Annotated in this window: 56 protein-coding genes (1 of these 56 cut by a window edge); 25 read left to right on the top strand and 31 right to left on the bottom strand. The window is 67.6% G+C overall.

Translation table 11 applies throughout. From position 1 onward, the window contains the following. From ASE63_RS20650 to ASE63_RS20620, 7 genes are all read right to left on the bottom strand, one after another. Window positions 1-639: the 5' portion of a dihydrodipicolinate synthase family protein gene (locus tag ASE63_RS20650; RefSeq protein ID WP_056806177.1), read on the bottom strand. Its footprint begins 297 nt before the window's first position; 639 of the gene's 936 nt are visible here — the first part of the coding sequence; the start codon lies at window positions 637-639; its stop codon lies beyond the left edge, outside the window. 80 nt (window positions 640-719) lie between these two features. Then, window positions 720-1,931: a Xaa-Pro peptidase family protein gene (locus ASE63_RS20645; protein ID WP_056805814.1), complete on the bottom strand. Its 1,212-nt coding sequence runs from the start codon at window positions 1,929-1,931 to the stop codon at window positions 720-722. Window positions 1,932-1,988: 57 nt separating this feature from the next. Then, window positions 1,989-2,729, bottom strand: a complete 741-nt coding sequence (locus ASE63_RS20640) for a GntR family transcriptional regulator (protein ID WP_082610155.1) — start codon at window positions 2,727-2,729, stop codon at window positions 1,989-1,991. 11 nt (window positions 2,730-2,740) lie between these two features. Continuing rightward, the gene (locus ASE63_RS20635) at window positions 2,741-3,595 is read right to left on the bottom strand and encodes an ABC transporter permease (protein ID WP_056805810.1); all 855 of its coding nucleotides are present in this window, start codon (window positions 3,593-3,595) and stop codon (window positions 2,741-2,743) included. Window position 3,596: 1 nt separating this feature from the next. Beyond that, entirely contained in the window at window positions 3,597-4,643 is a 1,047-nt protein-coding gene (locus tag ASE63_RS20630; RefSeq protein ID WP_056805807.1) for an extracellular solute-binding protein, read from the bottom strand. Window positions 4,644-4,688: 45 nt separating this feature from the next. Next, window positions 4,689-5,789: an ABC transporter ATP-binding protein gene (locus ASE63_RS20625; protein ID WP_082610154.1), complete on the bottom strand. Its 1,101-nt coding sequence runs from the start codon at window positions 5,787-5,789 to the stop codon at window positions 4,689-4,691. A 17-nt stretch (window positions 5,790-5,806) separates the two neighbouring features. Continuing rightward, window positions 5,807-6,643, bottom strand: a complete 837-nt coding sequence (locus ASE63_RS20620; RefSeq protein WP_156410508.1) for an ABC transporter permease — start codon at window positions 6,641-6,643, stop codon at window positions 5,807-5,809. Window positions 6,644-6,903: 260 nt separating this feature from the next. Here ASE63_RS20620 and ASE63_RS20615 point away from each other — a divergent pair, with 260 nt between their 5' ends. After that, window positions 6,904-8,133, top strand: coding sequence for an amidohydrolase family protein (locus tag ASE63_RS20615; RefSeq protein ID WP_056805797.1), 1,230 nt, complete (start codon window positions 6,904-6,906; stop codon window positions 8,131-8,133). A 237-nt stretch (window positions 8,134-8,370) separates the two neighbouring features. Further along, on the top strand, window positions 8,371-9,978 hold the full coding sequence (gene ggt, locus ASE63_RS20610; RefSeq protein WP_056805794.1) for a gamma-glutamyltransferase: 1,608 nt from the start codon (window positions 8,371-8,373) through the stop codon (window positions 9,976-9,978). Between the two features lie 78 nt (window positions 9,979-10,056). Here the strand turns inward: ggt and ASE63_RS20605 are convergent, their stop codons facing one another. The 9 genes from ASE63_RS20605 to ASE63_RS20565 form a co-directional block, all read right to left on the bottom strand. After that, window positions 10,057-11,070: a MaoC family dehydratase gene (locus tag ASE63_RS20605; protein WP_056805791.1), complete on the bottom strand. Its 1,014-nt coding sequence runs from the start codon at window positions 11,068-11,070 to the stop codon at window positions 10,057-10,059. Window positions 11,071-11,087: 17 nt separating this feature from the next. Then, window positions 11,088-12,185, bottom strand: a complete 1,098-nt coding sequence (ychF, locus tag ASE63_RS20600) for a redox-regulated ATPase YchF (protein ID WP_056805788.1) — start codon at window positions 12,183-12,185, stop codon at window positions 11,088-11,090. Between the two features lie 131 nt (window positions 12,186-12,316). Beyond that, complete coding sequence (gene pth, locus ASE63_RS20595) at window positions 12,317-12,931, bottom strand: aminoacyl-tRNA hydrolase (RefSeq protein WP_056805784.1); 615 nt, start codon at window positions 12,929-12,931, stop codon at window positions 12,317-12,319. Between the two features lie 95 nt (window positions 12,932-13,026). Then, a complete protein-coding gene (locus tag ASE63_RS20590; RefSeq protein ID WP_056805780.1) occupies window positions 13,027-13,647 on the bottom strand; it encodes a 50S ribosomal protein L25/general stress protein Ctc in 621 nt (206 codons plus the stop codon). Window positions 13,648-13,792: 145 nt separating this feature from the next. Further along, window positions 13,793-15,568, bottom strand: coding sequence for an EAL domain-containing protein (locus ASE63_RS20585; RefSeq protein WP_244491498.1), 1,776 nt, complete (start codon window positions 15,566-15,568; stop codon window positions 13,793-13,795). 264 nt (window positions 15,569-15,832) lie between these two features. Further along, window positions 15,833-16,396, bottom strand: coding sequence for a VUT family protein (locus tag ASE63_RS20580; protein ID WP_056805774.1), 564 nt, complete (start codon window positions 16,394-16,396; stop codon window positions 15,833-15,835). Next, on the bottom strand, window positions 16,386-17,111 hold the full coding sequence (queC, locus tag ASE63_RS20575; RefSeq protein WP_056806174.1) for a 7-cyano-7-deazaguanine synthase QueC: 726 nt from the start codon (window positions 17,109-17,111) through the stop codon (window positions 16,386-16,388). Before queC ends, ASE63_RS20580 begins: the two co-directional genes overlap by 11 nt. Before the next feature lie 115 nt (window positions 17,112-17,226). Then, complete coding sequence (locus ASE63_RS20570) at window positions 17,227-18,171, bottom strand: ribose-phosphate pyrophosphokinase (RefSeq protein ID WP_056805771.1); 945 nt, start codon at window positions 18,169-18,171, stop codon at window positions 17,227-17,229. Window positions 18,172-18,375: 204 nt separating this feature from the next. Next, window positions 18,376-18,960, bottom strand: coding sequence for a hypothetical protein (locus ASE63_RS20565; protein ID WP_156410507.1), 585 nt, complete (start codon window positions 18,958-18,960; stop codon window positions 18,376-18,378). Window positions 18,961-19,174: 214 nt separating this feature from the next. Here ASE63_RS20565 and ASE63_RS20560 point away from each other — a divergent pair, with 214 nt between their 5' ends. The 6 genes from ASE63_RS20560 (at window position 19,175) to ASE63_RS20535 (ending at window position 24,188) form a co-directional block, all read left to right on the top strand. Continuing rightward, entirely contained in the window at window positions 19,175-19,429 is a 255-nt protein-coding gene (locus ASE63_RS20560) for an accessory factor UbiK family protein (RefSeq protein ID WP_056805765.1), read from the top strand. Between the two features lie 341 nt (window positions 19,430-19,770). Beyond that, window positions 19,771-20,277: a YbjN domain-containing protein gene (locus tag ASE63_RS20555; protein WP_056805762.1), complete on the top strand. Its 507-nt coding sequence runs from the start codon at window positions 19,771-19,773 to the stop codon at window positions 20,275-20,277. 117 nt (window positions 20,278-20,394) lie between these two features. Continuing rightward, window positions 20,395-21,216 (top strand): pyrroline-5-carboxylate reductase, encoded by an 822-nt coding sequence (gene proC, locus ASE63_RS20550; RefSeq protein WP_056805760.1) that lies wholly within the window; start codon window positions 20,395-20,397, stop codon window positions 21,214-21,216. Between the two features lie 67 nt (window positions 21,217-21,283). Continuing rightward, entirely contained in the window at window positions 21,284-22,045 is a 762-nt protein-coding gene (locus ASE63_RS20545) for a hypothetical protein (protein WP_056805757.1), read from the top strand. A gap of 152 nt (window positions 22,046-22,197) precedes the next feature. Then, window positions 22,198-23,823, top strand: a complete 1,626-nt coding sequence (locus ASE63_RS20540; RefSeq protein WP_056805755.1) for a methyl-accepting chemotaxis protein — start codon at window positions 22,198-22,200, stop codon at window positions 23,821-23,823. Next, window positions 23,820-24,188, top strand: coding sequence for a tRNA-binding protein (locus ASE63_RS20535; protein ID WP_056805752.1), 369 nt, complete (start codon window positions 23,820-23,822; stop codon window positions 24,186-24,188). Before ASE63_RS20540 ends, ASE63_RS20535 begins: the two co-directional genes overlap by 4 nt. 352 nt (window positions 24,189-24,540) lie before the next feature. Here ASE63_RS20535 and ASE63_RS20530 read toward each other — a convergent pair whose 3' ends face one another. The 3 genes from ASE63_RS20530 to ASE63_RS20520 form a co-directional block, all read right to left on the bottom strand. Further along, window positions 24,541-25,884: an ATP-binding protein gene (locus ASE63_RS20530; RefSeq protein WP_244491512.1), complete on the bottom strand. Its 1,344-nt coding sequence runs from the start codon at window positions 25,882-25,884 to the stop codon at window positions 24,541-24,543. 122 nt (window positions 25,885-26,006) lie between these two features. Then, the gene (locus ASE63_RS20525) at window positions 26,007-26,735 is read right to left on the bottom strand and encodes a response regulator transcription factor (RefSeq protein WP_056805748.1); all 729 of its coding nucleotides are present in this window, start codon (window positions 26,733-26,735) and stop codon (window positions 26,007-26,009) included. An 86-nt stretch (window positions 26,736-26,821) separates the two neighbouring features. Then, window positions 26,822-27,331 carry a MarR family transcriptional regulator gene (locus ASE63_RS20520; RefSeq protein ID WP_056805745.1) on the bottom strand — a complete coding sequence of 170 codons (510 nt, stop codon included), beginning with the start codon at window positions 27,329-27,331 and terminating at the stop codon, window positions 26,822-26,824. A gap of 200 nt (window positions 27,332-27,531) precedes the next feature. On the opposite strand from ASE63_RS20520, the gene ASE63_RS20515 reads away from it, so the two are divergent. After that, on the top strand, window positions 27,532-28,419 hold the full coding sequence (locus ASE63_RS20515; RefSeq protein ID WP_056805742.1) for a branched-chain amino acid aminotransferase: 888 nt from the start codon (window positions 27,532-27,534) through the stop codon (window positions 28,417-28,419). Window positions 28,420-28,507: 88 nt separating this feature from the next. Here ASE63_RS20515 and ASE63_RS20510 read toward each other — a convergent pair whose 3' ends face one another. The 5 genes from ASE63_RS20510 to uvrC form a co-directional block, all read right to left on the bottom strand. Then, entirely contained in the window at window positions 28,508-29,599 is a 1,092-nt protein-coding gene (locus ASE63_RS20510; RefSeq protein WP_082610153.1) for a DUF1176 domain-containing protein, read from the bottom strand. After that, window positions 29,577-30,077 (bottom strand): molybdenum cofactor biosynthesis protein MoaE, encoded by a 501-nt coding sequence (locus ASE63_RS20505; RefSeq protein ID WP_056805737.1) that lies wholly within the window; start codon window positions 30,075-30,077, stop codon window positions 29,577-29,579. Before ASE63_RS20505 ends, ASE63_RS20510 begins: the two co-directional genes overlap by 23 nt. Before the next feature lie 5 nt (window positions 30,078-30,082). Beyond that, a complete protein-coding gene (gene moaD, locus ASE63_RS20500) occupies window positions 30,083-30,382 on the bottom strand; it encodes a molybdopterin converting factor subunit 1 (protein ID WP_056805734.1) in 300 nt (99 codons plus the stop codon). Beyond that, window positions 30,379-30,990, bottom strand: a complete 612-nt coding sequence (gene pgsA / locus ASE63_RS20495) for a CDP-diacylglycerol--glycerol-3-phosphate 3-phosphatidyltransferase (protein ID WP_056806169.1) — start codon at window positions 30,988-30,990, stop codon at window positions 30,379-30,381. Before pgsA ends, moaD begins: the two co-directional genes overlap by 4 nt. A gap of 296 nt (window positions 30,991-31,286) precedes the next feature. Continuing rightward, on the bottom strand, window positions 31,287-33,404 hold the full coding sequence (uvrC, locus tag ASE63_RS20490) for an excinuclease ABC subunit UvrC (RefSeq protein ID WP_056805732.1): 2,118 nt from the start codon (window positions 33,402-33,404) through the stop codon (window positions 31,287-31,289). 92 nt (window positions 33,405-33,496) lie between these two features. Between uvrC and ASE63_RS20485 the strand changes: the two genes are divergently transcribed. The 8 genes from ASE63_RS20485 (at window position 33,497) to ASE63_RS20450 (ending at window position 40,781) form a co-directional block, all read left to right on the top strand. Then, complete coding sequence (locus tag ASE63_RS20485) at window positions 33,497-33,925, top strand: NUDIX domain-containing protein (protein ID WP_348271369.1); 429 nt, start codon at window positions 33,497-33,499, stop codon at window positions 33,923-33,925. Beyond that, the gene (locus tag ASE63_RS20480) at window positions 33,918-34,937 is read left to right on the top strand and encodes an NADP-dependent oxidoreductase (RefSeq protein WP_056805728.1); all 1,020 of its coding nucleotides are present in this window, start codon (window positions 33,918-33,920) and stop codon (window positions 34,935-34,937) included. Before ASE63_RS20485 ends, ASE63_RS20480 begins: the two co-directional genes overlap by 8 nt. Window positions 34,938-35,314: 377 nt before the next feature. Beyond that, entirely contained in the window at window positions 35,315-36,751 is a 1,437-nt protein-coding gene (locus ASE63_RS20475) for a DUF1254 domain-containing protein (RefSeq protein WP_056805725.1), read from the top strand. 133 nt (window positions 36,752-36,884) lie between these two features. Then, on the top strand, window positions 36,885-37,724 hold the full coding sequence (lgt, locus tag ASE63_RS20470) for a prolipoprotein diacylglyceryl transferase (RefSeq protein ID WP_056805724.1): 840 nt from the start codon (window positions 36,885-36,887) through the stop codon (window positions 37,722-37,724). Continuing rightward, window positions 37,721-38,818: a class I SAM-dependent methyltransferase gene (locus tag ASE63_RS20465; protein ID WP_056805721.1), complete on the top strand. Its 1,098-nt coding sequence runs from the start codon at window positions 37,721-37,723 to the stop codon at window positions 38,816-38,818. Before lgt ends, ASE63_RS20465 begins: the two co-directional genes overlap by 4 nt. 33 nt (window positions 38,819-38,851) lie before the next feature. Further along, entirely contained in the window at window positions 38,852-39,616 is a 765-nt protein-coding gene (gene pgeF / locus ASE63_RS20460) for a peptidoglycan editing factor PgeF (protein ID WP_056805718.1), read from the top strand. A gap of 117 nt (window positions 39,617-39,733) precedes the next feature. Then, window positions 39,734-40,003, top strand: a complete 270-nt coding sequence (locus ASE63_RS20455; protein WP_244491496.1) for a hypothetical protein — start codon at window positions 39,734-39,736, stop codon at window positions 40,001-40,003. Window positions 40,004-40,151: 148 nt separating this feature from the next. Next, window positions 40,152-40,781, top strand: a complete 630-nt coding sequence (locus tag ASE63_RS20450; RefSeq protein ID WP_056805711.1) for a 2-hydroxychromene-2-carboxylate isomerase — start codon at window positions 40,152-40,154, stop codon at window positions 40,779-40,781. A gap of 44 nt (window positions 40,782-40,825) precedes the next feature. On the opposite strand, the gene ASE63_RS20445 is transcribed toward ASE63_RS20450, so the two are convergent. Next, a complete protein-coding gene (locus ASE63_RS20445; RefSeq protein WP_056805705.1) occupies window positions 40,826-41,632 on the bottom strand; it encodes a glycosyltransferase family 2 protein in 807 nt (268 codons plus the stop codon). Between the two features lie 366 nt (window positions 41,633-41,998). Between ASE63_RS20445 and ASE63_RS20440 the strand changes: the two genes are divergently transcribed. Beyond that, on the top strand, window positions 41,999-42,673 hold the full coding sequence (locus tag ASE63_RS20440) for an outer membrane protein (protein ID WP_056805703.1): 675 nt from the start codon (window positions 41,999-42,001) through the stop codon (window positions 42,671-42,673). 207 nt (window positions 42,674-42,880) lie between these two features. On the opposite strand, the gene ASE63_RS20435 is transcribed toward ASE63_RS20440, so the two are convergent. Genes ASE63_RS20435 through ASE63_RS20420 form a run of 4 tightly spaced genes read right to left on the bottom strand, consistent with a single transcriptional unit; the run spans window position 42,881 to window position 45,555 of the window. After that, window positions 42,881-43,486, bottom strand: coding sequence for a glutathione S-transferase N-terminal domain-containing protein (locus ASE63_RS20435; RefSeq protein ID WP_056805700.1), 606 nt, complete (start codon window positions 43,484-43,486; stop codon window positions 42,881-42,883). A gap of 28 nt (window positions 43,487-43,514) precedes the next feature. Further along, complete coding sequence (gene rlmJ / locus ASE63_RS20430; protein ID WP_056805697.1) at window positions 43,515-44,366, bottom strand: 23S rRNA (adenine(2030)-N(6))-methyltransferase RlmJ; 852 nt, start codon at window positions 44,364-44,366, stop codon at window positions 43,515-43,517. 31 nt (window positions 44,367-44,397) lie between these two features. Then, window positions 44,398-45,024: a ribonuclease T2 gene (locus tag ASE63_RS20425; RefSeq protein ID WP_056806166.1), complete on the bottom strand. Its 627-nt coding sequence runs from the start codon at window positions 45,022-45,024 to the stop codon at window positions 44,398-44,400. Between the two features lie 57 nt (window positions 45,025-45,081). Next, window positions 45,082-45,555: a hypothetical protein gene (locus ASE63_RS20420; RefSeq protein WP_056805693.1), complete on the bottom strand. Its 474-nt coding sequence runs from the start codon at window positions 45,553-45,555 to the stop codon at window positions 45,082-45,084. Between the two features lie 221 nt (window positions 45,556-45,776). On the opposite strand from ASE63_RS20420, the gene ASE63_RS20415 reads away from it, so the two are divergent. Further along, complete coding sequence (locus tag ASE63_RS20415; protein WP_056805690.1) at window positions 45,777-46,412, top strand: pyridoxamine 5'-phosphate oxidase family protein; 636 nt, start codon at window positions 45,777-45,779, stop codon at window positions 46,410-46,412. 115 nt (window positions 46,413-46,527) lie between these two features. On the opposite strand, the gene ASE63_RS20410 is transcribed toward ASE63_RS20415, so the two are convergent. Together ASE63_RS20410 and ASE63_RS20405 are read right to left on the bottom strand one after the other, a co-directional pair. Beyond that, on the bottom strand, window positions 46,528-47,658 hold the full coding sequence (locus ASE63_RS20410) for an iron-containing alcohol dehydrogenase (RefSeq protein WP_056805685.1): 1,131 nt from the start codon (window positions 47,656-47,658) through the stop codon (window positions 46,528-46,530). Between the two features lie 63 nt (window positions 47,659-47,721). Continuing rightward, window positions 47,722-48,609 carry a DMT family transporter gene (locus tag ASE63_RS20405; RefSeq protein WP_056805682.1) on the bottom strand — a complete coding sequence of 296 codons (888 nt, stop codon included), beginning with the start codon at window positions 48,607-48,609 and terminating at the stop codon, window positions 47,722-47,724. Between the two features lie 141 nt (window positions 48,610-48,750). On the opposite strand from ASE63_RS20405, the gene ASE63_RS20400 reads away from it, so the two are divergent. From ASE63_RS20400 to ASE63_RS20375, 6 genes are all read left to right on the top strand, one after another. Continuing rightward, window positions 48,751-49,068, top strand: coding sequence for a metalloregulator ArsR/SmtB family transcription factor (locus tag ASE63_RS20400; RefSeq protein WP_056806163.1), 318 nt, complete (start codon window positions 48,751-48,753; stop codon window positions 49,066-49,068). Beyond that, a complete protein-coding gene (locus ASE63_RS20395) occupies window positions 49,068-49,628 on the top strand; it encodes an SRPBCC family protein (RefSeq protein WP_056805679.1) in 561 nt (186 codons plus the stop codon). The genes ASE63_RS20400 and ASE63_RS20395 overlap by 1 nt, the downstream gene beginning before the upstream one ends. A gap of 177 nt (window positions 49,629-49,805) precedes the next feature. Continuing rightward, window positions 49,806-52,565, top strand: a complete 2,760-nt coding sequence (locus ASE63_RS20390) for a hypothetical protein (protein ID WP_056805678.1) — start codon at window positions 49,806-49,808, stop codon at window positions 52,563-52,565. Between the two features lie 66 nt (window positions 52,566-52,631). Next, window positions 52,632-53,666 carry a TAXI family TRAP transporter solute-binding subunit gene (locus ASE63_RS20385; RefSeq protein ID WP_056805675.1) on the top strand — a complete coding sequence of 345 codons (1,035 nt, stop codon included), beginning with the start codon at window positions 52,632-52,634 and terminating at the stop codon, window positions 53,664-53,666. After that, window positions 53,663-54,289: a hypothetical protein gene (locus tag ASE63_RS20380; RefSeq protein ID WP_156410506.1), complete on the top strand. Its 627-nt coding sequence runs from the start codon at window positions 53,663-53,665 to the stop codon at window positions 54,287-54,289. The genes ASE63_RS20385 and ASE63_RS20380 overlap by 4 nt, the downstream gene beginning before the upstream one ends. Window positions 54,290-54,314: 25 nt before the next feature. After that, window positions 54,315-54,818 carry a hypothetical protein gene (locus ASE63_RS20375; RefSeq protein ID WP_056805669.1) on the top strand — a complete coding sequence of 168 codons (504 nt, stop codon included), beginning with the start codon at window positions 54,315-54,317 and terminating at the stop codon, window positions 54,816-54,818. Window positions 54,819-55,568: the final 750 nt, after the last annotated feature.

Below are 55,568 nucleotides of genomic sequence, written 5' to 3'. Positions count from 1 at the left end.
GCCGATGCCCGTGATCGCACCGGCGGCGCCGCAATTGACGAAGCCGTGGACGACCTGCGTATCGACGCCGACCATCAGGGTGATGTCGTCGGACTGGCCGCTGATATGCTCGGCCGCGTAGGTCAGGCTCTCGGCGCCGCCGAACTCCTTGAAGCCGATCAGGTTCGGGAAGCTCGCGCGCAGCTTGAAGAACAGCTCGGCGCGGGTCTCGAAGCCGTAATAGGGGCTGTTGTAGATCACAGCCGGCAGGCCCTTGGCGGCGTCGAGGATCGCCGCAAAATGGGCTTCCTGGGCGGCTGGCGAGTTGCCGCGCGAGAGCACGCGCGGGATGACCATCAGTCCCTTGGCGCCGACGTCGCTGGCGTGCCTGGCGAAGGCGGCGGCGCGCTGCGTGTTCTGGGCGCCGGTGCCGACGATGACGGGCACGCCGGCCTTGACCAGCCGGGCGACGCCTTCCATGCGCTCTTCGTCGGTCAGGAGGGGCCAGTCGCCCATCGAGCCGCAATAGACCACCGCCGACATGCCGGCGGCGATCAGTTCTTGGCCCTTGCGGACGAGCGCGTCGAAATCGGGCGACCGGTCCGCCTTGCAGGGCGTCATGAGGGCCGGGATCGTGCCCATGAAGACATTCGAAGCCATGATGTTGTCCTTTGCGTATTCTTCGGCTGGCTTGACGGTGGGATGAACGGGCTGTGCGGCGTGCTGCACAGCAGAGTTGCTCAGGTTTCGTAGGCGAAGGGGTCGTCGACGCTGTGGGACGGCTCGGTGAACCAGCGCGCCCCGTCCTGCGCCATGTAGGCGATGTCCTCGAGGCGCACGCCGAACTCGCCGTAGATGCACATCATCGGTTCGACCGAGAAGCACATGCCGACCTGCAACGGCGTCTTGTTGCCCTTCACCATGAAGGACTCCTCATGGACGTCGAGTCCGAGCCCATGGCCGGTGCGGTGGGGCAGGCCGGGCACCTTGTAGCCGGGGCCGAACCCTGCCGCCTCGATGACGCCGCGCGCGCCGAAATCGACGTTCTCGCAAGGGTCGCCGAGCTTGGCGGCGGCGAAGCCGGCGAGCTGCGCCTTCTTCTCGAGGTTCCAGATCTCGCGCTGGCGGTCGGTCGCCTCGCCGAAGACATAGGTGCGGGTGATGTCGGAGCGATAGCCGCCGACCTTGGTGCCCATGTCGATCAGCACCATGTCGCCGTCCTGGAGCGTCTGCTCATAGGGCACGCCATGGGGATAGGCGGTCGCCTCGCCGAACTGGGCGGCGCCGCTGGTCCAGCTCATGCCGAGCTTGCGATGGGCCTGATCGAGGAAGAGCTGGACCTGGCCGGTGGTGACGCCGACCTGCAGGGCGCGTGCGGCGGCGCGGTGCACCTCCATGGTGATGTCCATGGCGCGCTGGATCAGCGCGATCTCGGCCGCCGACTTCAGCTGCCGGCAGGTCGCCGTGATCGAATTGCCGTGGACGAAGGAGAAGCGGTTTCCGGCCTTGCGCAGCCCGTCGACGATGTAGAAGGGCGTGTGCGGATCGAGCGCGACCTGGCCGCTCTCGTAGCCCATGCTGCGGATGGTCTCGATCACCAGCTCGGTCGGGTCCTCATGCTCTTCCCAGCAGCGGACGTCGTCGCCGAACTTCATGTATTCGCGCGTCTTCGGCTCCTCGAAGGTCGGGCTGAGATAGGCGATCTCGCCCTCGACGGGGATGATCGCGCCGTGCAGGCGCTCGGTCAGGCCGAGCTGGATGCCGGTGAAATAGGCCAGGCTCGTCGAGGTATCGAGATAGAGCGCCTGCAGGCCCTGCTCGCGCAGCAAAGCCTGCGCCTTGGCGATCCGCTCCTTGAATTCCTTGACGGCGATCGGCTCAATGCCGCCCGTCATCGGCTTCAGCTTGGCGAGTTCCGCCTCGAAGCTCGAGCCACCCACTCCAATCGTCATGGTCTTCTTATCCTCGTTCTCAGCCTTGAGGGGTCGTGATGTCGAAAGCGATTCAGGTCAGCTCGAGGGTGCGGCGTCGGCGGCCGTCAATGCCTGCGGCTCTGCGGGCCCGTCCTCCTCGGGCTGCAGCAGCGTCAGCAGGTCCTGGCGAACGGCCATGACGTGGTTGAGCGTCAGCAGGGCGGCGCCCTCGGCATCGCCCTTGCGGCAGAACTCCAGCAGCGCGGCGTGTTCCTGCTTCGCCCGCGCGGTCGCCCCGTCCGACATCGTGAGCTGGACGCGGGTGTAGCGGTCGGTGTTGGCGAGGAGCACGCGCACGAGTTCGAGCGTCTGCTGGCGGCCGGCGACCTGGTAGAGCGACAGGTGATACTCGGTGTTCAACTCGCCATAGGCGTCGAGGTCGCCGTTGCGGATCGCAGCGTCGTAGTCGGCGAGGATGATCTCGGCGCGGGTGATGTCGCTCGGCTGCATCTGCGGCACGGCACGCCGGATCAGGTCCGGTTCGAGCATGGCGCGCAGGTCGAACAGCTCGGCGATCTCGGAGGCCGACAGCGCCGTCACCACCGCCCCACGATGCGGATGCAGCGTGACCAGCCCCTCGGCCGCGAGCTGATGGAAGGCCTCGCGGATCGGGATCCTGCTGATGCCGAACTCCTTCGCCAAGGCGTCCTGCCGCAGCGCCTCGCCGGCCGCGACCGCGCCGGAGAGGATGCGGCGGCGCAGCTCCGCGACCGCGGCCCCGGTCACGGTCTGGCGGAACTGAGGAAGCTTCGCGCGGGTGGAGACGGGGCCGATCATCGTGGGGGTGCCTATGCTGCCTTGTAGCGGCGCTGGATGACGAGGCCGGAGATCGCCGTCAGCGACAATGTCGTCAGCATCAGGATGAAGGCAATCGCTGCCGCGAAGGGCCAGTTGTTGTTCACCGCGAACTCTCGATAGAGCATCGGTGCCATCATCTGGAAGCGCGCGCCGCCGAGCAGGAACGGCGTGGCATAGGCGTTCATCGCGAGGATGAAGACCAGGATGCCGCCGGTGGCGATGCCGGGCAAAGCGAGCGGCAGCACGACATGCCAGAAGCGGCGCGGCGCGTCGGCGCCGAGGCTGTCGGCAGCCTCCTCGAGCCGCGCATCGATGCCCTCGATCACGCTCTGCAGCGTCAGGATCATATAGGGCAGGTTGATCGAGAGGATGCCGAGCCCGACGGCGAAGGAGGTGTAGAGTAGCGAGATGCCTTCGCCGCCGAGCGCGCCATAGGCCGCATCGACGATGCCGCCGCGGCCCAACACGCCCATCCAGCCGAGCGCACGCACGGTCGAGCCGATGAAGAGCGGCAGGATGATCAGCAGGACGCCGATCGACTTCCAGCGGCTCTGCGAGCGCGCCAGCTTGTAGGCGATCGGGAAGCCGAGGATCAGGCAGAGCACCGTCGTCGTGATGGCGATGCTGAAGGTCGTCCAGAGAACCCCGGTATAGAAGGGGTCCGTGAAGAAGCGCAGGTAGTTCTCCGGCGAGAACGCCTCCACCATGAAGGTCTTGCGGTCGTACTGGTTCAGGCTGTAGCGGGCGAGCACCGCCAGCGGCAGCACCAGCGACAGCATGACGATCAAGGTCGCCGGCCCGATGAGCAGCGAAGCGGTGAGCCCCTCGGGCCGGCGCGCGGTCATGTCAGCGACGCTCCAGCAGACGGCGCCACCAATCGTTCAGCTCGTCGCGCGCGGCGCTGAGCTCGGGATAGGGCGCGGGGATCAGCTTCGGCGCGGGCTCCGGCAAAGCGAGGCTCTTGGCGATCTCGCCTTCGAGAGCCGCATTGGTGATGGTCGGGTGGTAGCTCATGCTCTCGGCGAAGCCGCGCTGGGCGCGCGGGTCGAGCGCTGCGTTGAGATAGGCGAAGGCGGCGGCCTTGTTGGGCGCGTTCTTCAGCACGCACATGCTGGAGACATAGGTCATGCAGCCTTCCTCCGGGAAGGAGGAGGCCATCTCGACGCCGCCTTTCTTCCAGAACAGCACGCGCGCATGCCAGACGAGGCCGACATCGATCTCACCGGACTTGATGCCCGGGGCGAAGGCTTCGGTCGAGGTGTAGACCTTGGCGCCGGCCTTGACGAGCTTCTCGAGATTGGCCTTCGCCTCGGCGAATTTGGAGGGGTCGCCCTGGCCCTTCAGGGCCGCTGCCATCGCGACCCAGATGTAGCTGGTGTCGAGGATGCCGACCTTCTCGCCATAGGCCTCCATCTCGGTGAAGTTCTTCGGCGGCGTCTTCACGCGCTCGGGGCTGTAGGCGATCACCTGCGGGCTGTAGATGTGCGGGATCGAGTAGGGGTTCGCGAACGTCTTCTGGACGTATTTGAGGTTCGGCACCTTGCTCTCGTCGAGCGGCTCCAGAAGCCCCGACTCCTCGAGATCATGAGCCGTGGGAGCCTGCAGGCAGATCACGTCGACACTGCCGCGCGGCAGGCGCCGCTGCGCGATCGACTTGGCGACGCGGGTGGGCTCGGTGCCGGCGTCCTGGACGATCTCCAGGCCCTTGGGCTTGAGCAGCGGCTCCTCGATGTTCTGCGTCAGCAGCTTGGCATAGTCGCCGCCCCAGGTGCTGACGACGCAGCGGCCGGAGGCTTCCTGCGCGCGCAGGATGGCCGGCGCGAACGGCGTCGCGGCGGCGCCCGCGGCCAGCGTCAGAAGCTGCCTGCGGTTGGGGGTGATCAGATCCGTCATCTCGTCTTGTCCCTCGTCTGTTGTCGTTGTCGGTTCGGTCGAGCCTCAGGCCGCAGCCAGGGCGGGAACGGTGGTCTTCGCGGCGTCGAACAGGCGCTCGTTGGCGCCGTCCCAGGCGATGCCCACGGTCTCGCCGACCGCGCGCCGTGCGGTCCCGGCCGCGCCCGTGGGCTCGTGCAAAGCGAGGCTGCTGCCGTCCTCGAGGGTCAGCAGGTAGTCGATGTGGTCGCCGACATAGGTCGCGTCCTCGACGCGGGCGGTCGCCAGCGGCGGCGCGGCCTCGTTCGCACCGAGCAGGCGCAGGCGCTCGGGGCGCAGCGCCAGGGTATGCGGGCCACGGCCGGCATAGCGGCCGGCGAGCTTCAGCACGGTGCCGCCGGGCAGGCGGAAGGTGTCGGCCTCGACGAGCTCGCCCTCGACCAGATTGCTGTGGCCGATGAAGCGGGCAACGAAGGGGTTGAGCGGCTGCTCGTAAAGCTCTTCCTGGGTGCCGACCTGCTGGACCTTGCCGTCGCTCATCAGCACCAGCCGGTCGGCCATGGTCATGGCCTCGTCCTGGTCGTGGGTGACCATCAGGGCCGTCAGCCCCGCCGCCTTCTGGAGCTGCCGGATCTCGCGCGCCACCGACTGACGCAGATTGGCGTCGAGATTGGAGAGCGGTTCGTCGAGCAGCAGCACCTTGGGCCGGATGGCTAGCGCCCGCGCCAGCGCGACGCGCTGCTGCTGGCCGCCCGAGAGCTGGCGGGGGTAGCGGTCCGCCATCGGCGTCAGCTTGACCATCGCCAGCGTCTCTTCGAGCCGGCGGTCGATCTCGGCCTTGGGCAGCTTGCGCATGCGCAGGCCGAAGGTGACGTTCTGCGCCACCGTCAGATGCGGGAACAGGGCATAGCTCTGGAAGACCATGCCCATCTCGCGCTGATAGGGCGGCAGGGCGGCGAAGTCCTTGCCTTCGACCAGGATGCGGCCGCTGGTGGCGGCGACGAAGCCGGCGACGAGGCGCAGCGTCGTCGTCTTGCCGCAGCCGGAGGGGCCGAGCAGCACGAGCAACTCGCCCTGGCGGACCTCGAGATTGACGTCGGAGACCGCGGCGGTCGAACCGTAGACCTTGGTGAGGCCTTCGATGCGGAGATGGGAATCAGTGTTCATAGAAGAGACTTGGCTCATCAGACGACCTTGCTCAGCTTGACGTACCGGTCGATCGCCAGCAGCAGCGCCGCGATGACGGCGGTCTGGACGACCACGACCGAGGCGACGAGGGGATCGAAGCGGTATTCGAGGTATTGCAGCACCGAGATCGGGAAGGTGATCATCCCGGGGCTGATCAGGAACAGCGTCATCTCGATGTTCTCGAACGAGACGATGAAGGCGAACAGCGCTGCGGCGACAATGCCCTGGCGCATCATCGGCAGCGTCACGCTGAACAGGACGCGGATTGGCGAGGCGCCGAGATTGGCGGCGGCCTCCTCGATCGAGCGATCGAGCTGCACGAGGTTGGCGACGCAGAGCCGGACGACCCACGGCGTGGTGATCAGCAGATGCGCCAGCACCAGGACCCAGTCGGAGCCGGTCAGTGGTAGCTCGGTGCGGATCTCGACATCGACCATCAGCACATAGAGGCCGAGGCCGATCACGACGCCCGGAACCGTCAGGGGCGACAGCAGCAGCACGTTGAGCGCGCCGCGGCCCGGAAAGCTGTAGCGAACCAGCGCGATGCTGGCGGGCACGCCGATCAGGAGGCTGCAGAGCGTCGCCATCGCCGCCACCCGAAGGCTCGTTCCCAGCGACTGGGCGAATTTCGGAAACTCCGCGAGCCTTGTGTACCAGGAGAGCGTGTAGCCGCTCGGCGGGTAGGTCACCACGCCGTCCGCGAAGAGGCTCATATAGGCGGTCATCAGCAGCGGGATCAGCATCAGCGCGACGCCGACGAAGATGAGAAAGCGGATCAGTCCGCGCATGGCGATGACGCCGCCGGCATGGCCCGCCGATGCGTGGTGCCGCACGGCTTGCTCCGGAAGTGCCTGGCCTGGCGAGCCAGGGACTGCTGTGTTCTGCGCGACCGCCAAACGGTTTCTCCCCTCGAAACTGCCCTTAGAAAATCGGAGAAAATATCCAACTGTCAATTGGATAAAATCACCAATATGCAATTGCACACCTCAACATTGTGTGGAAACTTCTTCTCCGACGGACCCGCAGGCCCCCTCGGGAGGCCGCTGCGGGCCAGCCCGTCACTGCCGTTTTCCTATTGTCTGGAGAGACTTCCATGAGCCCGATGCTGTTTACCGGGGGACGCTTCCTCGATCCCTCGCAGGATCGGCTGCTCGACGGGATCGAGGTGCTGATCGAGGGCGAGCGGGTGCTCGAGGTCTCGGACCGACCGATCAAGTCGGCAAGCGCGACACGAATCGAGCTCGGTGGCCGGACGCTGATGCCGGGCCTGATCGACATGCACGTCCATGTCGTCTCCTCGGTGGTCAACGGCGTCGCCAATGCGATGACGCCGTCCTCGCTGGTGGCGCTGCGGGCGCGGCGCGTCATGCACGCCATGCTGATGCGCGGCTTCACCACGGTGCGCGATCTCGGCGGCGCCGATCTCGGCCTCGTCATGGCCGTCGAGGAGGGGCTCATCGACGGTCCGCGCCTGATCATCTGCGGCAAGGCGCTGAGCCAGACCGGCGGCCACTCCGACCCGCGCGACCGCTCCGAGACGCGCCCGCTCTACACCGGCCGGCTCGGACAGGTCGGCCAGCTCTGCGACGGCGTCGATGCGGTGCGACTCGCGGCGCGCGAGCAGCTCCGCGCCGGCGCAACCTTCGTCAAGATCATGGCCAATGGCGGCGTCGCCTCGCCGAACGATCCGATCCATGCGCTCGGCTTCTCGAAGGACGAGATCCGCGCCGCCGTCGAGGAGGCAGAGAACGCCGGCACCTATGTCTCGGCCCATCTCTACACCGACAAGGCGATCGCCCGCGCCGTCGAATGCGGCGTCCATTCGCTCGAGCACTGCAACCTGATCCAGCCGGAAACGGCGAAGAAGGCGGCAGCGGCGGGAGCTTTCGCCGTGCCGACGCTCGCCGCCTATGAAGGGCTGGCGCTGGAAGGCTCGAATTTCGGGCTCCGCCCCGAATCGGCGGCGAAGATCGAGACCGTGCGCAAGGGCGGGATCGAATCGCTGTCGTTCATGCGCGATGCCGGCCTGCCCATGGGCTATGGCTCCGACCTGCTCGGCCAGCTCCAGAAGTACCAGACGCTCGAATTCGAGCTGCGCGCCCGCGTTCTGCCCCTACAGGAAGTCGTCGCCTCGGCGACGAGCACCGCCGCGAAGCTCTGCCGGATGGAAGGCGAGATCGGGACGCTGGTGCCGGGTGCCTATGCCGACCTGCTGGTCGTCGACGGCGACCCGCTGAGCGACCCGAAGCTATTCCAGAACGAAGGCCCGGCGCTGCGCGCGATCATGCGCGGCGGCCGGTTCTTCAAGAACGAGCTGCATTGAGCCGAGGTGTCCCATCCTCCGGGGCAGGTCGAACCTGATCCTGCCTCGGAGGTTGGCGCCATGTTCTTTCACCTCGCGCGGTCATCCTCGGCGAAGCGAAGCGCAGACCCGGAATCCATGCCGGAACGTTTCCGATCAAGGTTCAGGCATGGATTCCGGATCGGCGCCGCTGAAGCGGCTTGTCCGGGATGACCAGCGGATATCTCTTTCCCTGACTGCCCCAGAAGGACAAAAGCCATGCGCGGAATGATTGTGGCGGCGCAGCCCGAGGCCGCCGAAGTCGGCGCCGATATCCTGCGGCGCGGCGGTAACGCCATCGACGCCGCCATCGCCTGCGCCTTCAGCCAGGGCGTGGTCGATCCGCAGATGTGCGGGATCGGCGGCTTCGGTGCGATGCAGATCGCCATGCCCGGGCGCGGCGTCCATACCGTGCTGGAATTCCTGGCGCGGGCGCCGCTGTCCGCCACCGCCGAGATGTGGGCGGACCGCTTCGTCGGCCAGACGCGCGACGGCTTCACCTTCCTGCTGAGCGATCATGCCAACGAGCTCGGCCATCTCGCTGCCGGCACGCCGGGCAACGTCAAGGGTTACACCGAGGCGCTGGCGCGCTTCGGTACGATGGCGCTGGCGGACGTGATGGCGCCGGCGATCAGGCAGGCCCGCGAGGGCTTCATGATCCGCCCTTATGTCCATTACTACTGGGCGATCGACCAGCGCGCGACCGGGCAGGTTAATACCGAGGACAAGCTGCGCCTCAGCGAAACCGGACGAGCGATCTATTTCCGGCCCGATGGCAGCCTGAAGCGGCCGGGCGACATGGTCGCCAATCCCGATCTCGCCCGCACGCTCGAGCGCATAGCCACGGCCGGCCCTGACATCTTCTATACCGGCGAGATCGCGCAGGAGATCGCCGCCGACATGGCGGCGCAGGGCGGGCTGATCACGATGGACGATCTTGCCGCCTACACGGTGCGCGAGAAGCAGCCGATCTGGGGCGCGTATCGTGGTTTGCGTATCGCCGGAAACCCGCCGGCTGCGGGCGGCGCCTCGCTGATCGAGCTGCTGCAGATCCTCGAAGGCTTCGAGCTCGGCAAGCTGCAGCATAATTCGGCCGAGCATATCCGCATCCTCGCCGAGGCGATGAAGTGGATGACCATCGACAAGGACGCCCATATGGGCGACCCCGACTTCGTCGACGTGCCGCTCGAGATGCTGCTGTCGCCCGCCTATGCGGCCGAGCGCGCGCAGCGTATCAGGTCTGGCGAGAAGGCCAGCGTGCCGCGCTGGGAACTCGCCAAGGACCCGCCCGACACCACGGTCTGCTGCGTCATGGACGAGGAGGGCAATGCGGTGACGATCACGCACACCCTCGGCCAGCCCTCTGGCGCGATCACGCCGGGTCTCGGCTTCATGTATAACGGCACGATGAGCGGCTTCGACCCGCGCCCCGGCCGCGCCGCCTCGATCGCGCCCGGCAAGGCGCGCGGCAGCGCGATGGCGCCGACAATCGTCTTCGAGGAAGACAAGCCCGTGCTCGCCATCGGCGCGCCCGGCGGCACCTTCATCGTGCCGGCGCTGGCGCAGGCGCTGAGCAACGTCATCGACTTCAAGATGAGCATGGCCGATGCGGTGGCGGCGCCGCGCATCGTCTGCCTCAGCGACACGATCGACGTCTCGAACCGCGTGCAGCGGGGCGTGACCGACGAGCTCGAAGCGATGGGCTATTCCGTCGCGCGCTCCTACCAGTCCTTCGCTTTCGGAGCGCCGCACGGCGTCAGGGTCGAAGGCGACGGCTGGTCGGGCGGTGCCGATCCGCAACGCGACGGCATGGCGATAGGGGTTTGACGGAGACGACGCCGTCGCGGGGAATAGTGCTCCGGCCGCGCGGTTTCGTACAAAATCATCGGACTGAGGCCAGGGCCCTCAGGCCGGCTTCCGCTCCACGAACACGCAGCCGTCGAAGCTGAAGACCTCTTCGCCGTTCTGGTTCACGCCAGTGTTGTGGTGGAAGAACAGTCCCCATTGCGGGCGCGAGGCGCTGGCGCGCTTGTCGGTCACGGTCGAGCGATAGGTGATGCGGTCGCCGGCGAAGACCGGCTTCGACCATTTCAGGTTCTTGAAGCCGGGGGAGGGGCCGAGCCGTGGCGCAGCGCCCGGCCCGAAAGCCGCAAGCTCGCGCCGGCGATGGGTTACCATGGTCGCCATCCAGACGGCGGCCGTGTGCCAGCCTGAGGCCGCGAGCCGGCCGAACAGGCTGGAGCGGGCGGCTTCGTCATCGAGATGGAAGGGCTGCGGGTCGAAAGAGCGCGCGAAGGCCACGATCTCGTCGGCGGTGAAGGTGCTGCTTCCGAGCTCGAAGCTGCTGCCGACCTCGATGTCGTCGAAGAAGCGTGCCGCCTCGGTCGGGCTTTCCGGCGGTTCGACGGCCGAGGGCGAGGCTGGCGGGACATAGAGAGGCGGATGGCCGAGCCAGTCGCCTGCCGGCTGCCCGGCACCTGATCCGCGACGGCCGAACATGATCCAGTTCGCCTGCTCCAGCACCGGCTCGCCACGCTGGTTGAGCAGCTCGAAACGGAAGCGGACCAGCCCCATATCGGGACGCGAGCGCGAGGGCCTGATCTCGGTGACGGTGCGGCGCGCATGCAGCACGTCGCCGGGCAGGACCGGGCGCTGCCACTTGACCTCCTCGACGCCCGGCGCGCCCATCCCGGCGGATTCCAGCAGGAAGTCCTCGGCGATCAGGCGCATCAGCAGCGCGCAGCTGTGCCAGCCGGACGCGATCAGCGTGCCGACGAAGCTCGCCTTCGCGGCCTCCGGATCGACATGGAAGTCCTGCGCGTCGAAACGCGAGGCGAAGGCGATGATGTCGTCCTGCGAGACGGCGATGCTGCCGGTCTCGACCGTCTCGCCAAGGATGAAATCCTCGAAATACAGCATCGCCGCCGCGCTCCCGCTCAGTTGGCGAAGCGGAAATGCAGCACGTCGCCGTCGGCCACGACGTATTCCTTGCCTTCGAGGCGGAACTTGCCGGCTTCGCGCGCGCCCGACTCGCCCTTGTTGGCGATGTAATCAGGGTAGGCGATGGTCTCGGCGCGGATATAGCCCTTCTCGAAATCGCTATGGATCACGCCGGCGGCGGCCGGGCCCTTGGTTCCCTTCTCGATCGTCCAGGCGCGGGCCTCCTTCGGGCCAACCGTGAAATAGGTGACGAGGTCGAGCAGGGTATAGCCGGCGCGGATGACGCGGTTCAGGCCGGGTTCCTCCAGGCCGACCGCCTCAAGGAAGTCCTTCTGGTCCTCCAGGGGCATCACCGCGATCTCGCTCTCGATCTTGGCCGAGACGACGACCGCGACCGCGTTCTCCTCGGCGGCGCGCTTCTTGACCGCCTCGGAGAAGCTGTTGCCCTTGTCGGCGCTCGCCTCTTCGACATTGCAGACATAGAGCACGGGCTTGGAGGAGAGCAGGCCGAGCGTCTCGAAGGTGCGACGCTCATCGGCGGCGACCTGCACCAGGCGAGCGGGCTTGCCCTCGCGCAGCAGGACGAGGCAGCGGTTCATCAGGTCGGCCAGTTCCTTGGCCTCTTTGTCGCCGGTCTTGGCCTTCTTCTCCAGCGGCAGCACGCGCTTCTCGAGGCTTTCGAGATCGGCCAGCATCAGCTCGGTCTCGATGATCTCGATGTCGTTGATCGGCGCGACCTTGCCCTCGACATGGGTGATGTCGCCATCCTCGAAGCAGCGCACGACATGGGCGATGGCGTCGCATTCGCGGATATTGGCGAGGAACTGGTTGCCGAGCCCTTCGCCCTTGGAGGCGCCGCGCACGAGGCCGGCGATGTCGACGAAGGTCAGCCGCGTCGGGATGATCTCCTTGGAGCCGGCTATTGCCGCGAGCTTCTCGAGTCGGTCATCGGGCACCGCCACGTCGCCGACATTCGGCTCGATCGTGCAGAAGGGATAGTTCGCCGCCTGGGCGGCCGCCGTCTGCGTCAGCGCGTTGAAGAGGGTCGACTTGCCGACATTCGGCAGGCCGACGATACCGCATTTGAAACCCATGGACGCCCATCCGTTGCGCGGCGGCCGAGCCGCTCCCGCGCGTGATCCTGAAAAGTCCGGAACTTATTGCTGGCCGCGGACGATAAACACAAGTGCCGCCGAAGGCGGGTCGCCCCGCTCCGCCCTCAACCTCAGTCTTCCGCCTTCTCGCCCAGCCGCTTCACGGCGGCGTGGCCGCGCGCATCCATGAAGAGATGCACCTTGTTCTGGAAGCCCGCGTCGTCATGGGCGGCGAGCAGGGGGGCGAAATCGGCGCAGGCCGTGCAGAGATCCTCGACCCAGGGCTGCTCGGCCTTGCCGAAATCGTTCAGCACATAGGCGTGGACCAGTTCCTTCAGGCCGGGATGACCGATGCCCATCCGCACGCGGCGATATTCGTTGCCGATCGCCGCGGTGGTCGAGCGCAGGCCGTTATGCCCGGCATTGCCGCCGCCGAGCTTGATCCGCAGCTTGGCCGGGGCGAGGTCGAGCTCGTCATGGAAGACGATGACGTCGGCAGGGGCGACCTTGAAGAAGCGCGCGGCTTCGCCGATCGCGCGGCCCGACTCGTTCATATAGGTCTGGGGCTTGAGCAGGATGACCTTCTCGGTCCCGATCGTCGCCTCGCAGGCCTGCGCCTGGAAGCGGCTGCGCCAGGGCGAAGCGCGCTGCGTCCGCGCGATCTCGTCGAGCGCCATGAAGCCGATGTTGTGGCGGTTGCGCGCATAGCGCGAGCCCGGATTGCCGAGGCCGGCAAAGATCAGCATGGCGGAACTCCGGCAGGCTCACAGCAAGACGGCCGGGAGGGCCCGGCCGTTTCGCGTGTTGACAGGCGGGAAGGGCGCCGGCTGGCGCCGCCTCCTCAGGCCCTGGCTTCGGCCGGAGCCTCGGCAGCCGCATCGGCCTCGGGCTCGGCCTCGACGGTCGGCGGGGCGATCGTGACGATCGTGGCGTCCGAACCGAAGGTCAGCTTGGCGCCTTCCGGCAGCTTGAGGACCTTGGCCTCGAGCTGGTCGCCGATCTCGAGGCCGGCGACGGACACCTCGAAGGCCTCCGGGATGTGCTCAGGAGCGACGATGATCTCGATCGAATGCTCGATGATCTGGACGAGGCCGCCATTCTTGACGCCGGGGCTGGCGTCCTGGCCGACGACGTGGACCGGAACCTGGACGGTCACGGTCTGGCCTGCGGCGACGCGCAGGAAGTCGACATGGATCGGGAAATCCTTGACCGGGTCGAGCTGGTAGTCGCGCGGGATGACCCGCTGCTTCTTGCCGGCGACCGAGACCTCGAAGATCGTGGTCAGGAAATGGCCGCCATAGATCAGCTGGCGGGTCTTGTTGGCGTCGAGCGCGATCGCTTCGGGAGCGGCGCCCCCACCATAGATCACGGCGGGTGTCTGGCCTTGACGACGAACTGCACGGGCGGCCCCCTTGCCGACCTGTGCGCGCGCCGAAGCCTCGATTTGCTTCACGGCGGTCATGGTATGTCCTTGCTTCAAATGACAAGGCCGCCTTGCCGGCGGCCCCATTGCGGTGGCGCGCCCGTGCCTCCAAGGGTGTCAGTCGGGCGCTGCTGCGCTCATAAGCGAAAAGCGCTGCGATCTCAAGTGCGCAGAGCCGTGCAACTCAGGCGGCGGAAGCGATGATGCCGGCCGGTTGCGGCGCTTCGCTGGCGTGCTTCCGGCCGAAGCGCTGCAGGAGTTCGGCGACGACGCCGGCCGGCACGGCCTGAGCGTAAAGGAAGCCCTGGCCCATTCGGCACCCCATGGAGCGCAGCCATTCCGCCTGCTCCTGCGTCTCGATGCCTTCGGCGATGGTCTCCATGCCGAGACGTTTGGCGATGCCGATCATCGCCTCGACGATGACGCCGCCCCTGGTTCCGGTCCGGGCGGAGGCGGTGAAGGAGCGGTCGATCTTGATGATGTCGACGGGGAAGTCGAGCAGATGGGTCAGCGAGGCGAAGCCGGTGCCGAAATCGTCGAGTGCCACGGTGATGCCGCGCTCGCGCAGCGCGGCGATGGTGCGGGCGACGCCGTCCTTGCGGCCGCCCATGAAGACCTGCTCGGTGATCTCGACGACCAACTGTTTGGGCGAGACCTTCGCGCGTTCGAGCGTCCGCAGCACGCGCTGGACGAGATCGCCCTTCTGGAAGTCGGCCGAGGTGACGTTGATGCCGACATGGCCGAACGCGATGCCGGCGCGCTGCCAGGCCGCCATGTCCTGCGCCACCGCCTGGAGCATCTGCCCGGTGAAGCGATGGGCGACCTTCGGGTCGACGATCGCCCCGTGGAAGTCCTTGGCGGGAGCGATGCGCCCGTCCGGCATGCGCATGCGGGCGAGTGCCTCCAGACCGACGATCTCATGGGTGTCGATCCGGATGACCGGCTGGTAATAGGCGATGACCCGCCCTTCCGCGAGCGCCTCGTCGACGTCGCGCCGGGCCTGGAGGCGGCGGATCATCGAGGTTCGCAGGCCGTCCCTGAAACGGACATAGCCGCCGCGGCGCGTCTCCTTGGCGTGATACAGCGCGAAGTCGGCGTTCTGCCGCAGCGTGACACTGTCCTCGCCATCCTCTCCTGCGAGCGCCGAGCCGATGGTCACGCTCGGGATGATGCCGTGGCCGTCATGGTCGAGCGGGGCGGACATCGCGGACAGGATCGTGCTGGCGAGCGAGCGCATCTGTGCGGCGTGGGTGCAGTGCGGCAGGAGCACTGCGAACTCGTCGCCGCCGATTCGGTAGGCTATGGCCTCGCCGACGACTGCCCGCAGCCTCGCGCCTACCGCCGCGATCAGTGCGTCGCCGGCCGCATGCCCCAGCGTGTCGTTGGTCACCTTGAGGTGGTCGATGTCGATCAGCATCAGGCCGAAATCCAGCGGCGACCGGGCGGTCATCCGGGTGATCGAATCGTTGAAGCTGACGCGGTTCGGCAGGCCGGTCAGCATGTCGTAGTAGGCGAGCCGGTGATTGCGCGACTGCACCTCGTCATGCTCGATCGCGATGGCGCAGAGATGGACGCAGGTTTCGACGATCTGCCGTTCGAAATCGTCCGGGCCGCGGCGGCGATCGTAGTAGAAGCCGAAGGTGCCGACGACGCGGCCGTCCGGCGCCTTGATCGGGCTCGACCAGCAGGCCTGCAGCCCGAACGGCAAGGCGAGATGCTCGAAACCCTGCCACAGGGGATCGGTCGCGATATCGGTGACGCAGACCGCTTCGCCGCGATAGATCGCCGTGCCGCAGGAGCCGACGCGCGGCCCCGCGAGAGTGCCGCTGAGCGCGGCCGCGTAATGCCCCGGCAGGCTGGGGGCGGCGAGCGCGATCAGCCGGTTCTCGGCGTCGACGGTCACGACAGAGCAGATGGCGCCCTCGGCGATCGCCTCGGCTCCCAGGCAGAGGCGTTCCATGCTCGTGCTCAGGGACTCGCCCCTCGCAACGGATTCCAGGATCTCGTTCTGGAGAGATTGCAGGCGTTCGGCAGAACGATTTCCACGCATTTCGGCGCTCACATTGACGGAGCGGCAAGCTATGTCGGGGCGCGTGAAAGTGCCGTTGCGACGATAGTTCAAATTGTTCGGACCGGCGCCGGCCGCCCGTCCGTGACACTCATCTGTCTAGCGCCAACAGCTTGTGCGAAGCTGTTGGCGGTCTATCGGCGGCTGTGCGGTGATTCAGGTCGCTGCCAGTCCCAGCCGTTCGTCGCGCCGGCGCAACAGATGCATCAGGGGCAGCGCGAGCAGCACCATCCAGGCCTTGCCGATGATCTGGCCGCCGACGAAATCGAGGCTGCCGAAGGCGAGCTGCAGGAAGACGATGCTGTCGACGATCAGGCCGACGATGCTGGACGCCACCACTGCGGTGACGAAGCGGCGGCGCTGCAGCGGCGTATAGACCGCAAAATCCGCCAGCTCCGACAGCAGGAACGCCGCGACCGAGGCCACGACGATGGCGGGCGGAGCGACGAAGGCCGAGATCAGCGCGCCGATGGCGATGGCGCCGAGGCCTGCGAGCGGCCCAAGCCGGCGCTGGACGATGTCGCGCAGCACCAGCGCGAGCCCGATCATGACGACGCCGCTGGGCGCCTCGATGCCCGGCCAGACCGGCACGAGGCAGGGACCGTTCGGCACGCAAGTCGTGCCGACATTGCCGATCAGCCAGTTGGCCACCGGAATCGTAAGAGCGAAGAGGGCGAGGGCGAAGAGACCTTCGATCTGCCGCTGCCGGTCAAGATTCATGGGATGGTCCGCTGTCGTCGGGGGAGGCCAGAAAGGCGGCGTAGCCATTCGCACGCAATTCGCATGCCGGGCAATGGCCGCAGCCATAGCCCCAGCCATGCCGTTTCGTCCTGTCGCCCAGATAGCAGCTATGGCTCTCCTCGACCACGAGGTCGAGCAGCGCCTGGCCGCCCAGCGCGCTTGCGAGCGCGAATGTCTGTGCCTTGTCGCGCCACATCAGCGGCGTGTGCAGCACGAGCCGGCGGTCGAGCCCGAGACCGAGCGCCACCTGCATCGCCTTGATCGTGTCGTCGCGGCAGTCGGGATAGCCCGAGTAATCGGTCTCGCAGACGCCCAGCACGATATGCTTTGCGCCGCGGCGATAGGCCAGTGCGGCGGCGAAGGTCAGGAAGATCAGGTTGCGGCCGGGGACGAAGGTGGTGGGCAGGCCGGCATCGGTGAAGCTGATCTCGCTGTCGCGGGTCAGCGCCGTCTCCGAGATCGCGCCCAGCGCGGCGAGATCGACGAGATGGTCGGGGCCGAGCCGCTCCGCATAGGCCGGCGAGAGCGCCGGCAGCCTGTCGCGGATGGTTTGCCGGCAGGCGAGCTCGACGCGGTGGCGCTGGCCGTAATCGAAGCCGACGGTCTCGACCTCGTCGAAGCGCTCCAGCGCCCAGGCGAGGGCGACGGTCGAATCCTGGCCGCCGGAGAAGAGGACGAGGGCGCGGGCGGTCATGGTCTTCTCGCCGTCATCGCGAGGAACGAAGCGACGAAGCAATCCAACGGCGGCAGTGCCCTGCGTCCCCCTGGATTGCTTCGCTCACGCTCGCAATGGCGGAGGTTGTGCATGCTCAGTCGAACAGGCTGGAGACGCTCGATTCGCTCGCGGTGCGCTCGATGGCCTCGCCCATCAGCGAGGCGATCGAGATGACGCGGATGTTGCGCGCCACCTTCACGGCCTCGGTCGGCATGATCGAATCGGTGATCACCAGCTCCTTGAGCTTGGAATTGGCGATGCGCGCCACGGCGCCGCCGGAGAGCACGCCATGGGTGATGTAGGCGTAGACCTCGAGGGCGCCCTGGTCGAGCAGCGCCTCGGCCGCGTTCACCAGCGTGCCGCCGGAATCGACGATGTCGTCGAGCAGGATGCAGGAGCGGCCCTCGACCGAGCCGATGATGTTCATCACCTCGGATTCGCCTGGCCGGTCGCGGCGCTTGTCGACGATGGCGAGCTGCGCGTCGATGCGCTTGGCGAGCGCGCGGGCACGGACCACGCCACCGACGTCGGGGGAGACGACCATGGCGTTCTTCCAGTCCAGCCGCTCCTTGATGTCGCGGGCCATCAGCGGGGCGCCGAACAGGTTGTCGGTCGGGATGTCGAAGAAGCCCTGGATCTGGCCGGCATGCAGGTCGAGCGTCAGCACGCGGTCGACGCCGGCATGGGTGATCAGGTTGGAGACCAGCTTGGCCGAGATCGGCGTGCGGCCCGAGGCGCGGCGATCCTGCCTTGCATAGCCGAAATAGGGGATCACCGCCGTGATGCGGCGCGCCGAGGAGCGGCGCAGCGCATCGGTGATGATCAGGAGTTCCATCAGATGGTCGTTGGTCGGGAACGAGGTCGACTGGATGATAAAGACATCCTGGCCGCGCACGTTCTCCTGGATCTCGCAGAATACCTCCATATCGGCGAAGCGCCGGACCGAGGCCTTGGCGAGCGGGATGCCGAGATGGGCGCAGATAGCTTCGGCGAGCGGCCGGTTGGAATTACCGGCGACGACTTTGATCGAAGAAGGCATGCCGGGGCGCACCGTATGAACTGGCTGGGCGGGCCGGCGTGCAGCCGGCTCGGGTCGAGGGGCTCATAACAGTGGTGTGACGCCGAGTCGACCGCTGCACTGCAAAAACGGCATGCGAATGGCATTCGGGAACGCTGCGCAACGCGCACAGGACATGGGCGGCGCCCGCCGCGGCGCAGCAGGCGCTGGTCGGTACGAACCGCCTTAAAGCTTCTTGCTGCCGGCGGCGGCCGTCTTCCCGGCGGCCGCCTCCTTGGCGCTGCCGGCGCTCTGCTTGCCCGCGGTCTTGGTCTTGTCGGCCGGCAGGGTGTTCTCCACAGCCGGCGTCGTCACCAGGAAGCTGGCGATCGCGTCCATCGAATCGGATGCGGCCTTGGCGACGATGGTCTGGTCGACGCCGGACCAGGGGTCGGACGAACCGCCGCGGCGGCCGAGACTCTCGCCCTGGACGCGCTGGGCGCGCTTCTTGGTCTCGTCATAGACGTCCCAGACGAAGGCGAGCGAGGTCTGCCCGTCCTCGGTCGGCTGGGCGGTGAGATAGCCGCGAACGCGGAAGCGAGCCGGCTTGTCGCCCGGCACGATCTCCATGCGCCGCTCGGCCGCAGCTTCGCCGAGCAGCCCGGCGAAGCTCGTCGTCACCGCATCGGGCGCACCCGAAATGCTCTGCACCGAGACGGGCACGCCCGGCGCGTCGACGCGCGGCCGGGCCGCGGTGGTGGTTTCCTGGCAACCGGCGAGCGCAAGCGCAGCCATCGACCCCAGAATGGGGCCGCTGAAACGATTTAACATGACGCCTCCCGCTTGTCTTAGCGCGTACGGGTTGGACTGATTTGTATTCCCTGCGCCGTCTTTCTAGGCTCAACGCGGCGTCAGGTCCAGACGGCCGCCCGGGCCCAGCCGGCGCGGCGCCGGAGAGCGCCCTTTCGCCGCGATTGCAGGCCCGCGCGTCCTCGCCCATATATCCGGGCATACGAGCCCGTGACGGGCCGATCCGGAGAGCCCCATGGTCACGACCAGCAGCCGCATCCTCGACGACATCGCCCGCCTCGCCACCGACGCCGCCGGCGCGGCCCAGGGTGTGCGTCGCGAGCTCGAAACCGTCGTCAGAACCCAGATCGAGCGCCTCCTGCGCGAGCTGGATGTCGTCACGCGCGAGGAATTCGAGGCCGTGCGCGAGATGGCGTTGCTGGCGCGCGAGGAGAACGACAAGCTGGCGGCCCGCCTCGCCGCACTCGAGGCGGCGCAGCCCGAGCCTTGAGCACCAAACCCTGAGTCCGAGCGGGCGCCCGGCGCCCGATGCATCACACCTCCTGCCGCGCATCCACAGCCATGTGCTGTGGACAGGGCGCTGCGGGGATTGAGCCTGCCCCCCGAATCCGCCGAGCTTTGCATCGTGTTGGGAGTGTCACACGCCCTGCGCTAACGTCGGTGGAGAAATTGATTCGTCGGTCCAACCGCTTAGGGGGATTCGGCGGATCGCGGTGCCCGCTCGGGCGTCGTGTCATGTCGGTTGCGTGCCGTCAGTTTCCCCGTCGCCGTGTTCCCGTTCTCGAACGCGCCGGGCCGCATCCGCGGCTCCCGGCAGTTGGACCTTAGGGCATGATGGATCTCGAACTGGATGCCGAGCTCGAACGGCCTTCCAACCCCCTCGACCTGATCGAGCGGCTGGCCTCCCTCAACAGCTGGGCCTTCGACCGTGACAGCGACGACGAATTGTCGGTCTCGGTGACGGGCGGCTGGTCGGATTATCACGTCGCGATCACCTGGCTCGCCGAGGTCGAGGCGATCCATATCGCCTGTGCCTTCGACCTCAAGGTGCCGGAACGGCGGCGCAGCGAGGTGCTCCAGCTCGTCGGCATGGTCAATGAGCAGCTCTGGCTCGGCCATTTCGACCTATGGAGCTCGGAGAGCGTGGTGATGTATCGCCACGCGCTGCTGCTGTCGGGCGGGGCCGAGCCGACCGACGAACAGGCCGCGGCGCTGATCAAGACGGCGATCGACACCTGCGAGCGCTACTACCAGCCGTTCCAGTTCGTGGTCTGGGCCGGCAAGACCGCCAAGGAGGGCTTGGAAGGCTCGATGCTGGAAACCGTCGGCGAGGCGTGATCGTTTACACGTCATGGTCGGGCTTGACCCGACCGTCCCCGGCAAGTGACGCTCCGGTCACGAGATCCTCGGGGCAAGCCCGAGGGTGATGCCCGCTCCCTACGTTGAGAGAACGCCATGTCCAGCCCCCTGCCGCAATCGCTCGTCCTTCTCGGTGCGGGCAAGATGGGAGGCGCGATGCTGGAGGGCTGGCTGCGCATCGGCATGAATCCGGCCGGTATCAGCCTGATCGATCCGAAGCCGTCCGACGAGATGGTGGCGCTGGCGGGCGAGAAGGGCATGCGGCTCAATCCCGACCCGCATTCGCTCGGCCCGGTCGAGGTCCTGGTGCTGGCGACGAAGCCGCAGACGCTCGACACGGCGGCGCCGGCCGTCCAGGCCTTCATCTCGCCGCAGACGCTGCTGATCTCGATCCTGGCCGGCAAGACGCTGGGCGACCTCTCCGCCCGCCTGCCGAATGCCACCGCGATGATCCGCGCCATGCCGAACCTGCCGGCCTCCGTGCAGCGCGGCGCCACCGCAGCTGCGGCGGGCAAGGGCGTCAGCGCCGCGCAGCGCGCCATGGCCGATGCGCTGCTCTCCAGCATCGGCAAGGTCGAATGGCTCGAGGACGAGCGGCTGATCGATGCGGTCACCGCCGTGTCCGGCTCGGGGCCGGCCTATGTCTTCCATCTGGTCGAATGCCTCGCGGCTGCGGGTGCCGCCGCGGGCCTGCCGGCGGATATCGCCGAGCGGCTGGCGCGGGCTACGATCGAGGGCGCCGGCGAGATGCTGTTCCAGTCGCCGCTTTCGCCCGCCACGCTGCGCCAGAATGTGACCTCGCCCGGCGGCACCACGGCTGCGGCGCTCGAGGTGCTGATGGCCGATGACGGGCTGAAGCCGCTGATGCAGAAGGCGGTGGCCGCAGCCAAACGCCGCGCCGGCGAGCTTTCGGGCTGAACGGCCTTTCATAGGCCGCGATCGAGGCCTACCTTCTTTGCGACTGCGTCGTGAAGGAGTTCTTTCCATGGCCCGCAAACCCGTTTCCCCCGAACCCGCTTCGCTTGCCCCCGCGGCGGCTCCGGCTGCCGATCCGCGCAAGCAGGCCATCGAGGCCCTGATGCGGCTCGCGGCAAGCCGCCACTGGGACGAAATCGAGCTCGGCGACATCGCCGCCGAGGCCCGTCTCACGCTGGCGCAGCTGCGCGGCCTGTTTCCCTCCAAGCTCGCCATGCTCGGCGGGCTGACGCGCCTGGTCGATGACGTGGTGATGGCGGAGGCCTCGGATGAACTGGAAGGCGAGCCCGTGCGCGAGCGGATGTTCGACCTCGTGATGCGCCGCCTCGATGCGCTGGCGCCCTACAAGGCGGGGCTTCGCCGGATCGCGCCCGCGGTCCGCAGCGACCCGCTGGCGATGGCGGCGCTCAACCGCGGCGCGGTGAATTCCTGGCGCTACATGCTGGCCTCGGCCGGCATCCCGACCGAGGACGGTCTGGGCAGCGTCCGCGTGCAGGGCGCAGTGCTGCTGATGGCGCGGGTTTCCGAGGTTTGGCTCGACGATGAAGAGCCGGGGCTGTCGCGGACCATGGCGCGGCTCGACCGCGAACTGAAGACCGCCGGGCGGATCATGGCGCGGGTCGAGGACGTGCACCGGCTGACGGCGCCGCTGCGGGGGCTGGCGCGCGCGCTCTGCTCGGGCAAGCGCCCGCATGTGCGCCGTCGCGAGCGGGCGGAAGGCGAGGGCGGTCTGCGCGGCGGCGACAATGAGGATTTCGCCCCGGCGATCTGATCCCGCCCTTTGAACTTGCATCGGCTTTTCTCGAAACCGCGTGCCGCTTTTCGGGCCGATGCTTCAACCATGGCGGAAATGCGGCAGCCGTTAAGCCGGCCTTAGCCAATTCCGCGTCACGTTGCGGAATCCACTTCCCGCTGGGGTTCCGCATGTCCTTGACGAAGAAGCTCGCCACCCTGTCGATCAGCCGTTCCTTCGCGCTGGTCGCGGCACTTGCCGTGATCATTTCTGCCGCGAGCGTCGCCGTGACGCTGAACGCCGCGCGCACCGAGATGATCGCGCTGAAGGGCGTCGAAACGAAGAATGCGACGGCGGATGTCGATGCCGCCTTTCTGGGCATGATCGGCGAAGTCGCATTGGTGCTCCTGCCCCTCGGCCTCGTGATGTTCGGCCTCGTCATCTTCCTGAGCCGGCGCGCCTCGCAGATGCTGAGCTCGCTGGCGCAGTCGATGACGGGCCTTGCCTCCGGCGACCTGAAGACCGAGATCGCCTTCCAGGAGCGGCCTGACGAGATCGGCTCCATGGCGCGCGCGGTCGTGATCTTCCGCGATGCGGCGCTCGCCAAGGCCGAGATGGAGGACGAGAAGCAGCGGTTCGAGCTGGAGGCGGCGAGCCATCGTGACGCCGCCGACGGCCAGCGCCGGCGCAGCGAGGTGGAGCGGGCCGAGCAGGCGCGCATCCAGGAAGGCGTCGTGCTGGCGCTCGGCTCGGGGCTCGAGCGTCTCGCGGAAGGCGATCTGACCTATCGCATCACCGACAGCTTCGGCGCGGACTACGCCAGGCTCAGGGACAACTTCAACATCGCGATCGCCAAGTTGCAGGAGACGATGCGGCAGATCGCGACGAATACCGAGAGCATGAAGGCGGGCTCCGTCGAGATCAGCCAGGCCGCCGACGACCTCGCCGGGCGCACCGAGCAGCAGGCCGCCTCCGTCGAGGAAACCGCGACGGCGCTCGACCAACTGACCGCGACGGTGCGCCAGACCGCAGAGAGCGCGCGGCTCGCCAGCCAGGCGACGACACAGGTCAAGGCCGAGGCCGAGCAGTCGACCTCGATCGTGCGCGATGCGGTGGTGGCGATGGGCGGCATCGAGAAGTCGGCCGACGAGATCTCCCAGATCGTCGGCGTGATCGACGAGATCGCCTTCCAGACGAATCTGCTGGCGTTGAACGCCAGCGTCGAGGCGGCGCGGGCCGGCGATGCGGGCAAGGGCTTCGCCGTCGTCGCCTCCGAGGTGCGTGCGCTCGCCCAGCGCTCGGCGGAGGCCGCCAAGGAGATCAAGGCGCTGATCACGGCTTCGAATGTCGAGGTCGACAAGGGCGTCTCGCTCGTCGGCCAGACCGGCAATGCGCTGCAGCGGATGGCTGATGAGATCAGCCGTGCGACGGGACTCGTCGCCGAGATCGCCAATGCTGCCCAGGAGCAGGCCTCCGGCCTCCAGGAGGTCAATACGGCCGTCGGCGAGATGGACCAGTCGACGCAGCAGAATGCGGCCATGGCCGAGCAGTCGACCGCCGCAGCCCATTCGCTCTCGCAGGAGGCCGACCGCCTCTCCGCCCTGGTCGGGCGCTTCCAGCTCGGTGGCGACGTCGCAGGCCTCAAGGCGATGGCGCGCACCATGCAGGCTGCGATCGCGCCGCAGTCCGCCCCTCGCCCCGCCCCGCGCGCGACGGCTCCCCGCGCCGCCCGGCCGGCGGCCGTCGCCGCTGGCGCCGCAAGCCCCCGCAAGCTAGAGACTTCCGGCACGCATGACAGCGGTTGGGAGGAGTTTTGAGTTCGGCATCTGACACCGGCGGCCCTGCCGCCGCCATCGGCTTCGACGATTTCCTGAAGGTCGACATCCGTGTCGGCACCATCGTCGAGGCCTTGCCCTATCCCGAGGCGCGCAAGCCCGCGCTCAAGCTGACGATCGATTTCGGCGGCACGATCGGGCTGAAGAAGTCGTCGGCCCAGATCACGCGGCACTACAAGCCGGAGGAGCTGCCGGGGAAACAGGTGCTGGCGGTCGTGAATTTCCCGCCGCGCCAGATCGGCAAGTTCATGTCCGAGGTGCTGACGCTCGGCGTGCCCGATGCCGATGGCGAGGTCGTGCTGATCGGCCCCGGGCTCGATGTGCCGAAGGGCGGGCGGCTATTTTAGGGGGGGTCGCTTTCCAATCGCCTCCTGTTGACGCAGGATCGCCGGATCGATCGCTGGAGGTCCGGGCCATGTATGCCTTTTTCCTCGTTGCGCTTATCCTGACGGCCGCCGTTGAACCTGCGTTTGCGCAGCGCGACCGTGGCGGTGGCGGTGGGGGCGGTCGCGGCGAGGGCCGATCCGGCGAAGGGCGGGACGCGAGGCGCGAAGCCTGCCGGGAGGAGGCCAGACGGGTCCATAGCGGCGGCCGGTCGCTGGCCACCAATTCTGAAGAGCTCCGAGAGCGCAGGCGCAGCTACGTGCGCGAGTGCAGCCGCCGGTAGCGATTGTCGTCAGGGCCCGGCAGCGCTCGCGCCTACACAGGCAGTCGCACCGTCGCCCTCAGTCCGCCCAGCGGCGAATCGGAGAGGATGATGTCGCCGCCATGGGCGCGGGCGATGTCGCGGGCGATGGCCAGCCCCAGGCCCGTGCCGCCGGAATCGACGTTGCGGGCCTCGTCGAGCCGGAAGAACGGGCGGAAGACGTCCTCGCGCTGCTCGGGCGCGATGCCCGGCCCGTCATCGTCAACCGTAACGATGAGGTAGCGCGCATCATGGGTCGCGCGGATGGCGATGCGGTCGCCGAAGCGGGCGGCGTTCGAGACCAGATTGGTCATCAGCCGGCGGAACGCGTCCGGCCTGATCACCACCAGCGGGTCGCCGATGACCGTCAGTTCGGTCTGGTGACCCTGCCGCTCCGCGTCGGATTTGAGATCCTCCATCAGGGCGCGGATATCGGTTTCGATTGCGGCCTCGCCGGCATCGCCGCGTGCGAAGGCGAGATAGTCCTCCAGCATGCGGCTCATCTCGTCGACGTCCTTTTCCAGCGCGTCGATTTCCGAGGAGCGCTCCATCAGGGCGAGCGAGAGCTTGAAGCGGGTCAGGATGGTGCGCAGGTCGTGGCTGACGCCGTTCAGCATCGTCGTTCGTTCGCCGACGGCGCGCTCGACGCGGCGTTTCATCTCGATGAAGGCGTTGCCGGCGCGGCGGACCTCGCTGGCGCCGCGCGGGCGGAACTCGGTGTCGCGCCCCTTGCCGAAGGCCTCGGCCGCGTCGGCAAGCTTGAGGATCGGGCGGATCTGGTTGCGCAGGAACAGCACCGCGATGGTCAGCAGGATCAGCGAGGTGCCGATCATCCAGAGCAGGAAGATGTGGCTGTTCGAGGCATAGGCCGAGTTGCGCCGCGTCAGGATGCGCATCACGTTCTTGCCGAGCTTAACCCTGATCTCGATCAGGCTGGAGCGGCCGACGGTGTCGAGCCAGAAGGGGCGGGCGACCTGCTGGGCGAGCTCGGCCGAAAGCGCGCTGTCCAGCAGCGAGAAGAAGGGGCGTGGGCCGGGCGGGGGCAGGTCGGCGTCGGGGATGATGTCGACATCCATGCCGAGCCGTTCCGCCGCGATGCGGCCGAGCACGCTGGCGTCGGCATCCTGCGGGTAGCTCTCATAGACGTCGATCATCGCCGCGATGTCGGCGGAGACGGCAGAGGACAGGCGCTGCGTCACCGTCTGCCAGTGCCGCTCCATGAAGACGTAGGCGATGACCGACTGCAGCACGACGACCGGCGCGATGACGATGACGAGCGCGCGCGGATAGAGCCCCTTCGGAAGATAGCGCGCGATGGCGTGCAGCGGTCGCCCGGCACGCCTGAGCAGCGGCTTGATGCGGCGGTTGATGGTCGCGCCGCGGCGCGAGACGGCCACCCGGAGGCGTCCGACGGCCGCGCCCAGCGTCCGGACCAGCCGCAGGCTGCGGCTGCGACTCTCCTGGCCGGGCTGGACCGGCGTCACGTCCGATCCGTCAGGAGGCGGTAGCCGACGCCGCGCACGGTCTGGAGGTAGAGCGGGTCGGCGGGGTCGCGCTCGATCTTGCGGCGCAGGCGGTTCATCTGGACGTCGACCGTGCGATCGTTGGCGGCGGAGCCCTGGGCCGCCAGCTCCTCGCGCGGCACGACCTCGCCGGCGCGCTCGGCCAGCGCCGTCAGGATCTCGCGCTCGCGCTCGGTGAGGCGGATCGGCTCCTCGCCCTTGTGCAGCTCGCCGCGCGAAAGCCCGTAGAGGAACGGCCCGAAGCGGACGAAATCCGGCCGCGCTCCGGATTGGGCCGTATCGACGACGATGGTCCGCTTCAGGATGTTGCCGAGCCGCAGCAGGAGCTCGCGCGGCTCGAAGGGCTTGGCGAGATAGTCGTCGACGCCGAGCTCCAGGCCGTTGATGCGGTCCTTGCCGTCGGCGCGGGCGGTCAGCATCAGGATCGGCACATGGGAATCGGCGCGGAACCGGCGCGCGAAATCGAAGCCGTTCTCGCCCGGCATCATGATGTCGAGCACGATGCCGTCGAAGACGAGGCGGGCGAGCCTGAGATCGGCTTCCGCGGCATTGGCGGCCGTCGTCACGCGATAGCCATTGTCGCCGAGGAAGCGCGCCAGCAGGTCGCGCAGGCGGCGATCGTCGTCGACCACGAGGATGTGGGGTGCTTCGTCGGGGAGCGGCTTGCGCGCCGGCTGTGCGGCCATCGGTGTCGTGCCTTCGTCTGCTGCGCCGTCCGGCCGCCCGGCCCGCGCTTGTCTCTGCGCTCTCGCTTCCGGCGGGGCCGCCCTGCTCACTGCGGGGCAGCGAGGAAGCTCGTTACCTTGTGGCGTTCGGCGGGATCGATCAACCCCGCAAGATAGACTGCGACCGTCTCGGCCGCTTCCGGCGCGAGCTGATCGAGCGCCGCGTTGATCCGCCGGGCCTGGAGCTGGATCAGGCGCGAGGCGAGATCCTGCCCCGCGGCGGTGGCGTGGAGATGGCGCTGGCGCTTGTCCTGGACGCCGGTGCGCTGCTCGACATAGCCGGTCTCGACCAGTTCCTTCAGGACGCGGTTGAGGCTCTGCTTGGTGATCTTCAGGATGTCGAGGAGTTCCGCGATGGTCAGGCCCGGCCGACGCAGGACGAAATGCAGGACGCGGTGGTGGGCGCGGCCGAAATTGTATTCCGCCAGGATGCGGTCGGGACCGCCCACGAAATCGCGATAGGCGAAGAACAGGAGTTCGATCAGATCGTAGGGCACGGCTTCCGTAGCCGGTACGGGGCCGGCCGCATCGACCGGTCGGGATTGCCTCTGTGCCATCGCATCGCCCCGAAATTTATGTCAGTGATGTTGACATATCTCAGACGGAAGATTACCGGTCAAGCGCGCCTGACGACGGAATATGTCGCAAGACGATGTTGCAGCGCAGTATGATTCCGGTCTTTCGTCCCCTGCCGCAATGGTGACGGTGCCCGGGGCGCAACGGAACAGCAAGGCCGGAAGTGCGAGAGGAGCACGCCATGTCAGTCATTCCCTTCGACCAGCGCGACGGCGTCATCTGGTTCGACGGCAAGCTCGTGCCGTGGAAGGATGCCAAGATCCACGTACTGACCCATGGACTGCATTACGGCTCCTGCGTATTCGAGGGCGAGCGCTCCTATGACGGCGTGATCTACAAGGGCACCGAGCACTCCAAGCGCTTCCACAAATCGGCCGAGATCATGGATTTCGACATTCCGTGGTCGGTCGCCGAGCTCGACGCCGCCAAGGAGCTCTGCCTCAAGGAGAATGGGCTGAAGGACGCCTATATCCGCCCGGTCGCCTGGCGCGGCTCGGAGATGATGGCGGTCTCCGGCATCAACAACACGATCCACACCGCGATCGCGGTCTGGGAGTGGCCGAGCATGTTCGACATGGCGCAGAAGCTCAAAGGCGTGCGCCTCGACGTCGCGACCTATCGCCGGCCGGACCCGGCCTGCGCGCCGGTCCATGCCAAGGCGGCGGGGCTCTACATGATCTGCTCGCTGTCGAAGCACAAGGCGGAGCGCGCCGGCTATGCCGATGCGATGATGCTGGATTGGGAAGGCAATGTCGCCGAATGCACCGGCGCCAACATCTTCTTCATCAAGGACGGCGTGATCCACACCCCGCAGGCCGACCGCTTCCTGAACGGCCTCACCCGCCAGTCCGTAATCGCGCTGTGCAAGGAGCGCGGATTCGAGGTGGTCGAGCGCCGCATCCGCCCGGAAGAGCTCGAAGGCTTCTCCGAATGCTTCATCACCGGCTCGGCCGCCGAGGTGACGCTGGTCTCCGAGATCGGCCCCTATTCCTTCGTCACCGGCAATATGGGCAAGGTGATCATGGAGGACTACTCCGACGCCGTGCGCGGCAAGCTGAAGGCGGCCTGAGGCGCATCGTCATGCTCGGGCAAAGACCCGACATCTCCTGCAAGAGATTCTCGGGTCGGCGCTTCGCACCGCCCGAGAATGACGGCCGCTACTTCGCCGTGCTTCTGAACAGCGTCAGCCAGTCGTCGGCGGGGATCAGGCGGCATTCGCCCATGGCGCTGAGCTGCAGGGGCAGGAAGCGCGAGCCGTTCCAGCCATAGGAGCCCAGGGCGCCGCAGTCGCCGATGCCGCGGCCCTTGGCGAAGAACGTCACGCGCCCGTCCTTCGGGTCGAATTCGGCGTTGACCAGTTCGTTGCCCGGCTTGTCGTCGTTGCCCTCGAAGACGGCCGGCTTCGCCTTGGCGACATCGCGGCCGGTGACGAGCCAGAACTGGCTCGAGACATTGTACGCCCCGCGCGAGCAGGCGACGACGACGAGCCGGGTGGCGTCGTCTAGCGCGAAGACCTCGTCCGCGCTGGTGAAGCCCTCGGGCGTGTCCTCGCAGGAATCCGGCTCGCGCCGGTTCAGCTCGCTGCGCAGCGCCTTGATCACGGCCGCCGCCTGATCCTTGGCGAGCGGCTTGCCGGTGACCGGCTTGCTGGCGATCACGGGAAGCGCTGGAGCCGGCGGCACGTTGCCGGCCGTGCCCTTGCGGATTAAGGCTGTCGGCGTGTTGAGCCGCCCCTGGCGCTCGTCGATCCAGAGCATGGCGGCCACGGAGCCGGCCAGCGACAGCTTGAAGCTTTGCTTCCCGATCCGCGCCGTCAGAACGGTCGCCTTGCGCGCGGCGGCGATCAGCGCCTCCGCATCGGCTAGGGGAAGGGCGATCTCGGCAGTCTCAGCGTCGTTGCTGGTGGCCGCGAAACGGCGCCCGGCGGCGGGGAAGGACGCGCCGTCGAGCGCAAGCTCGATCTCGAAGCGGGGCGCGAGCTTCTGCGCCCGCAGCTTCAGCGCGAGGGACGGGGCGCCGTCGGGGCCGGCCGGGCGATCGAGCCGGAGAAAGGCGATATCCTCATCGCCTTCGTTCGGCAGCGAGAGCGCCGCGCAGGCCCTGGTGTTGTCGCAGCCGGCGGTCCAGTCGCGAAAGGTCTTCATCTCGCCGACTTGCGCCTGGGCTGAAGCGGCAACGAGAAGCGACAGGATGAACGCGGCGAGGCCTGCCTGGCCCGAAGGGGCCCTAGCTCCAGCGGAGCGCCGCATCGTCGTCCTCCTGCTTCGCCTCGACCCAGCCGCCGGTGGTGCCGTCGGCGAGGTGCTCGCGCTTCCAGAACGGCGCGCGGGTCTTGAGATAGTCCATCATGAAGTCGGCGGCCTCGAAGGCAGCGCGGCGATGAGTGGAGGTTGCGATCACCAGCACGATCTGCTCGCCGGGCTCGACCAGCCCGAAGCGATGGATGGCGGTGAGCCCCGTCAGCGGCCAGCGCGTGGCGGCTTCGATGGCGACGCGGGCGATCTCGGCCTCCGCCATGCCGGGATAATGCTCGAGTTCCAATGCCCTCAGCGTGCCGCCCTCGTCACGGCAGAGGCCGGTGAAGCTGACGACCGCGCCGATGTCGCGACGGCCCGCGGAGAGCGCGGCAACCTCGGTTGCGAGGTCGAAATTCTCGCGCTGGATGCGGATGGTGGGAGTGATCACATCTGTTCCCACGACGCTGTCACGTGGAATGTCGGGGACCATCGGCCTCAGCCGCCGGTCATCGGCGGGAAGAAGGCGATCTCGCGCGCATTCCCCAGACGTGTTCCCGGCTTGGCATGGACCCGGTCGAGGGCGGCGCGGATCAGCTTCTCGTCGGCGAAGGCGGCGGCGTAGCCCTCGTCGCGGGTCTTCAGCCAGCGCACGACATCGAGCACGGTCTCGGCGCTGGCGGGCAGCGCGACCTCTTCCTCGCTCAGGCCGACGCGCTCGCGCACCCAGGCGAAATAGATCAGGCGGACGCTGCGGGCCGTCGCGACCTGGACCGGCTCTGCGAGTGTCTGCGTCATGCTCCGCGCTCGTCTTCCTCGACCATGTGGCGGACGCCGGCGTTGAAATAATCCCAGCCCGTATAGATGGTCAGCCCGGCGGCCAGCCACAACATCACGATGCCGATCTGGGTATTGTAGGGCAGCACCTGGTCGCCTGCCGGGCCGGCGACGAGGAAGCCGAGCGCCAGCAGCTGTGCGGTGGTCTTCCATTTGGCGATCTTGCTGACGGGCACGCTGACCTTGAGCTCGGCCAGGAACTCGCGCAGGCCGGAGACCAGGATCTCGCGGCAGAGGATGACGATCGCGGCCCAGATAGCCCAGCCCTGGATCGTGTCGGTATGGACCAGCATCAGCAACAGGGCGCAGACGAGGAGCTTGTCGGCGATCGGGTCGAGCATGCGGCCGATCGCCGATTGCTGGCTCCAGGCGCGCGCGATCCAGCCGTCGAGATAGTCGGTCACGGCGGCGGCGACATAGATGGCGAGCGCCGCCCAGCGCGCCCAATCCTCGCGCGGCCAGAACAACAGCGCCACGAGCGCCGGAATCGCCAGGATCCGGCCGTAGGTGAGCAGGTTCGGCAGGGACCATGGCCCGCGCCGCCTGATGGCGTCTGGAAGAATCGTCACGGGAATCACCAAAGCAGCCGGCCGGTTACAGCGTCAACACGCAAAGCTGCGATTGGGGCCATGCGCGGCGCAAAGCCGCGACGATGGTCGAAAAGCGCGTCGTCGTCCCGGACGCAGCGAAGCGGAGATCCGGGATCCATTCCGGAGCATCTACGAACAAGGTTCAGGCTTGGATCCCGAGTCTCCCGGAGCCTGTTCTTGGGCCGGCCAAAGGCCGGACCGAGGGGGCGCCCGGGATGACCGCGCGCTTCATCGTCAGCCTCGGAGAATGAGGCATACGGAGCTCCGGGCCGCTCTCACCCATCGTGAAAATAGTCGTGTACCGCTTTGGCCGTGGCCGCATTGACGCCGGGCGTGCGCATCAGGTCGTCGAGCTTGGCGCGCTTGATCGCCTTGACCGTGCCGAAATGCAGAAGCAGCGCCCGTTTACGCGAGGGCCCGATCCCGGGAATCTCGTCGAGCGGGTTCTTCATCGTGTCCTTCTTGCGCCGTGCCCGATGGGTGCCGATGGCGAAGCGATGGGCCTCGTCGCGCAGGCGCTGGATGAAGTAGAGCGCAGGTTCCCGCGGCGGCAGCTTGAAGGGCTCGCGGCCGACCATGTGGAAGGTCTCGCGCATGGCGTTGCGGTCGGCGCCCTTGGCGATGGCGACGAGCGGGATGTCGCCGGCGCCGAGCCCGGCCATGATCGCGCGAGCCGCCTCGAACTGGCCCTTGCCGCCGTCGACGATCACGAGATCCGGGCGGGAGGGGAAGGCGTCGTCGTCAATGTCTTCCGGGGCATCCGGGGGAATGCCCGCCTCACGCGAGCCCTCATCCTGAGGAGCGCCGTCAGGCGCGTCTCGAAGGATGTTCGCAGAGGCTCCATCGCTTGCTGGAGCATCCTTCGAGACGGCCGCTGAAGCGGCCTCTCCAGAATGAGGGCTGAGAGAGATTGCGCCTTCCTTCGCCAGCCTCGCGAACCGGCGCGTCAGCACCTCGCGCATCATGCCGAAATCATCGCCGGCGATGGTGTCGGCCGAGATGTTGAAGGTGCGGTAATGGCTCTTCATGAAGCCGTCGCGGCCCGCGACGATCATGCCGCCGACCGCGTTGGTGCCCATGATGTGGGAGTTGTCGTAGACCTCGACGCGGCGCGGTGGCTTGTCCATGCCGAACGCCGTGCCGAGCGCCGCCAGCAGCGAGCTCTGGCCGGCATTGTCGGCGAGCTTGCGGGAGAGCGCCTCGCGGGCGTTCTTGCGGGCGTGCTCGACGAGGTCGACCCGCTCGCCGCGCTTCGGGTTCGCGACCTCGACCTTGCGGCCGGCCCGCGCCGACAAGGCCTGCGCAATCAGCTCGATCTCCTCGACCGGGTGCGAGAGCAGCACCAGCCGGGCCGGCGGCTTGTCGTCGTAGAACTGCGTCACCACCGAGGCCAGAACCTCGGCCGGTGTCAGGCTGCGGTCGGCGCGCGGAAACAGCGCGCGATTGCCCCAGTTCTGCTTGTTGCGGAAGAAGAAGATCTCGACGCAGAACTGCCCGGCCTGCTCGTCGATGGCGAAGACGTCCGCCTCCTCGACGCCCTGCGTGTTGATGTCCTGCCCGGCCTGCACGGCTGACAGCGCCGCCAGCCGGTCGCGATAGCGCGCCGCCTTCTCGAATTCGAGGTTTTCGGCGGCGTCCTGCATGCGGGCGGAGAGCAGTTGCTTCACGCTGGACGAGCGCCCGGAGAGGAAGTCGCGGGCCTGGCCGGCGAGCGCCTGATAGTCGGGGATCGAGATCTCGCCGGTGCAGGGGCCGGAACAACGCTTGATCTGGAAGAGCAGGCAGGGCCGCGTGCGGTTCTCGTAGAAAGAGTCGGTACAGGAGCGCAGCAGGAAGGCTTTCTGCAGCGCGTCGATGGTGCGCTCGACCGCCCAGACCGAGGCGAAGGGGCCGAAATAATCGCCCTTGCGATGGCGCGAGCCGCGGTGCTTGGCGATCTGCGGCGCCTCATGGTCGCCGGTCAGAAGGATATAGGGGAAGCTCTTGTCGTCGCGCAGCAGCACATTGTAGCGCGGCCGGAGCTGCTTGATCAGGTTCGACTCGAGCAGCAGCGCCTCGGTCTCGGTGCCGGTGGTGACGAACTCCATGTTCGCCGTCTCGGCGATCATGCGGGCGACGGCGTTGGTATGCGCCATGCCGCGCGCATAGGCCGTCACACGGTTCTTCAGGTTCTTGGCCTTGCCGACATAGAGCACCTCGCCGGCACGATCGAACATCCGGTAGACGCCGGGCTTGTTCGGCAGATGCTTGGCGAAGCCAGCGATGACCTCGATGCCGTGCTTCAGCGCGCCGGGCGCGGCCTCGCCGAGATCGAGCACGGGGGCGGGGAGGCTCTCCTCGGCTTCGACCTCGATCTCTGTATCCGGCAGATCGGACTGGCGTTCGCGATTCATGGCACGCATGTAGGATGCGCGAGGCGTTTCGTCATGTCAGCAGGATGATCCAGTAAGGGATTTAGTTCATGCGCTGTCGCCCCTCGTCGAGGTTGCTGATCGTCGATCGCGAAGGGCGCGTGCTGCTCTTCCGCTTCGTCTTCCGAGATGGTGCGCTGGCCGGTCAGGACTCCTGGGCCACGCCGGGTGGCGGGCTCGATCCCGGCGAAACATATGAGGAGGCCGCGATCCGGGAACTGCGCGAGGAAACCGGCATTCTTGTGGAGGCGATCGGTCCATCGATTGCTACGCGGGAGTTCGTGCTTCAGCTTCCCGATGGCGAGCAGGTGATGGCGCAGGAGCGCTTCTTCCTGATTGATGTCGACGAAACGGTTCTGTCCACAGATGGCTGGACGGCCCAGGGACGCGACGTCATGACCGAGGCCAAATGGTGGTCGATGACAGACCTCGTCGAATCGATCGTGACGATTTGGCCCGACAACCTTCCCGCCATCCTGAAAGGTCATGTCCGTGATGTCTGAAGTCGAAACCCAGCAGATCGTCCTGGCCTCGCGCCCCGAAGGGCGGCCGACGTCCGCGAACTTTCGTCTGGAGCAGGGGCCGATCCCGGCGCCGTCCGATGGCCAGGTGCTGCTGAAGATCCTCTATCTCTCGCTCGACCCCTATATGCGCGGCCGGATGAGCGATGCGAAATCCTATTCCGCGCCGGTCGAGATCGGCCAGGCGATGGAGGGCGGGACCGTTGCCGAAGTGCTCGAGAGCCGGCATCCGGGCTTCAAGGCCGGCGACATCGTGCTCTCGCATTCGGGCTGGCGGTCGCATGCGCTGGCCAAGGGCGAGGGCTTGCGCAAGCTCGACCCCGCCGCGGCCCCGCTCACGACGGCGCTCGGCGTGCTCGGCATGCCCGGCTTCACCGCCTATTCCGGCCTCCTCACCATCGGCCAGCCGAAGCCGGGCGAGACGGTCGTCGTCGCCGCGGCGAGCGGGCCGGTCGGCTCGGCGGTCGGCCAGATCGCGCGGATCAAGGGGGCGAGGGCGGTCGGCATCGCCGGTGGGGCGGAGAAATGCGCCTATGTTCGCGATGTCTTCGGTTTTGATGCGGTCATCGATCACAAGGCGCCCGACTTCCCGGCGCAGTTGGCGGCGGCCTGTCCGAAAGGCATCGACGTCTATTTCGAGAATGTCGGCGGCAAGGTCTGGGATGCGGTGTTCCCGCTGCTCAACCCCTTCGCGCGCATCCCGGTCTGCGGGCTGATCGCCCAGTACAACAGCAGCGGCGATTTCGAGGGGCCGGATCGCCTGCCCGTGCTGATGCGCCAGATCCTGACCAAGAGCCTGACCATCCGCGGTTTCATCCAGCGCGAATTCGTCGCCGAGCAGCGCCCCGCCTTCGAGCGCGAGATGGCGTCCTGGATCGCGACCGGGGCGGTGAAGTACAAGGAGGACATCGTCGAGGGCCTCGCCAACGCGCCCGAGGCCTTCATCGGGCTTCTGGACGGCGCGAATTTCGGCAAGCTCGTTGTGAAGCTGTGACGACGCGGGTGGTGTCGATCTTGCCGGGCGGCATCGCCTGACTTCGCAAGGCTGATCCGCCGGCAATACCGGTCATTCCGGGCGCGGGCCTGCGGCATGCCCCGGAATGACGGCGCAGTTCCAGCACGCTTTCAGGCCGCCGTCGTCGGGCGATACGCCCATGCCATCGAGCAGGCTCTGGGTTTCGCGAGCCGCCGATCTGCCGGGTTGCGTGACGCTTACGCAGGGTCATAATCGGCCAGGCTTGCCCGGGCTCGCAGTGACCCCGGCAAGATGCTCAGCCACTATCGAAACGCGCTGCGGTGGTGCGGCTTCAGCAGAAGGATATGCATGGCCGTCATCTAGGTTCATTCAATAAATCAGCACCGGAGGGGAAGATGGCTAGAGATTTTTTTGTCTCGTCTATCTGTGCTTTATTGGTTTCGTTTGCCGCTCCGGCGGCGCTGGCTCAAGGCGCCGCTCCGCCCCCGACCGAAGCCGAGGCGCATTCGATCGCGGTCGACGCCTATATCTATCTCTATCCGCTGGTGACGATGGATATCACGCGCCGGCAGGCCACCAATATCGAGCCCGGCAAGGTCTTCGGGCGCGGGCCGATGAACATGTTCGTCAACGTCCCCGAATTCCCGCCCGCCGATTTCAGGGACGTCGTGCGGCCCAATTTCGACACGCTGTACTCGATCGCCTGGATCGACATGTCGAAGGATGCCGCGGTGGTGTCCGTGCCCGATACAGGCGGGCGGTTCTATCTCATGCCGATGCTCGACATGTGGTCCGACGTGTTCGCATCGCCGGGGTGGCGCACGACCGGAACGCAGGCCGGCAACTTCCTGCTCGCTCCGCCGAAATGGAGCGGCCAGGTTCCCGAGGAGATGACGCGGATCGACGCCCCGACGCCGACCGTCTGGGTCATCGGCCGGACCAAGACGGACGGGCCGGCCGATTACGACGCGGTCCACAAGATCCAGGCCGGCTACAAGGTCACGCCGCTGTCGGATTGGGGCAAGCCGCCCCGCGCCGTGGAGGTGAAGATAGACCCCGCCGTCGACATGAAGACCGCGCCGAAGCTGCAGGTCGATTCCATGCCGGTCGCGCAGTACTTCGCCTATGCGGCCGAGCTCCTGAAGCTGCACCCGCCGCATCTCACCGACCAGCCGATCATCGCGCGGATGAAGCGCATCGGTATCGAGCCGGGCAAGGGCTTCGATCCCGACAAGCTCTCCCCCGCTGCGAAGAAGGGGCTGGAAGGCACGCCGGAGGCTGCGCGCAAGCTGATGGAGTGGAAGATTCCGACGCTGGCGCGCGTCGTCAACCACTGGTCGATGAACACCGACACGATGGGCGTCTACGGCAACTACTATCTCAAGCGGGCCATCGTGGCGCAGGTCGGGCTCGGCGCGAACCTGCCGGAGGACGCGATCTATCCGCTGAATCTCGGCGACGAAGCCGGCAGGCCGCTCGACGGGGGCGGCAAGTACACGATCCAGTTCGAGAAGGGGGCCGCCCCGCCGGTCAACGCGTTCTGGTCGATCACGCTCTATGATCAGGAGGGTTTCCAGGTCGCCAACAGCCTCAATCGCTTCGCCGTCAGCAGCTGGATGCCGTTCAAATACAATCCCGACGGCTCGCTGACGCTGTATCTGCAGAACGAGAGCCCCGGAAAGGACCGGGAGGCCAACTGGCTGCCGGCTCCGAAAGGGCCGTTCAACCTGACGATGCGGCTTTATGGTCCGCAATCGGACGCGCTCACCGGACGCTGGAACCCGCCGCCGGTGACCAAGGTTCAGGCTCTGCCGGCACTGGTGGGACAATAGCAATCTCGAGACTGCGCCGGCCTCTTTGAACCGGCGCAGTCTCGCTCGGTGCGTTGCCAGCGCGAGCCTTTTCGCTTGACCGCATCGCGGCGGCGCAGCCATCACCATGCGCCCGCCACCGGACGTAACGTGCATGCCCAGCTTCGCCATCGCCTTTCCGATGATCGACCCCGTCGCGCTGCAGCTCGGGCCGCTCTCGGTGAAATGGTATGGGCTCGCCTATGTCGTAGGCCTCCTCGGCGGCTGGTGGTATGCGCGCCGGCTGGTGGCGTCCGAGCCGCTCTGGGGCGGCCGTGCCCGGCCGAAGGCAGAGGAACTCGACGACATGCTGCTGTTCGTCGCGCTCGGCGTCGTGCTCGGCGGGCGACTCGGCTTCGTGCTGTTCTACGATCTCCAGCGCTATCTCTCCCGGCCGCAGGACATCCTCGCGATCTGGCAGGGTGGCATGTCGTTCCATGGCGGGCTCGTCGGCGCGGCGACGGGGCTTTGGCTGTTCGCGAAGCGGCGCGGCTATCCGATGCTCTCGGTGTTCGATCTCGCCGCCGCGGTGGTGCCGATCGGGCTCTTCCTCGGCCGCATCGCCAATTTCATCAATGCCGAGCTCTGGGGGCGTTCGGCGCCGGACGTGCCCTGGGCCATGGTCTTTCCGAATGCCGGGCCGTTGCCGCGCCATCCGAGCCAGCTTTATGAGGCGCTGGGGGAGGGGCTTCTGCTGTTCATCCTGCTGGCGCTGCTGGTCAGGGCTGGCGGCTTCCGGCGGCCGGGCCTCGTCGCCGGGGTGTTCGGCATGGGCTATGCGGTGGCGCGCATCGTCTGCGAGTTCTTCCGCGAGCCGGACCCGCAGCTCGGCTTCCTGTTCGGCCGTTCGGTCGATGCGCTGTCGGGCGGGATCACCATGGGCATGCTGCTGTCGCTGCCGCTCTTCGTCGCCGGGCTCTTCCTGGCACTTCGCGCAAGGCGGACCGCCGCGTGAGCGCGCTCAAGGCGGAACTCGTCCGCCTGATCGCCGACGAAGGGCCGCTCCCGGTCTCGCACTACATGGCGCTCGCGCTCTCGCATCCGCAGCACGGCTACTACATGACGCGCGATCCCTTCGGCGCGGCGGGCGACTTCACCACTGCGCCCGAGATCAGCCAGATGTTCGGCGAGATGCTCGGGCTCTGGGCGGGGCATCTCTGGCAGGCGATGGGCGCGCCGCCGCGTTTCGCCCTGGTCGAGATCGGGCCCGGGCGCGGTACGCTGATGGCCGACATGCTGCGCGCGGCGCGGATCGTGCCGGGCTTCCGCGAGGCGGCTTGCGTGCATCTGGTCGAGACCAGCCCGGTGCTGCGCGAGATCCAGAAGGAGACGCTGGCCGGCAAGGCCGAGCCGGTTTGGCATGATCGTGCCGAGACGGCGCTGGAGGGCCCGGCCATCGTCATCGCCAACGAGCTGCTGGACGCCTTGCCGCTGGACCAGTTCGTGATGACGCCGGAAGGCTGGCGCCAGCGGCTGGTGGGGCTCGATGCCGAAGGCGAGCTGGTGTTCGGCCTTTCAGGCCACGCCGAGGCGCAGGCGCCGCTGCCGCCGGGGCCGATGGGCGCCGTTCTCGAGCAGCCGCACGCCGCGCTCGCTCTGGTTTCGCGGGTCGCGGGCCATGTCGGGCGCTTCGGCGGCGGAGCGCTGTTCCTCGATTACGGCTCGGCCGAAACCGGTTTCGGCGACACGCTGCAGGCGATGCGGCGGCACGCCTTCGTCGATCCGCTGTCCGGACCGGGCGATGCCGACCTCACCGTGCATGTCGATTTCGCGCGGATGGCGCAGGCCGGCTTGCGCGCCGGCGCGGCGGCGCATGGCCCGGTGCGGCAGGGCGCTTTCCTGCTCGCATTGGGGCTGGCCGAACGCGCCCAAGCGCTTTCCGGCAAGGCGAGCCCGGAGCAGGCACAAGAGATCGCAGCCGCATTCGACCGCCTGACCGCGGGGGCTGCGACCGGCATGGGCGATTTGTTCAAGGTTCTCGCGCTAACCCATCCCGACTTGCCGCCGCTGCCCGGATTTGACCTTCATCGGCTGCCAGAGCAGGGCTGACGACAGCGGCACGCCGCGAAACCGGACGATACGATGCTCATCACCTCTGCCGATCTCGCCGCCGAAACCGGCATCCGCCATGCCTTCTTCACCCGCGAGGGCGGCGTCTCGACCGGCATCTATGCCTCGCTGAACGGCGGTAGCGGTTCCGCCGACGACAAGGCCGCCGTCACGGAGAACCGGGCGCGCATGGCGGCAAAGCTCGATGTGGCGCCGGGCCACCTCGTCAGCCTCTACCAGGTGCATTCGGCCGATGTGGAGATCGTGACCGGCCCTTGGACCGGCGACAGGCCGAAGGCCGATGCCATGGTCAGCGTCGCGCCCGGCGTCGCGCTCGGCGTGTCCACGGCCGATTGCGGGCCGATCTTGTTCGCGGACAGCGAGGCGAAGGTGATCGGCGCGGCGCATGCCGGCTGGAAGGGCGCCTTCACCGGCATTGTCGCCGCGACCGTCACCGCCATGGAAAAGCTCGGTGCGCGCCGCGAGCGCATCATCGCCGTGCTCGGGCCGACGATCAGCGCGAAGGCTTACGAGGTCGGCCCGGAGTTCCTGGAGCGCTTCAAGGCGGCGAACGCGACCTATGCGCGCTTCTTCACCGCCTCCGAGCGGCCGGCCCATGGGATGTTCGACCTGCCGGCCTTCATCGCCTCGAAGGCGCAGGAGGCGGGAATCGGCCGCTTCATCGATCTCTCGCTGTGCACTTATGGCGACGAGCAGCGCTTTTTCAGCTATCGGCGCGCGACCCACCGCTCCGAGCCCGACTACGGCCGGCTGATCTCGGCGATCGCGCTGGGCTGAACTCCATCTGGCGAACTCCCGCCGCGTTTCCAGTGGGAGTTGCATCGACTCAGCGCCGGAGTCATCGTTCCCTCGCCACATCATGTGGCTTTTGGGGGTAGCATGGAACAGATTTTGATGAATCTCGTTGCCGGTGCGATCGGCGGCAACGCTGCGGGAAAAGCCTCTCCAACCTTCGATCTCGGAACACTGGGCAACACGCTTGCCGGCCTTGTCGGCGGTGGCGTGCTCGGCCAGCTCATCCCTCTCGTGCTGCCGGCGGTCAGCGCTGCGGCCCAGAGCGGCAACCTGACCATCGGCGGCGTCCTGACGCATCTGATCGGCGGCGGCGCCGGCGGAGCGATCCTGACCGCCATCATCGGCGGGCTGAAGAACAGGACCGCCTGATCGGCGAAGGGCTCACCGGGCGGCGACCCCTCGTCTCGCTGCCCGCCTCATCACCATTCGCCGCCGCGCGCCATGGCCGTCCGAGACAGGGGACAACCTGCGCCGCGCGGCGACGAGCTCCGCCGGCCAAATCATGGAAAGCCCGAACTTGCCCCGCTCGATCGCGTACTTTTTCTCGTTGCATTCGCCCTGGACTTATCTCGGGCACGCTCTCTTCCTGGACATCGCGCGGCGGCATGGCTGCGAGATCGTCTACCGGCCGGTGCCGTTGCGCGCCGTCTTCGACGAGACGGGTGGCCTGCCGCTCCCCAAGCGCCATCCGGTGCGCCAGCGCTATCGGCTGCTGGATCTGCAGCGCTGGCGCGAACGTCGCGAGCTGCCGCTCGTGCTGCAGCCCAAGCATTTTCCGTTCGATCCCTCGCTCGCCGACCGCTTCGTGATCGCGATCGCATCGGCCGGCGGCGACCCCGGCCGTTTCATGGCCGAAATCATGGCTGGCGTCTGGGCCCGCAACGACGACATGACGCGGCCGGAAGCGATCTTTGCCATCGCGCGGGCGGCCGGCTTCGATGCGCAGGCGCTCGCGGCGGCGGCCGAGGGCGAAGAGTTGCAGCTGCGCTACGAGGCCACGATTGCCGCTGCCGTCGAGGCCGGCGTGTTCGGCGCACCGAGCTATGTGCTCGATGGCGAGGTGTTCTGGGGGCAGGACAGGCTCGAACTGCTCGACAGCGCGCTCGCCAGCGGCCGTGCGCCCTATCGTCCCGACCCGGGCGCGTGAGCGCTGCGCGATTCGGCCGCGGCGGGTGACAGGCTGCGGACCCGTCAGTTCTCGTCCGACTTCTGCTGCGGCGGCGCGGCAGCGTCCGTGCGGCGCTGCAGCCGCCTTTCCCAGTGCTTGGCGACCCTGAGATAGCGGTAGAAGGCGTAGTTCATCGCGGTCATGAAGCCATAGACGCCACGCAAGGCGTGGCGCCGGCCGATATAGGCCTTGATGAAGTTCGCCGGGAACTCGGCGACGAGCCGGAAGACGGAGAGCGTGATGCCGCGCTTGTCGAGGTCGTCGGCCTGGGCGTCGCTATAGCCGTTGAGCTTGGCCATCTGCTCGCCGAGCGAGCGCACCGAGAAATGGTGGACCGTGCCCTTGAGCCGGGCGACACGGGCACCGGCGACGAGATCGACGCGATCATGCACCGGGGAGGGCGAATAGCGACCCTTGTCCTTGCGATAGAGCCTGACCGGCGCAAGCGCGTAGGCGAGGCGATGCGGCGCAGGCTCTCCCGGGAAGATCTCGGCGATGCGCAGCTCAAAGGCATCGGCGGCGGGCTCGCCATTGGCGAAGAGGCTTGCGATCTCCGCCGCGAGGTCCGGCGGCACGACCTCGTCGGCATCGAGATTCAGCAGCCAGTCGTGCCGGCATTGATCCTCGGCGAATCGCTTCTGCGGGCCGTAGCCCGGCCAGGGATTGAAGATGACGCGGGCGCCGAGTGATTCTGCGATCGCCTGCGTGCCGTCGGTCGAGCCGGAATCGATCACGACGATGTCGTCGCTGAGCGCGCGAACCGCCGCGATGGTGCGTGCGATGCGGTCGGCCTCGTCGCGGGCGATGATGAAAATCGAAAGAGGCGGCACCCGGAAGCCTCGCTATTCCTGCCTGACGAAGCGACGCTTAAGCACCCGCCAGATTGCGCGCAAGCCAGCGTGCGGAAATTGTGGCGAGATAGGGAACCTAATGCGAGCCGCGGCGTTCGTAGCCGGAGGAAAGTCTATCGCCGCCGCGGTATTAGTATTCGATTTACCATTCATCTTGCTTTAATAAAGATTAATCGGTTTTTACCGATTTGAGGCAGTCATCTCAATCGTGCCCCATTTTTGCCGCGGTCTGTGAGGTAGCTGTGCTTCGGATGCAACAGACAAAGCCAGTAGCCTGCCCTATAACGATGCTATCGAAATCACCCGCCGGGCCGACCGGCAGAAGCGACGACTGAGGAGTTTATCATGAAGAAGTATCTGCTTGCGAGCGTTGCAGCTCTGGGCATCGTCGCAGCCGGCGCCGCTTCGGCTGCCGATCTGCCGTCCCGCAAGGGCCCGGTCGTTGCGCCGGTCTACGTTCCCGTCTTCACCTGGACCGGTTTCTACGTCGGTGTGAACGCCGGCTACGCCTGGGGCAACGTGAACGCCGGTACGTTCGGCACCACCCGCACGGTCAACATCGGCGACCTCGACGGCTTCGTCGGCGGCGGCCAGATCGGCTACAACTACCAGATGGGCCAGTTCGTCCTCGGCGTCGAGGCCGACATCCAGGGCGCTGACCTGAACACCGGCTCGAACTCCTTCGGCGATCGCGTCCGCACCGACTACTTCGGCACGGTCCGTGCCCGCGTCGGTCTGGCCTTCGACCGGTTCCTGCCCTACGTCACCGGTGGTTGGGCCTACGGCAACGTGAAGACCACGATCGGCCCGGCGGGCGCCTTCGCTGGTGGTTCGACCGACAAGTCGCACACGGGCGGCTACGCCGTCGGCGCCGGCCTCGAGTACGCCTTCACCAACAACTGGACCGCCAAGGTCGAGTACCTCTACGTCGACCTCGGCGAAAAGAACGTGTTCGACTCGGGCGTCAAGGTTGGCACCGACTTCTCGGTTGTCCGCGCCGGCCTGAACTACAAGTTCTAGTCTGCCTCCCCTCCCGGGGATCTCATGAACCCGGTGGCTTCGGCCACCGGGTTTTTTGTTGCCTGGACGACGGCGGACAGGTCTCGGCGGCCGAAACGACGTTCGGATTCGAGGCGATGGGTGCAGGCCGCCGTCATTCCGGCTCGCCCTGCAGGCGTCCCGGAATGACGGCGTGCTCCTTGGCGCGGCAGCCGGTGCGCCGGGCCCTCAGCCCTTGAAGCGGGTCGCCTCGAAGGCCGGGACCTTGGCGGCGAAGGCGTCGAGCCAGGCGACGAGGCTCGGATGGTCGGCGCGCCAAGCCGCGGCGAAGCGCAGATCGAGATAGCCAAGCGCGCAGGCGAGCGCGATCTCGCCGATTCGCGGCCGGTCGGCGAAGGCCGGCGGCGCGGCTTCGAGCGCGGCGAGTGCCCGCGAGACCTTGCCCGACTGGTTGGCGACCCAGGCGTCGTTACGCGCCTCTTCCGGGCGGAAGCGGATTTCGTAGACCTGGAGCAGCGCCGCATCGGCGAGCCCATCCGCCAGCGCCTGGAGACGCAGCTGCGCGAATCGCTCCGAGCCGGCCGGGAAGAGGCGGTCGCCGCCGGCGAGATGGTCGAGATACTCCACGATGACGCGCGAATCGAACAGGGTGGTGCCGTCCTCGAGCACGAGCGTCGGGATCTTGCCGAGCGGGTTCTGCTGGCGCAGCGCCTCCGCGGGATCGGTCGTGTCGGCGGCGACGATCTCGATGCGATCCATCAGGCCGAGTTCGATGGCCGCCATCTTGACCTTGCGGCCGAAGGGCGAGGCGGGGGAGGAGCGCAGAACGAGCATGGCGAGACCCTGAATCGAAGAGCGGTGGTCAGCCGTCCGGACGGATCGGCTCGCATAGATAGCGCGGGCGCGGCCCCTGGGCGAGGCGCTCCGTCAGCGCGGGCAGCAGTATCCGCGCCTCCTCCGCCAGCAGCCAGGGCGGATTGACGACCAGCATGCCGGTCGCGCTCAGGCCGCCGGCAGCTTCCGGCCGGTCGACATCGATCTCGAGCCGCAGCAGCCGCCCGATCCCGGCAAGGGCCACGCTGTCGAGCAGGCGTTCGATCGCGCGGCGCTCCTTGAGGGGATACCAGAGCGCGTAGATGCCGGTCGGCCATTTGCGATGCGCGGCGATGAACTCGGCCGTCAGCGTCTCGAACTCGTCCTTCTCCTCGAAGGGGGGATCGATCAGGACGAGCCCGCGCCGCTCCTTGGGCGGGACATTGGCCCGCAGGGCGTTCCAACCGTCGATGGCCAGCGCCTTGCAGCGGTCGTCGCGGCCGATGATCTGCACAAGTCTCTTGTATGTCTGCGGATGCAGCTCGGCCGCGATCAGGCGGTCGTACGGGCGCATCGCCTGCCGGCAGAGCCAGGGCGAGCCCGGATAGGCATCGGCGCCGTAGAGGCTGCGCGCGGCACCGACCGCATCGCGCCAGGGCTTGAGCAGTGCCTCGACGGCGGGGGCCAGCGGCGAACGGTCGAGCCGCGCGACGCCGTCCTTCCATTCGTGCGTGCGCAACGCCTCCTCGGAGCCGAGGTCGTAGCGGCCGGCGCCGGCATGGGTGTCGACAACGCGATAGGGCGTAGCCTTGCCGTTGAGGTGGGCGAGGATGCGCATCAGCACGACGTGCTTGAGGACATCGGCGAAGTTGCCGGCATGGAAGCCGTGGCGGTAATTCATCCCGCGCTCTTACGCGGCTTTGCGCCGCCTGTCAGCGCGGCGCGACGACGGTGATGTCGCGCTGGCGGCAGCCCGAACGGTCGACCTCCTGGCACATCTGGAAATTCCGCAGGTCCTTGCTCAGGCAGATGCGGACCTCCTGCAGCACGCCGCGCCGGCAGGCGACGGACATCATGTCGGTGCGCAGGCCGGGATTGGCGACGACGAAAGCGCGCTCGAGATCGATCGCGGCCCAGTTCTGGTCGCGCTCCGCCTTGGCAAGGACGGGGGGAATCACGATTTTCTCGCGGGCGCGCCTGACATCGGCGAAATAGTCGCTCGGGCTCGAGCCCGAGCAGGTGCCGTGCTTGCGCCACTGGTAGCGGGCCAGGCTCTCGGTCGGAAACAACCCTTCCGCCTGCTCCAGCGCGATGCGCGAGGGCGTGCGCCCGGCAGGGCCGCAATCGCTCGGATAGCCGCGCTCTCGCTGCGGCCAGAGACCATGGACCACGAAGCGCAGCCCGGCGCCGTCCGCGCATTGCTCGCGGTTGCGGCTGCGGTCGCCATCGAGCTCGCAGAAGCCCGGCGACCAGGACAGGGCCAGCACATAGAAGTCGAAATCGCCCGGCGCGCCGCCGCCGCGTTGATTGAAGCCCTGTGCCTGGGCCGCGCCGGCCAGAAGGCCGAGCACGCCCAGCAGACGCAGGCAGAACCGCGCAACCGTCACGGAGGAAGCTTACCTCTCGGGGCCGGGGCGGGCCATCTGGCAGTCGGGTGCGTAGCTGCGGTGGCGATCGAGCCCGCTGACGCACCAGTTGACGTTCCAGGTCCAGCCGAAGAGGCCGAGATTCTCCCGCACCGAATAGTCGACCCGGTGCCAGCTGCCGTCGTTCAAGGCGACGCGGCCGGTGCAGAAGCGGCGCGGGATGAAATCGGCGCCCCAGGAGCGGAAGCCGATCGGCCTGATCCGGTCATAGGCGACGGCCTGGAGCGGGCCCCAGAACTTCGCCTCGCGCGAATTGAACCAGCTTGTGATCTCGCCGAGCACGGCGGGGTCCTCGCAGGCGGGCAGATTGCCGTACATCGGGATGATGCGGTTCTCGGCACGGTCGGCCGGGGGGACATAGCGGGTGCCCGACGCGTTCGCCGCGGCCGCCGTTGCGATCACGGCCAGGGAGGCGAGGGCTGTTCGGAGCAATGCGCGGCGCATGGGGCAAGGCCTCGTGCAGAATGCAATAATCGATGTCACACGATGGCTGGCGCAGCGTCACGGGTCAAGGCGCGCGGGCGGGTTCGGCGCAACTCGGCGGGCGCTGTGGCATTTCGATCCGGCGATGCACAGGCGGGCCGATGCACAGGCGGCATGGCGGCCCGGCTGGCGCGGGGCCGCCCGATCGACGACACTTGTAGCAATCCCCGGAGGAGGAAGACATGGCTGCAGAGCTCGACGATCCCGCAACGCGCATCGCAGACCAGGCGGAACTGAGGGCGCATATCGGCGTGCTTCATCCGCTGGCCGAGCGCAAGGTCATCGACCGGCTCGACAGCTTCTGCCGGGACTTCATCGCGCTCTCGCCGTTCCTGGTGCTGGCGAGCGCCGATGGGGCCGGGCGGGCGGATGCCAGCCCGCGAGGCGATGCGCCGGGCTTCGTGCAGGTACTGGACGATCGCACGCTGCTGATCCCTGACCGGCGGGGCAACAACCGCGTCGACAGCTACGGGAACATCCTCTCCTCGCCGGGCGTCGGGCTGATCTTCATGGTGCCGGGAATCGCCGAGACGTTGCGCGTCAACGGCCGGGCGCGGCTGACGCGCGATGCCGATCTGCTGGAGGCCTCGACGGTGCAGGAGCGCACGCCGACGCTCGGCCTCGTGGTCGAGGTCGAGGAGGCCTTCTTCCATTGCGGCAAGGCGCTGATCCGCTCGAAGCTCTGGGATCCGGCCTCGCAGGTCGAGCGCGGTTCCTTCCCGACGCTCGGCCGGATCGTTTCGGAGCAGACCAAGGGCATCAGCGTCGAGGAGGCCGAGGCCAACCTGGCGGAGGCCTATCGCACGCGGCTGTATTGATGTAGCCGATGGCCGTCATTCTCGGGCGGAGCGAAGCGAAGGCCCGAGAATCTCTGGACGATAACCCGCTGGTTTGCGAGATGGTCGGGGCAAGCCCGACCATGACGGAGGCCCGTCAGAAAGACGCTTCCAGCATCGCCGCATAATCGGCGGCGGTGGCGGGGCGCGGGTTGGTCGCGCTGGAATGGTCCTTGGTCGCCGCTTCGGCGATGGCCGGCACGACGCTGCGCGGCACGCCCATCGCGGTGAGGTTCGCCGGCAGGCCGAGGTGTGCGGTCAGGCCGGCCAGCCATTCCGCGAGGTCGGCATCGGCGCTGAGCCCGAGCACGCGGCGGATCTCCGCATATTTCTCCTGCGCATGCGAGGCGTTGAAGCGCAGAACCGCCGGCAGCAGCACGGCGTTCAGCGTGCCGTGATGCAGCGAAACCTCCTTCAGCCCGCCGAGCGGGTGGGAGAGCGCATGCACGGCGCCGAGGCCTTTCTGGAAGGTCAGGCCGCCCTGCAGGGCCGCCATCATCATCTCCTTGCGGGCCTCGCGGTCCGAGCCGTCCTTGACCGCGCGCTCGATATGGGCGGCGGCGCGCTTCAGCCCGTCGAGGGCGATCGCCTCGGCCGGCGGGTTCTCGCGCGGGCTGAGATAGGTCTCGATGCAGTGGGTGACCGCGTCCATGCCGGTCGCGGCGGTCAGCCAGCCCGGCAGGCCGAGCGTCAGTTCGGGATCGCAGATCGCGAGCTTCGGGATCAGATGCGGCGCGATGAAGCCGAGCTTGCGGCCGTCCTTCAGCGTGATCAGTGCGGCGCGGCCGACTTCGCTGCCGGTGCCGGACGTCGTCGGCACGGCGATGACGGGTGCGACCGCGGCGGTGATCTTCGGAATGCCGCCGAGGATCGCGGCATAGGTTTCGAGCGAGCCCGGATGGGTCGCGAGCAGTGCCACACCCTTGGCGAGGTCGATCGGCGAGCCGCCGCCGATGGCGACGAGCCCGTCGCAAGCATGCTCGCGATAGGGCGCGAGCGCAGCCTCGACCGCCTCTTCGGTCGGGTTCGTCGGCGTGCCGTCGAAGACCGGGGCGCTGGCCAGAAGCGCGGACGAGCCCTTCACCGTCTCGACGATGCCTGCGGCAACGATGCCCTTGTCGGCGATGATCAGCGGCTTCTTCACGCCGAGGCCGGCTAGGTCCGCCTCGATGCCGGCGATTTCGCCGAAGCCGAATTTCACGGTGGTGAGATAGGTGATCAACGCCATGTTTGTGTCCTTCGCCAGCTGGGCAGAGCCTAAAGTGTCGCGTGTCGAGTGTCGCGTGCGCGGTCAGGGCAGATCAAGCGCGGCTTTCGCCGGGGCTGAGCGCCGTTCGAGCAGGAGCAAGGCGAGCCCGGCCGCGACGATCAGGGCGGCGCCCGTCAGCATCGCCGGCGTCGGCCAGTCGCCGAAGAAGAACCAGCCGAAGACCAGCGCCCAGACGATGAGCGTGTATTGATAGGGCACCACGACGGAAGCCTCGGCCAGCTTGAGCGAGCGCGTGACGCAGAGATGCGCGCCCATGGCGACGACGCCGAGCAGGGCGATGAAGGCGGTGTCGGCCAGGCTTGGCGTGACCCAGCCGAAGGGCAGCAAGGCGATGCCCATCACCAGCGCGCCCAGCGTCTGCCACGCGACGAGCGTCACGTCGGGCGTGCCGCGCAGCTGGCGCCCGGCCACCATCATGCCGGCGAAGAGCACGGAGCCGACGAGCGCGATCAGCGCCGGCATCGAAAGGCTCGCGCCGGTCGGGTCGAGTGCGATCGCGACGCCGACGAAGCCGATGGCGACGACGAGCCAGCGCCCGGCATCGACACGCTCGCCGAGTAGAAGCGCGGCCAGGATCACCACCCAGATCGGTGCCGCGAGCCAGATCGTCATCGTGTCCGCCAGCGGCAGATAGGAGACGGCGAGGTAGAACAGCGCCACCTCGCCCGAGCCGAAGAGCACGCGCAGGACCTGCAGCTTGGGCTTCTCGGGCTTCAGCGTGCGGCGCAGCCCCTGCGCGAAGACGAAGGGCAAGATCAGCAGCAGCGCGGCGGCGCTGCGGATCAGCAGGACCTGGCCGACGGTATAGGTCGCGACCAGCCATTTCCCCATCACGTCGTTGAGGGAGAACAGCAGGATGCCGAGCAGCATCATGACGATGCCGGCGAGGGAAGCGTTGCGGATGGGCATGCGTGAAGACCGTGAAAGGAGCCTCGCAATGGCCGAACGGCCCGCCCGATTCAAGGGTCGGCGCCGCCGAGGGGGCAGACCGAAAGCGCCGCACAATAATTTGATATTGACTTAATTAAGTTAATGGCGAAATATACGGCCATGGACAGTTTCGCCGCCCTTGCCGACCCGACCCGCCGCCGCATCGTCGAGATGCTGGCGCAAGGCGCGCTTTCGGCAGGGGAGATCGGCGAGCGGTTCACGGTGTCGGCCCCGGCGATCTCGCAGCATCTCAAGACGTTGCGCGAGGCCGGGCTGGTGACGGTCACGGTGGCCGGACAGCGGCGGATCTATGAGCTCGATCCTGCCGGCATCGACGGTTTCGACCAATGGGTCAGGCGCGTGCGCGCCTTCTGGCCCGAGAGGCTGGCGGCTCTCGAGGCCGCCCTGCAGCAGCCCGATCCGGGCGAGGAGGCGTGATGACGCAGGTTGCAACGATGGGCACTTACGGCGTGGTACTGGAAAGCGGCGCGGTTCGCTTCGAGCGGCTGCTGCCCGGGCCGATCGAGCGGGTCTGGGCCTATCTCACGGAAGGCGAGAAGCGCGCGACCTGGTTCTGCGGCGGCAGGACCGAGCCGCGCACCGGGGGCAAGGTCGAGCTGTTCTTCAAGCATTCGCAGATCACCGACGAGCGGCCGCCTGAAGAATACCGCAAGATGAACGACGAAGGTTCTATGATGGGCGGCACAGTCACCGCCTGGGAGCCCCCGCACCGCCTGTCTTTCAACTGGCAGGGCGTGGGCGAGCCGGATTCCGATGTCGAGATCGAGCTTGCGCCGGAAGGCGACAAGGTCCGCCTCGTGCTGACTCATCGCCGGCTTGCGACCAAGGCGCGCATGGCCAATGTCTCGAGCGGCTGGCACCTGCATCTCGGCCTGCTGGAGGACCAGCTCACGGGGGCGAGGCCCCGCGGATACTGGTCCATCCATCCAGCGCTGATGGCCGAGTACGAGCAGCGCCAGCGCGACCTGCCGCTCTGAAAAACGCTGGTCGGGCAGCGCCGTGGCAGGCGGCGCTGCTACTTCTGGTGGATATGGCGCGGCGTCGTCATTCGGGATAACCTGACCGCGACCGGCCGTGGGATGACGATGGGCCGGTGGATGCGAAGTGGAGACCGGATGGCCTGACGATATCCCTGAAAGACGGGCGTCCCCTGCATGCGCCACGCGATCGAAACCGCGCCTAAGGACGGGCACTTCGTCATCCTCGAGGATGACGCGAGCGGTGCCTGCGACGTGGCTCGATGGTCGGTCGAGGAAGGGGGATGGGTCGGGAGGAACAACGCGCCGATCAAGCTCACGCCGACGCATTGGCACCTGGTGGCGCGCGATGCCTATCTCAAGCGGGACGACGAAGCAGAGCACACGACATTCCGCAGGTTCAGGGCGGCCGGGCGGCGGCTCTTCCTGCCGGCTGTGGGTCTCGGCGCGGCGGCGATGCTGCTGCTCTACGTCTACACGCAAGATTCAGGGTGGTGGTTCAAAGGCGGAAGCGGCGTCGTTGCCGATAGCGGCCGGTCGCAAGGCCCGGACGCGAGGGCGGCCCTCCCGGACGCCGCGCAAGCGGTAGCCCGCGCGCCGGCGGAGGCAACGCCGGAGCGGCAGTCCCAGCAGGCCGAGGCTCTGACGCAGGAACTCGACAAGGCCCGGCGCACCATCGAGCGGCTGGATGCGCAGCTGCGGGCAGAGGCACCTACGAACGAACAGGCGCTCAAGCAGGAGCGCGAGCGGGCGGCCGTCCTGGCTCGGCAAGTCGCGGCGACGCGCCAGGAGCTGACGGAGAAAGCGGAGCAGCAGCGCAGGGGGCTCGAAGAAGAGCGTGGCCGCAACGCCGTGCTTGCGAGCGAACTCGCGACGGCGCGGCGCGAACAGGAAACGCAGCTGGCGCAATTGCGCCAGGCGAACAGCGACACGGTTCAGTCCGGGCGAGCGGAGACCGCGAAGGCCGAGCAATTGCTCGAGCAGGAGCGTCAGCAGGCGGCAGCGCTAGCTCGGCAGGCGGCGGCTGCGAAACAGGATCTGGACGCAAGCACGGCGCAGCACCGCCAGGCCCTCGACGACGAGCGTGCCCGCAACACTGCGCTTTCGACCGAGCTGGCGACGGCGCGGCGTGAACTGGAGACGCAAACCGCGCAGCTGCGCCAGGAGAGCCGCGATACGGTTCAGTCCAGGCAGGCAGAGGCCGCGAAGGCCGAGCAATTGCTCGAACAGGAGCGTCAGCAGGCGGCCGCGCTGGCTCGGCAGGCCGCGGCTGCGAAACAGGATCTGGACGCAAGCACGGCGCAGCACCGCCAAGCCCTCGACGAGGAGCGCGCCCGCAACGCTGCGCTTTCGACCGAGCTGGCGACGGCGCGGCGTGAGCTGGAGACGCAAACCGCGCAGCTGCGCCAGGAGAGCAGCGAGACGGTTCAGTCCAGGCAGGCGGAGGCCGCGAAGGCCCAGCAATTGCTCGAACAGGAGCGCCAGAAGGCGGCGGTTGCGAAGCAGGAGCTGGACGCAAGTGCGGAGCAGCACCGCCAGGCACTCGACGAGCAGCGCGCTCGCAACGCCGCATTGGCGAGCGAGTTGTCGGCGGCACGCAGCGAGATCGAGACGCAAGGCGCGCAGTTGCGGCAGCTGGGCAACGCAGCGGCGCCGGCCCGTCAGGACGAGGCCGCGAGGACCGATCCGTTGCCCGAACTCGAGCGCCAGAAGGCGGTGGCCCTCGCCGAGATCGCGACCCTGCGGCAGGAGCTGAACGCGGCCACGACGCAACATCGCCAGACGCTCGACGAGGAGCGTGACCGGAACACCGCGCTTTCGGGTGAACTGGCGGCGGCACGGCGCGAGCTCGAAACGCATTTGGCCCAGCTGCGCCAGGCAAACAGCGAGGCGACGCAGTCCCAGCAGGCGGAAGCCGCGCGGGCCCAGCAATCAGTCGAACAGGAACGTCAGAAGGCGGCCGCGCTGGCTCAGCAGGCGGCGGCAGTGCGGCAGGAACTGGAAGCTCAGGTGGCGCAGCTGCGCCAGGCGAACAGCGAGGCGGTTCAGGCCAGTCGGGCAGAGGCAGCAAAGGCCGGACAACTGCTCGAGCAGGAGCGCGGCCGCAGCACGGCATTGTCGAGCGAGCTCTCGGCGGCACGCAGTGAGATGGAGGCGCAGGCCGCGCGGTTGTTCCAGGCCAACAGTGATGCGGCGCGGTCCAGGCAGGAACAGGTCGCAACAGTCGAGCAACTGCTCGAACAGGAGCGTCGGAAAGCGGCTGACCTGGCTCAGCAGGCGGCTGCAGCGCGGCAGGAGCTGAGCGCCAGCGCGGCACAGCATCGCCAGACCCTCGATGAGGAGCGCGGCCGCAGTACGGCATTGGCGAGCGAGCTGTCGGCCGCCCGCAGCGAGATCGAGACGCAAGCCGCACAGCTGAAGCAGGCGAGCAGCGAGGCCCAACAGCTGCAGCAGGCAGGCGAGCGCGCAACGGCACTGCTTGGCCAGACATTGCAGGAGGAGCGCGACAAGGCCGCGGGTTTGATGCGGGATCTCGAGGCGGCGCGGCGGGCGCCCGATCCGCCCGCCCAGTCGGCGCCTGCGACGAGCGCCCAGCCATCCCAGCCGCCGCAAGCCGCCGAGGCGGCAGCGACGACGCTGCCTGTTGTAACCGAGGCCCCGAGCAGCTCGGAAGCGACGCGGTTGCTCGCTCGCGCCAGCGTGCTGCTGGGCCAGGGCGACATAGGCTCGGCGCGGATCGTGCTCGAGCGCGCCGCCGAGATGGGCAGCGCGCGGGCTCATTTCATGCTCGCGGAAACCTACGATCCGGGCGTGCTGTCCTCATGGGGCACCTATGGCACGCGGGGCGAAGTGGCCCGGGCGCGCGCGCTTTACGAGAAGGCGCATGCTGGCGGCATTCAGGAGGCGAAAGATCGATTCAACGCCCTGCCTCGGTGAGGCGCCCGGCGAGAAGCATGTCCCATGCGGAGAGGTTGATTTCGGCGCACGAGAGGGAGTTCAGGAATGACAATACTTCCGAGACGTCACTTGCTTCTGCTGGCTGCCTTGACTGCGCTCGTTGCCGGGTTCCACCCGGTTGGTCTTTCCGCGCAGACAGCGAGAGGGGATGCCCCTGTTTCGCAGCGCCGCGCCCCGTCCCACCAGACGGAGCTGGAAAAGACCAATGCCTGGACCGTCGGCCTCGCCGCGGGATTGCTGGAGGGGGCGCCGCTCCGGCTGGGCGCCGAGATGGCCCGTGTCGTCGATGACGGGGCAAACCTGCATCTGCTGCCGATCGTCACCCGAGGTCCGACCGAGAACGTGAATTCGCTGCTCTATCTGCGCGGAGTCGATACGGCGATCGTCAATTCGGACTCGCTGGAGGAGTATCGCATCGCGGTGCCGAATATCCGCAAGCGGATCACCTATCTGCTGAACCTCTTTCCGTCCGAGCTTCATATCTTCGTCCGGCCGGAGATCGAGAAGCTCGAGGACCTCGCCGGCAAAAAGGTCAACTTCAACACCCAGGGCACCGCTGCCGCCTATTCGGGACCGCTGATCTTCAGCCGTCTCGGCATCGATGCCGAAAAGACCTTCATTCCCCATCCGGTCGCGCTGGAGCAGATGCGCAAGGGCGAGATGGCGGCCGTGGTGTTCATCACCTCGAAGCCGATCGACGCTTTCGTGCGCGGGAAGTTCGATCCGGGCTTCAAGTTCCTGTCGGTCCAGTACGATAGGAAGTTCGAGGACTACTATCTTCCTGCGGTGCTGGAGGCGGGGGAGTATCCCGGGCTGATCAAGCAGGGCGAGCGGGTGCCGACCATCGCCGTGCCGACCGCGCTGGTCGCCTTCAACTGGCCTGTCCAGACCAACCGCTACCAGCGCGTCGCGCGCTTCGTCGATCTCCTGTTCTCGCGCATCGACAAGCTGCAGGGGCCGGGCTTCGACCCGAAATGGAAGTCGATCAATCTCGCGGCCACCGTTCCCGGCCTCGACCGCTTCTCGGCGGCGCAGGACTGGCTGGACAGGCAGCCGCGTGCCGCGCGGGCGTCGCAATGAAGGGAGTCTTCCTGTCCATGGCGCTGGAGTGCGTCAGCGGGGTCGCGCTGGCACAGGGGGGCGACGACCCGATGGCGGCCCTGCGCTCATGTGCGGCGCTGGAGCCAGCGGCGCGGCTCGAATGCCTCGACAGGCTGTCGCGCAGCATCGGCCCGACCGAGACCCCGGCGCGCGGCAGCGACAACTGGGTGGTCAGCCAGATGTCCTCGCCGGTCAATTACGCGCCGATCGTGACCGCGACCACCCATGCGCGCGGCGGCTCGGGAAACGCGCTGACGCAGCTTTCGATCGCCTGCCGGGCAGGTCGCACCGAGCTGATCGTCTCGGGTTCCGGGCTGCCCGGTGCTGCCACCGAGTTCACCGCGACCTATCGGGTCGATGACGGCCAGCCTCGGCATCTCCCGGCCGTCTCCCTGGCCACCGGAAGCGCCGCCGCCCTGAAAGGTGACATCGTGCAACTGCTCTCGTCGCTTCCGGACGACGGCGATCTCGACATACGCCTTCTGCCCCGCCCGGGGGCGGTCCTCGAGGGGCGCTTTTCCCTCGCGGGGCTGAAGCCCGTGCGGGAGAAGATCGCCGCGGCGTGCAGGTGGCCGAGCGCGGTCAGACAAGCAAATCCCTGATCCTCGAACCGATGGAGATGCAGTGATGACTATCGGGAAATATGTCGGCCTGGCTGCTCTGATCGGTTTTGCGGCTCTCTCCGGCGCCGAGATGCCTGTCTCGGCGCAGGATGCCAAGCAAACCGCCGTGCAGATATCGAAGCGGACCGATCCGGAAGCGAAATCTCACCGGCTCGTCCTGCAGGTCAACACCAACGACCCGGCAACGATGAATCTTGCGCTCAACAACGCCCAGAACGTGTCGCAATACTACAAGGATCTCGGCGAGAAGGTCGAGATCGAGGTCGTGACCTTCGGTCCTGGCCTGAACATGCTGCGCGAGGACACCTCTCCGGTGAAGGCGCGGATCAAGTCGATCGCGGCGAGCACGCCGGGCATCGCCTTCAGGGGCTGCGCCAATACGCAGGAGAACATGACCAAGGCCGAGAACAAGGAGATCACCCTCATTCCCGAGGTCTCGATGGTGAAATCCGGAGTGGTCCGCGTCATGGAACTGCAGGAGCAGGGCTGGACCTATGTGAGGCCCTGAGCAAGCTTTGTTGCGCTGCCAGGGCGACCGGGTTCTCACAGAAGCACGAAGTCATCCCGGGCAAGCCGGGGTGACAGTGTTTTTCCGTTTCGGATCAATGGCCTAATGTCGTCATTGCGAGGAGCGCAAGCGACGCGGCAATCCAGGGGGGCAGAGCCCTGCGGCCGGTCGATTGCTTCGCTTTCGCTCGCGTCGATGGCAAGCCCAGCGCGCCTGCCTGATCGCAAAGTTATCCCCGCCCTCGAAACCGCTGCCTATTCTCCCCTCGCTCCGCCCGACCAAGGGGGCTGTCGCGAGGCGTCGTGCGGCCGGGCGGGGTAGCGGTGTTCATGGCCGGGGCCGTCGCGGGCTTTCCGGCCATGGAGGTGCCGTTCGTCGTCCGGGCCGAACAGGCAGGCGCGGGTCCTTTGCCGGACTCTCAAGCGACGACGGACCCCCAGAGAACCGCGCGCGGGACGAGGAGGGCGGCCGGTCGCGCTGCTCGACTTCGACTCGACATCGACTATCGGCTCGCAGCCAGTCGACTGCGACGCCCTCATCGTCCCGCGCATCCCCTCAGGGTTCGCCGGAAACCTCGCGGCCTCGGCCGGCGGGGCTTTCCGTGCGCACTCCGTCATTGCGAGGAGCAAAGCGACGAAGCAATCCGGGGGGACGTGGAGCGCTGCCGCCCCTGGGTTCCTTCGCGGAGCCTGTCTTGCTTGCCAAAGGCAAGACCCGTGCGCTCAATGACGGGAGTGCCGATGGGGGTCG

It is taken from the genome of Allobosea sp. Root381 (assembly GCF_001429395.1).
GTDB lineage: Bacteria > Pseudomonadota > Alphaproteobacteria > Rhizobiales > Beijerinckiaceae > Allobosea.
This window is presented reverse-complemented; position numbering and strand designations above follow the sequence as displayed.

Coding starts and splice junctions, on each gene's coding strand:
- ASE63_RS20645 (WP_056805814.1), bottom strand. CDS start 1,931: ATGACGATTGGAGTGGGTGGCTCGAGCTTCGAGGCGGAACTCGCCAAG.
- ASE63_RS20640 (WP_082610155.1), bottom strand. CDS start 2,729: ATGATCGGCCCCGTCTCCACCCGCGCGAAGCTTCCTCAGTTCCGCCAG.
- ASE63_RS20635 (WP_056805810.1), bottom strand. CDS start 3,595: ATGACCGCGCGCCGGCCCGAGGGGCTCACCGCTTCGCTGCTCATCGGG.
- ASE63_RS20630 (WP_056805807.1), bottom strand. CDS start 4,643: ATGACGGATCTGATCACCCCCAACCGCAGGCAGCTTCTGACGCTGGCC.
- ASE63_RS20625 (WP_082610154.1), bottom strand. CDS start 5,789: ATGAACACTGATTCCCATCTCCGCATCGAAGGCCTCACCAAGGTCTAC.
- ASE63_RS20615 (WP_056805797.1), top strand. CDS start 6,904: ATGAGCCCGATGCTGTTTACCGGGGGACGCTTCCTCGATCCCTCGCAG.
- ggt (WP_056805794.1), top strand. CDS start 8,371: ATGCGCGGAATGATTGTGGCGGCGCAGCCCGAGGCCGCCGAAGTCGGC.
- ASE63_RS20605 (WP_056805791.1), bottom strand. CDS start 11,070: ATGCTGTATTTCGAGGATTTCATCCTTGGCGAGACGGTCGAGACCGGC.
- ychF (WP_056805788.1), bottom strand. CDS start 12,185: ATGGGTTTCAAATGCGGTATCGTCGGCCTGCCGAATGTCGGCAAGTCG.
- pth (WP_056805784.1), bottom strand. CDS start 12,931: ATGCTGATCTTTGCCGGCCTCGGCAATCCGGGCTCGCGCTATGCGCGC.
- ASE63_RS20590 (WP_056805780.1), bottom strand. CDS start 13,647: ATGACCGCCGTGAAGCAAATCGAGGCTTCGGCGCGCGCACAGGTCGGC.
- ASE63_RS20585 (WP_244491498.1), bottom strand. CDS start 15,568: ATGGAACGCCTCTGCCTGGGAGCCGAGGCGATCGCCGAGGGCGCCATC.
- ASE63_RS20580 (WP_056805774.1), bottom strand. CDS start 16,396: ATGAATCTTGACCGGCAGCGGCAGATCGAAGGTCTCTTCGCCCTCGCC.
- queC (WP_056806174.1), bottom strand. CDS start 17,111: ATGACCGCCCGCGCCCTCGTCCTCTTCTCCGGCGGCCAGGATTCGACC.
- ASE63_RS20570 (WP_056805771.1), bottom strand. CDS start 18,171: ATGCCTTCTTCGATCAAAGTCGTCGCCGGTAATTCCAACCGGCCGCTC.
- ASE63_RS20565 (WP_156410507.1), bottom strand. CDS start 18,960: ATGTTAAATCGTTTCAGCGGCCCCATTCTGGGGTCGATGGCTGCGCTT.
- ASE63_RS20560 (WP_056805765.1), top strand. CDS start 19,175: ATGGTCACGACCAGCAGCCGCATCCTCGACGACATCGCCCGCCTCGCC.
- ASE63_RS20555 (WP_056805762.1), top strand. CDS start 19,771: ATGATGGATCTCGAACTGGATGCCGAGCTCGAACGGCCTTCCAACCCC.
- proC (WP_056805760.1), top strand. CDS start 20,395: ATGTCCAGCCCCCTGCCGCAATCGCTCGTCCTTCTCGGTGCGGGCAAG.
- ASE63_RS20545 (WP_056805757.1), top strand. CDS start 21,284: ATGGCCCGCAAACCCGTTTCCCCCGAACCCGCTTCGCTTGCCCCCGCG.
- ASE63_RS20540 (WP_056805755.1), top strand. CDS start 22,198: ATGTCCTTGACGAAGAAGCTCGCCACCCTGTCGATCAGCCGTTCCTTC.
- ASE63_RS20525 (WP_056805748.1), bottom strand. CDS start 26,735: ATGGCCGCACAGCCGGCGCGCAAGCCGCTCCCCGACGAAGCACCCCAC.
- ASE63_RS20520 (WP_056805745.1), bottom strand. CDS start 27,331: ATGGCACAGAGGCAATCCCGACCGGTCGATGCGGCCGGCCCCGTACCG.
- ASE63_RS20515 (WP_056805742.1), top strand. CDS start 27,532: ATGTCAGTCATTCCCTTCGACCAGCGCGACGGCGTCATCTGGTTCGAC.
- ASE63_RS20510 (WP_082610153.1), bottom strand. CDS start 29,599: ATGCGGCGCTCCGCTGGAGCTAGGGCCCCTTCGGGCCAGGCAGGCCTC.
- ASE63_RS20505 (WP_056805737.1), bottom strand. CDS start 30,077: ATGGTCCCCGACATTCCACGTGACAGCGTCGTGGGAACAGATGTGATC.
- moaD (WP_056805734.1), bottom strand. CDS start 30,382: ATGACGCAGACACTCGCAGAGCCGGTCCAGGTCGCGACGGCCCGCAGC.
- uvrC (WP_056805732.1), bottom strand. CDS start 33,404: ATGAATCGCGAACGCCAGTCCGATCTGCCGGATACAGAGATCGAGGTC.
- ASE63_RS20480 (WP_056805728.1), top strand. CDS start 33,918: ATGTCTGAAGTCGAAACCCAGCAGATCGTCCTGGCCTCGCGCCCCGAA.
- ASE63_RS20475 (WP_056805725.1), top strand. CDS start 35,315: ATGGCTAGAGATTTTTTTGTCTCGTCTATCTGTGCTTTATTGGTTTCG.
- lgt (WP_056805724.1), top strand. CDS start 36,885: ATGCCCAGCTTCGCCATCGCCTTTCCGATGATCGACCCCGTCGCGCTG.
- pgeF (WP_056805718.1), top strand. CDS start 38,852: ATGCTCATCACCTCTGCCGATCTCGCCGCCGAAACCGGCATCCGCCAT.
- ASE63_RS20455 (WP_244491496.1), top strand. CDS start 39,734: ATGAATCTCGTTGCCGGTGCGATCGGCGGCAACGCTGCGGGAAAAGCC.
- ASE63_RS20440 (WP_056805703.1), top strand. CDS start 41,999: ATGAAGAAGTATCTGCTTGCGAGCGTTGCAGCTCTGGGCATCGTCGCA.
- ASE63_RS20435 (WP_056805700.1), bottom strand. CDS start 43,486: ATGCTCGTTCTGCGCTCCTCCCCCGCCTCGCCCTTCGGCCGCAAGGTC.
- rlmJ (WP_056805697.1), bottom strand. CDS start 44,366: ATGAATTACCGCCACGGCTTCCATGCCGGCAACTTCGCCGATGTCCTC.
- ASE63_RS20420 (WP_056805693.1), bottom strand. CDS start 45,555: ATGCGCCGCGCATTGCTCCGAACAGCCCTCGCCTCCCTGGCCGTGATC.
- ASE63_RS20415 (WP_056805690.1), top strand. CDS start 45,777: ATGGCTGCAGAGCTCGACGATCCCGCAACGCGCATCGCAGACCAGGCG.
- ASE63_RS20410 (WP_056805685.1), bottom strand. CDS start 47,658: ATGGCGTTGATCACCTATCTCACCACCGTGAAATTCGGCTTCGGCGAA.
- ASE63_RS20405 (WP_056805682.1), bottom strand. CDS start 48,609: ATGCCCATCCGCAACGCTTCCCTCGCCGGCATCGTCATGATGCTGCTC.
- ASE63_RS20400 (WP_056806163.1), top strand. CDS start 48,751: ATGGACAGTTTCGCCGCCCTTGCCGACCCGACCCGCCGCCGCATCGTC.
- ASE63_RS20395 (WP_056805679.1), top strand. CDS start 49,068: ATGACGCAGGTTGCAACGATGGGCACTTACGGCGTGGTACTGGAAAGC.
- ASE63_RS20390 (WP_056805678.1), top strand. CDS start 49,806: ATGCGCCACGCGATCGAAACCGCGCCTAAGGACGGGCACTTCGTCATC.
- ASE63_RS20385 (WP_056805675.1), top strand. CDS start 52,632: ATGACAATACTTCCGAGACGTCACTTGCTTCTGCTGGCTGCCTTGACT.
- ASE63_RS20380 (WP_156410506.1), top strand. CDS start 53,663: ATGAAGGGAGTCTTCCTGTCCATGGCGCTGGAGTGCGTCAGCGGGGTC.
- ASE63_RS20375 (WP_056805669.1), top strand. CDS start 54,315: ATGACTATCGGGAAATATGTCGGCCTGGCTGCTCTGATCGGTTTTGCG.